General features: G+C 59.3%; 50 protein-coding genes, 1 tRNA gene and 2 pseudogenes (1 of these 53 only partly in view). 29 read left to right on the top strand and 24 right to left on the bottom strand.

Annotation, left to right across the window (positions count from 1 at the left end; genetic code table 11):
- On the top strand, positions 1–1127 hold the 3' portion of the coding sequence (gabP, locus tag CGA21_RS22720; protein WP_020795752.1) for a GABA permease. It extends 265 nt beyond the left edge of the window; the window shows 1127 of its 1392 coding nt (coding positions 266–1392); the start codon falls outside the window, past its left edge; it ends in the stop codon at positions 1125–1127.
- Positions 1128–1198: 71 nt separating this feature from the next.
- Here gabP and CGA21_RS22715 read toward each other — a convergent pair whose 3' ends face one another.
- The 4 genes and pseudogenes from CGA21_RS22715 to CGA21_RS22700 form a co-directional block, all read right to left on the bottom strand.
- Positions 1199–1651: a hypothetical protein gene (locus CGA21_RS22715; protein ID WP_110751927.1), complete on the bottom strand. Its 453-nt coding sequence runs from the start codon at positions 1649–1651 to the stop codon at positions 1199–1201.
- A 6-nt stretch (positions 1652–1657) separates the two neighbouring features.
- Positions 1658–2074, bottom strand: a complete 417-nt coding sequence (locus tag CGA21_RS22710; RefSeq protein WP_033038928.1) for a hypothetical protein — start codon at positions 2072–2074, stop codon at positions 1658–1660.
- A 38-nt stretch (positions 2075–2112) separates the two neighbouring features.
- A complete protein-coding gene (locus CGA21_RS22705; RefSeq protein ID WP_188265087.1) occupies positions 2113–3075 on the bottom strand; it encodes an alpha/beta fold hydrolase in 963 nt (320 codons plus the stop codon).
- 141 nt (positions 3076–3216) lie between these two features.
- Positions 3217–3419: pseudogene (locus tag CGA21_RS22700) on the bottom strand (DUF1016 N-terminal domain-containing protein); the annotation flags it as partial.
- Between the two features lie 110 nt (positions 3420–3529).
- On the opposite strand from CGA21_RS22700, the gene CGA21_RS22695 reads away from it, so the two are divergent.
- Positions 3530–3976 carry a carboxypeptidase regulatory-like domain-containing protein gene (locus tag CGA21_RS22695; protein WP_188265086.1) on the top strand — a complete coding sequence of 149 codons (447 nt, stop codon included), beginning with the start codon at positions 3530–3532 and terminating at the stop codon, positions 3974–3976.
- A gap of 150 nt (positions 3977–4126) precedes the next feature.
- Here CGA21_RS22695 and CGA21_RS22690 read toward each other — a convergent pair whose 3' ends face one another.
- Positions 4127–4597, bottom strand: coding sequence for a hypothetical protein (locus CGA21_RS22690; protein WP_110751935.1), 471 nt, complete (start codon positions 4595–4597; stop codon positions 4127–4129).
- Positions 4598–4921: 324 nt separating this feature from the next.
- Here CGA21_RS22690 and CGA21_RS22685 point away from each other — a divergent pair, with 324 nt between their 5' ends.
- The 4 genes from CGA21_RS22685 (at position 4922) to CGA21_RS22670 (ending at position 10482) form a co-directional block, all read left to right on the top strand.
- Positions 4922–6412 (top strand): aldehyde dehydrogenase family protein, encoded by a 1491-nt coding sequence (locus CGA21_RS22685; RefSeq protein WP_188265085.1) that lies wholly within the window; start codon positions 4922–4924, stop codon positions 6410–6412.
- A gap of 278 nt (positions 6413–6690) precedes the next feature.
- A complete protein-coding gene (locus CGA21_RS22680) occupies positions 6691–7488 on the top strand; it encodes a helix-turn-helix transcriptional regulator (RefSeq protein ID WP_188265084.1) in 798 nt (265 codons plus the stop codon).
- Between the two features lie 48 nt (positions 7489–7536).
- Positions 7537–8919, top strand: coding sequence for an aspartate aminotransferase family protein (locus tag CGA21_RS22675; RefSeq protein WP_110751941.1), 1383 nt, complete (start codon positions 7537–7539; stop codon positions 8917–8919).
- Positions 8920–9102: 183 nt separating this feature from the next.
- The gene (locus tag CGA21_RS22670; protein WP_110751943.1) at positions 9103–10482 is read left to right on the top strand and encodes an APC family permease; all 1380 of its coding nucleotides are present in this window, start codon (positions 9103–9105) and stop codon (positions 10480–10482) included.
- A gap of 162 nt (positions 10483–10644) precedes the next feature.
- Here the strand turns inward: CGA21_RS22670 and CGA21_RS22665 are convergent.
- From CGA21_RS22665 to CGA21_RS22650, 4 genes are all read right to left on the bottom strand, one after another.
- Positions 10645–10720 (bottom strand) — tRNA-Phe (locus CGA21_RS22665).
- A gap of 103 nt (positions 10721–10823) precedes the next feature.
- Positions 10824–11096 (bottom strand): oxidative damage protection protein, encoded by a 273-nt coding sequence (locus tag CGA21_RS22660; RefSeq protein ID WP_033043799.1) that lies wholly within the window; start codon positions 11094–11096, stop codon positions 10824–10826.
- The gene (gene mutY / locus CGA21_RS22655; RefSeq protein ID WP_033043801.1) at positions 11093–12160 is read right to left on the bottom strand and encodes an A/G-specific adenine glycosylase; all 1068 of its coding nucleotides are present in this window, start codon (positions 12158–12160) and stop codon (positions 11093–11095) included. Before mutY ends, CGA21_RS22660 begins: the two co-directional genes overlap by 4 nt.
- Positions 12157–14382, bottom strand: a complete 2226-nt coding sequence (locus CGA21_RS22650) for an AsmA family protein (RefSeq protein ID WP_188265083.1) — start codon at positions 14380–14382, stop codon at positions 12157–12159. Before CGA21_RS22650 ends, mutY begins: the two co-directional genes overlap by 4 nt.
- 408 nt (positions 14383–14790) lie before the next feature.
- Here CGA21_RS22650 and CGA21_RS22645 point away from each other — a divergent pair, with 408 nt between their 5' ends.
- The 7 genes from CGA21_RS22645 (at position 14791) to CGA21_RS22615 (ending at position 20629) form a co-directional block, all read left to right on the top strand.
- Entirely contained in the window at positions 14791–16455 is a 1665-nt protein-coding gene (locus tag CGA21_RS22645; protein WP_110751947.1) for an OFA family MFS transporter, read from the top strand.
- Between the two features lie 291 nt (positions 16456–16746).
- Entirely contained in the window at positions 16747–17340 is a 594-nt protein-coding gene (gene hisB / locus CGA21_RS22640) for an imidazoleglycerol-phosphate dehydratase HisB (RefSeq protein WP_007939452.1), read from the top strand.
- Positions 17340–17978, top strand: coding sequence for an imidazole glycerol phosphate synthase subunit HisH (gene hisH / locus CGA21_RS22635; protein WP_020795738.1), 639 nt, complete (start codon positions 17340–17342; stop codon positions 17976–17978). The genes hisB and hisH overlap by 1 nt, the downstream gene beginning before the upstream one ends.
- Positions 17978–18235 carry a DUF2164 domain-containing protein gene (locus CGA21_RS22630; RefSeq protein WP_020795737.1) on the top strand — a complete coding sequence of 86 codons (258 nt, stop codon included), beginning with the start codon at positions 17978–17980 and terminating at the stop codon, positions 18233–18235. The genes hisH and CGA21_RS22630 overlap by 1 nt, the downstream gene beginning before the upstream one ends.
- Before the next feature lie 42 nt (positions 18236–18277).
- Positions 18278–19015, top strand: coding sequence for a 1-(5-phosphoribosyl)-5-[(5-phosphoribosylamino)methylideneamino]imidazole-4-carboxamide isomerase (hisA, locus tag CGA21_RS22625; RefSeq protein WP_007972753.1), 738 nt, complete (start codon positions 18278–18280; stop codon positions 19013–19015).
- Between the two features lie 9 nt (positions 19016–19024).
- Positions 19025–19795, top strand: a complete 771-nt coding sequence (gene hisF, locus CGA21_RS22620) for an imidazole glycerol phosphate synthase subunit HisF (protein WP_007897430.1) — start codon at positions 19025–19027, stop codon at positions 19793–19795.
- A 78-nt stretch (positions 19796–19873) separates the two neighbouring features.
- Positions 19874–20629 (top strand): substrate-binding periplasmic protein, encoded by a 756-nt coding sequence (locus tag CGA21_RS22615; protein WP_110751949.1) that lies wholly within the window; start codon positions 19874–19876, stop codon positions 20627–20629.
- Here the strand turns inward: CGA21_RS22615 and CGA21_RS22610 are convergent.
- From CGA21_RS22610 to gpmI, 5 genes are all read right to left on the bottom strand, one after another.
- Positions 20610–21923 carry a Vps62-related protein gene (locus CGA21_RS22610; RefSeq protein ID WP_188265082.1) on the bottom strand — a complete coding sequence of 438 codons (1314 nt, stop codon included), beginning with the start codon at positions 21921–21923 and terminating at the stop codon, positions 20610–20612. The two genes, CGA21_RS22615 and CGA21_RS22610, sit on opposite strands and share 20 nt — an antisense overlap.
- Before the next feature lie 231 nt (positions 21924–22154).
- Positions 22155–22937, bottom strand: a complete 783-nt coding sequence (locus tag CGA21_RS22605) for a divergent polysaccharide deacetylase family protein (protein ID WP_188265081.1) — start codon at positions 22935–22937, stop codon at positions 22155–22157.
- 1 nt (position 22938) lies between these two features.
- Positions 22939–24258 (bottom strand): S41 family peptidase, encoded by a 1320-nt coding sequence (locus tag CGA21_RS22600; protein ID WP_110751955.1) that lies wholly within the window; start codon positions 24256–24258, stop codon positions 22939–22941.
- Positions 24259–24292: 34 nt separating this feature from the next.
- Positions 24293–25588: a murein hydrolase activator EnvC family protein gene (locus CGA21_RS22595; RefSeq protein WP_110751957.1), complete on the bottom strand. Its 1296-nt coding sequence runs from the start codon at positions 25586–25588 to the stop codon at positions 24293–24295.
- A gap of 253 nt (positions 25589–25841) precedes the next feature.
- Positions 25842–27371, bottom strand: coding sequence for a 2,3-bisphosphoglycerate-independent phosphoglycerate mutase (gene gpmI / locus CGA21_RS22590; RefSeq protein WP_110751959.1), 1530 nt, complete (start codon positions 27369–27371; stop codon positions 25842–25844).
- A 153-nt stretch (positions 27372–27524) separates the two neighbouring features.
- Between gpmI and CGA21_RS22585 the strand changes: the two genes are divergently transcribed.
- From CGA21_RS22585 to secB, 3 genes are read left to right on the top strand one after another with little or no spacing between them, the layout of a single operon-like run.
- The gene (locus tag CGA21_RS22585; protein WP_110751961.1) at positions 27525–27938 is read left to right on the top strand and encodes a rhodanese-like domain-containing protein; all 414 of its coding nucleotides are present in this window, start codon (positions 27525–27527) and stop codon (positions 27936–27938) included.
- Position 27939: 1 nt separating this feature from the next.
- On the top strand, positions 27940–28194 hold the full coding sequence (grxC, locus tag CGA21_RS22580) for a glutaredoxin 3 (protein WP_008058538.1): 255 nt from the start codon (positions 27940–27942) through the stop codon (positions 28192–28194).
- Positions 28195–28236: 42 nt separating this feature from the next.
- On the top strand, positions 28237–28722 hold the full coding sequence (gene secB, locus CGA21_RS22575) for a protein-export chaperone SecB (RefSeq protein WP_008058540.1): 486 nt from the start codon (positions 28237–28239) through the stop codon (positions 28720–28722).
- A 131-nt stretch (positions 28723–28853) separates the two neighbouring features.
- Here the strand turns inward: secB and trmL are convergent, their stop codons facing one another.
- Positions 28854–29309, bottom strand: a complete 456-nt coding sequence (trmL, locus tag CGA21_RS22570; RefSeq protein ID WP_110751963.1) for a tRNA (uridine(34)/cytosine(34)/5-carboxymethylaminomethyluridine(34)-2'-O)-methyltransferase TrmL — start codon at positions 29307–29309, stop codon at positions 28854–28856.
- Between trmL and CGA21_RS22565 the strand changes: the two genes are divergently transcribed.
- Positions 29308–29748, top strand: coding sequence for a hypothetical protein (locus CGA21_RS22565; protein ID WP_033044422.1), 441 nt, complete (start codon positions 29308–29310; stop codon positions 29746–29748). The genes trmL and CGA21_RS22565 overlap by 2 nt on opposite strands.
- Before the next feature lie 585 nt (positions 29749–30333).
- Here the strand turns inward: CGA21_RS22565 and ntrC are convergent.
- The 5 genes from ntrC to glnA all read right to left on the bottom strand — a co-directional run bounded on the left by ntrC (position 30334) and on the right by glnA (position 35648).
- On the bottom strand, positions 30334–31770 hold the full coding sequence (ntrC, locus tag CGA21_RS22560; RefSeq protein ID WP_188265080.1) for a nitrogen regulation protein NR(I): 1437 nt from the start codon (positions 31768–31770) through the stop codon (positions 30334–30336).
- Positions 31767–32852 (bottom strand): nitrogen regulation protein NR(II), encoded by a 1086-nt coding sequence (gene glnL / locus CGA21_RS22555; RefSeq protein ID WP_020797424.1) that lies wholly within the window; start codon positions 32850–32852, stop codon positions 31767–31769. Before glnL ends, ntrC begins: the two co-directional genes overlap by 4 nt.
- Before the next feature lie 248 nt (positions 32853–33100).
- Positions 33101–33616 (bottom strand): DUF4124 domain-containing protein, encoded by a 516-nt coding sequence (locus CGA21_RS22550; RefSeq protein ID WP_188265079.1) that lies wholly within the window; start codon positions 33614–33616, stop codon positions 33101–33103.
- Positions 33617–33642: 26 nt separating this feature from the next.
- Positions 33643–34065, bottom strand: coding sequence for a cupin domain-containing protein (locus CGA21_RS22545; RefSeq protein ID WP_188265078.1), 423 nt, complete (start codon positions 34063–34065; stop codon positions 33643–33645).
- A gap of 176 nt (positions 34066–34241) precedes the next feature.
- Entirely contained in the window at positions 34242–35648 is a 1407-nt protein-coding gene (glnA, locus tag CGA21_RS22540) for a type I glutamate--ammonia ligase (protein WP_020797428.1), read from the bottom strand.
- Between the two features lie 328 nt (positions 35649–35976).
- Here glnA and thiI point away from each other — a divergent pair, with 328 nt between their 5' ends.
- Both thiI and typA read left to right on the top strand, forming a co-directional pair.
- Entirely contained in the window at positions 35977–37431 is a 1455-nt protein-coding gene (gene thiI / locus CGA21_RS22535) for a tRNA uracil 4-sulfurtransferase ThiI (RefSeq protein ID WP_020797429.1), read from the top strand.
- Between the two features lie 139 nt (positions 37432–37570).
- Positions 37571–39391, top strand: coding sequence for a translational GTPase TypA (gene typA / locus CGA21_RS22530; protein ID WP_008058555.1), 1821 nt, complete (start codon positions 37571–37573; stop codon positions 39389–39391).
- A 119-nt stretch (positions 39392–39510) separates the two neighbouring features.
- Here typA and CGA21_RS22525 read toward each other — a convergent pair whose 3' ends face one another.
- Positions 39511–39948 (bottom strand): YkgJ family cysteine cluster protein, encoded by a 438-nt coding sequence (locus CGA21_RS22525; RefSeq protein WP_008058557.1) that lies wholly within the window; start codon positions 39946–39948, stop codon positions 39511–39513.
- A 258-nt stretch (positions 39949–40206) separates the two neighbouring features.
- Here CGA21_RS22525 and CGA21_RS22520 point away from each other — a divergent pair, with 258 nt between their 5' ends.
- From CGA21_RS22520 to CGA21_RS22500, 5 genes are all read left to right on the top strand, one after another.
- Positions 40207–42657 carry a glycogen/starch/alpha-glucan phosphorylase gene (locus CGA21_RS22520; protein WP_188265077.1) on the top strand — a complete coding sequence of 817 codons (2451 nt, stop codon included), beginning with the start codon at positions 40207–40209 and terminating at the stop codon, positions 42655–42657.
- A 157-nt stretch (positions 42658–42814) separates the two neighbouring features.
- Positions 42815–46021 (top strand): DUF2339 domain-containing protein, encoded by a 3207-nt coding sequence (locus CGA21_RS22515; protein ID WP_188265076.1) that lies wholly within the window; start codon positions 42815–42817, stop codon positions 46019–46021.
- Positions 46018–47397 carry a DUF3999 domain-containing protein gene (locus CGA21_RS22510; protein WP_188265075.1) on the top strand — a complete coding sequence of 460 codons (1380 nt, stop codon included), beginning with the start codon at positions 46018–46020 and terminating at the stop codon, positions 47395–47397. The genes CGA21_RS22515 and CGA21_RS22510 overlap by 4 nt, the downstream gene beginning before the upstream one ends.
- Before the next feature lie 272 nt (positions 47398–47669).
- The gene (locus tag CGA21_RS22505) at positions 47670–48680 is read left to right on the top strand and encodes a class 1 fructose-bisphosphatase (RefSeq protein WP_015093094.1); all 1011 of its coding nucleotides are present in this window, start codon (positions 47670–47672) and stop codon (positions 48678–48680) included.
- 3 nt (positions 48681–48683) lie between these two features.
- The gene (locus CGA21_RS22500; RefSeq protein WP_110751977.1) at positions 48684–49286 is read left to right on the top strand and encodes a DUF924 family protein; all 603 of its coding nucleotides are present in this window, start codon (positions 48684–48686) and stop codon (positions 49284–49286) included.
- Between the two features lie 107 nt (positions 49287–49393).
- Here CGA21_RS22500 and CGA21_RS30470 read toward each other — a convergent pair whose 3' ends face one another.
- Positions 49394–50158 carry a methyl-accepting chemotaxis protein gene (locus tag CGA21_RS30470; RefSeq protein WP_370628229.1) on the bottom strand — a complete coding sequence of 255 codons (765 nt, stop codon included), beginning with the start codon at positions 50156–50158 and terminating at the stop codon, positions 49394–49396.
- Positions 50159–50251: 93 nt separating this feature from the next.
- Positions 50252–51274: pseudogene (locus CGA21_RS30465) on the bottom strand (cache domain-containing protein); the annotation flags it as partial.
- 292 nt (positions 51275–51566) lie between these two features.
- Between CGA21_RS30465 and CGA21_RS22490 the strand changes: the two are divergent.
- Complete coding sequence (locus CGA21_RS22490; protein WP_110751981.1) at positions 51567–51821, top strand: hypothetical protein; 255 nt, start codon at positions 51567–51569, stop codon at positions 51819–51821.
- A gap of 31 nt (positions 51822–51852) precedes the next feature.
- Positions 51853–52422 (top strand): lipocalin family protein, encoded by a 570-nt coding sequence (locus CGA21_RS22485; protein WP_020797439.1) that lies wholly within the window; start codon positions 51853–51855, stop codon positions 52420–52422.
- 117 nt (positions 52423–52539) lie between these two features.
- On the opposite strand, the gene CGA21_RS22480 is transcribed toward CGA21_RS22485, so the two are convergent.
- Positions 52540–53904, bottom strand: coding sequence for a formimidoylglutamate deiminase (locus tag CGA21_RS22480; protein ID WP_110751984.1), 1365 nt, complete (start codon positions 53902–53904; stop codon positions 52540–52542).
- A gap of 146 nt (positions 53905–54050) precedes the next feature.
- On the opposite strand from CGA21_RS22480, the gene hutC reads away from it, so the two are divergent.
- The 3 genes from hutC to hutU all read left to right on the top strand — a co-directional run.
- Positions 54051–54761: a histidine utilization repressor gene (gene hutC / locus CGA21_RS22475; RefSeq protein ID WP_162135916.1), complete on the top strand. Its 711-nt coding sequence runs from the start codon at positions 54051–54053 to the stop codon at positions 54759–54761.
- Positions 54758–55327, top strand: coding sequence for a HutD family protein (locus CGA21_RS22470; protein WP_110751986.1), 570 nt, complete (start codon positions 54758–54760; stop codon positions 55325–55327). Before hutC ends, CGA21_RS22470 begins: the two co-directional genes overlap by 4 nt.
- A gap of 415 nt (positions 55328–55742) precedes the next feature.
- Positions 55743–56832 (top strand): urocanate hydratase (hutU, locus tag CGA21_RS22465; protein WP_188265074.1); only part of this gene is annotated, 1090 nt, incomplete at its 3' end.

The raw sequence follows: 56832 nt of genomic DNA, 5'->3' as shown, positions 1-56832 counted from the left end.
GGGCCGGTTTCACCATCGGCTGGCTGTACTGGTGGTTCTGGGTCCTGGTGATCCCGTTGGAAGCCAACGCCGCCGCCACCATCCTGCACGCCTGGTTCCCAGGTGTGGATATCTGGGCCTTTGCCCTGGTCATCACGATGCTGTTGACCGTGACCAACCTGTTCAGCGTGAAGAACTACGGTGAGTTCGAGTTCTGGTTTGCCCTGATCAAAGTGTTGGCCATCATCGGCTTCATCGTTCTGGGCGTCATGGCGATCTTCGGCTTCCTGCCGGGCAGTCAGGTCAGCGGCGTTTCCCATCTGTTCGACACCCAGGGCTTCCTGCCAAACGGCATGGGCGCGGTGTTGGGCGCCATCCTGACCACCATGTTCTCCTTCATGGGCACCGAGATCGTGACCATTGCGGCCGCGGAATCGAAGAACCCTGGCAAGCAAATCTCCAAGGCCACCAACTCGGTGATCTGGCGGATCGGCTTGTTCTACCTCGTATCCATTTTCATCGTCGTGGCCCTGGTGCCTTGGAACGATCCGGTGCTGGCGAGCCTGGGCTCCTACCAGACCGTGCTTGAGCGCATGGGCATTCCTAACGCCAAGATGATCGTCGATATTGTCGTACTGGTCGCCGTGACCAGCTGCCTGAACTCGGCGCTGTACACCTCGTCGCGCATGCTGTTCTCCCTGGGCAAGCGCGGCGATGCGCCGGCCATGTCTACTCGCACCAACAAAAGCGGCACCCCTTACTGGGCGGTGATGCTGTCCACTGGTGCTGCGTTCCTGGCAACCTTCGCCAACTACGTGGCCCCGGCTGCGGTGTTCGAGTTCCTGCTGGCCAGCTCCGGCGCCATTGCGTTGCTGGTTTACCTGGTAATTGCGATCTCGCAACTGCGCATGCGCAAGCAGCGTATGGCTCGCGGCGAGAAAATCGTTTTCAGCATGTGGTTGTTCCCGGGCCTGACCTACGCGGTGATCATTTTCATCGTCGGTGCCCTGACCATCATGCTGTTCCAGGAAGCTCATCGTGTGGAAATCCTCGCGACTGGCCTGCTCAGCGTGCTGGTGGTGGCTGCTGGTTTGCTGGTGGCTCGCCGCCGCAAGCTGGAAAAAGGTGGCGCGGTGGTGTTGAACTGATTCATACCGCGTAACGCAAAACGGCCGCTGTCAGTGATGACAAGCGGCCGTTTTTGTTTGAGGCGTAACCGTTACTCGGCTTTTTCTTCCGGTGTTTCCAGCGACTCGCGGTAGACATCCAGTGCTGCGCTGAAATCGGCGATGAACTGTGGCTCGCTCAGCCATGCCTGGGCGGCGTCGCGGTCCATGCCATCGGCCCACATGCGGTAGTCGATCAGCATATCGGCGGCCAGGTGAGTGGCGGCCATGCCTTCGTCATCGGCGTTTTCCATGTCCAGCAGTTCTGGATGGTCGATGATGATGAAGGCGAGATTCGTCAGCAGCACGGAGAGCATTTCGCTGCGGCTGAGGGCTTCGGCGTCGCGCATTTTGCTGAACATGGCCAGGGTGTATTCCGGGATCGGCTCGCCGATTTCGCCAAGGTCATCGTCCAGCGCGGCGGGTTTTCTGCCGTGGATATTGATCTGCTTGGCTTTGGCTTTTGCGCGTTTGGCGCGTTTCTGTTGCTTGTTCAGGGAGGCCATGGGAACTCAGTTCGGTTTCTGTTGGGTTTGTGCCGCGATGGCGTCGGACGCCGCCACGTAGTCAGCCTGGAAGGCTGGTGATTCGATCCACGCCAGGGCGCCCGCTTCGTCGGTTTCGGCCGACCATTGGCGATATTCAATCAGTGCGGCGAGGATAAAGTCCATCGCGCCTTCTTCGCCTTCCTGCTCGTACACCAGTTCCAGCAACGGGTCTTCGAGGAAGGCCGCGCACATGGCTTGCTGGCTGATCTTCTCGGCGTCGATCATTTTCTTGAACAACTCGGTAAGGTCCACCGATTCGAAATCGATGCGGTCGTCGTTCGGGTCGAGCTCGACCGGCGCGGCAGCTCGCTGGGTGCGGTTCTGCTTGGCCTTGGCCTTGGCGCGGGAGGCGCGTTTGTGCTGCTTGTTGGCGGAGGCCATGGGCGTCGTTCCGTATTTCGTTGAAAAGGGCTGGTGGCTCAGTTGCGTGGCACTGTTTGCCCGGGCGTACCGGGGGCCAGCTCGCCGGCTTGCAGCCAGGACAGTGCGATGGGCCATAGTGTGGCTTGGTATGCGCTGCGAAAAAAGGCGAAATGTCCAACTTCTTGTTCGCCGATGTCTTCAGGGGTAATGCGCAGGTGGGTGTTTGTGCTGCCAGTGAAGTAGCCGAGCAGGCGTTCAATAGCCGCGATTGTGCCGTAGGGATCGTCGCTGATGCTGATCGCCAGGGTTTTCGCGGTGACCGCAGCGAAGTTCCTGACATGGCTGTCCTGGCCGCTGGGGCGCTTTTCGTAACGAGCGGTGGGCGTGCTCCAGTCTTGGACTACACCGGCTGGGGTGTCTTCCAGCCAGCCGAGGCGTTTGCCGGGAAAATATCCGCATAGCCTCGTCACCAGCGGCATTACCACATGCCACTTGGCAAACATCCGCCAGCGGTGAGCGGACGCGTAGTCGCGCCAGTAAGCGAATTGCGCGCCGACCGTCACCAGGTGGCGAATGAGCTGGCCGGATGCTCCCAAGCCCGCAGCGCAGCCTCCAAAGCTGTGACCGACCACGTCGATCGGCTGGCCGGGAAATTCACGCTGTACGCGCTTGAGCATCGCCTCGAAGTCCAGGGCGCCCCAGTCGGACCAGGTCGCTTTCAGTCCTTTCATAGACGCTGGCCGTGATTCGCCAATACCGCGGTAGTCGTAGGTGATGACATCGAAGCCGTTGGCAAACAGGTAATCGGCGAAACGCGAGTAGTGTCGGCAGCGGACCGACGTGGCGGCGTTGATGATGACCACTGCCCGGGAGGTGTCCTGCCGCGCATGCCGCCAGGTGAAGCCACCAAGGATGAAACCGTCGGCGGCAGCTTGCTTGAACGGTTCGCCCGAAGTGCCAGCCGTTAGCGGCAGCTCGATTTGAGTCGGGGCGAGTGAGGGGGCGTCCTGCAAATTCATTGGCGTCGGACCTTTGCGGGTAGCTGCCTACAATAGTCTTCGCACCGTACATGAACAATCCATCATGGCTCCCGATGAAGCCGCTCTTCAAGCTGCCTGCTCTCGATCCAGCGGCAGGCCAAGAAACTCCAGCACAACCGGGTCTCTGTCGACCCGCAGCAGCCTGCGATAGTGGGTCCAGCTCAACTCGTGACGCAGTGCGTCACAAAGTGGGAACGCTTTATAGAACAGGCGCATGTACGAAGGTTGGAGGCGTCAAAGCCATTGCCAAACTCTACTGTCAGTACCTTGGCCAACGTCGAAAGCAATAGTTTTCCGTAGCCCGCACGCCGAGCCGATCCTTGTAGTACGTTTCGTAGCGCATTCAAGCACAAATCGTTCTAAAACATGATGACCGCGCCGGAAATCAAAATTAAGTAACGATTGGGTTCCGCGGAACCCGGGAGGCGTCATCATGAAGTACGTGCAGTCACTATTCCTGCCCTTTTTTGTCGCTTTCGGCGTGTTGATGAATCCTGTTGCGCAGGCCGCCAACCTTGAGCCGATCGACACTTCGGGTGTACAGGTCCAACGCCAGGAACAAAACGGAGTTGCCTACCTGTCGGGTGGTATCGGTGAAGATGAGGCGAAGGCCATCCAGCAAACCACGGGTTACAACCTGCATATGACATTCTCCGTCGGCGTCGGTAACGAATACATTCCGGATGTAAATGTCGCCATTCAAAATGCGCAGGGGAAAAGCGTGTTGACCCTGACTGAGGCCGGTCCGCTGGTTTACGTTCAGCTGCCGCCTGGCAAGTACACGGTCGTTGCATCGCGTGCTGGTCAGGAGCGACGTGATACCGCGGATGTTGGCTCCGGGGCCGCGCGCAACCTGGTATTTCACTGGAGTGACAGTTAGCCGTGCCGAAAGGCGCGCGGCGAATTCCTCAACTCTTAAATCCGCAAACAGCTGGCTTCACAGCTGTTTGCGGAGTATCGCGCGCTAGAGTTTGCGGTTTGCAAACGCGCGATGGATGGTTTGCTGAACAAACACCTTGGGGGGGATGTTTTAGCGGATGCTGCGGATATTGCCCTTATTACCTTTTACCGTGACGGAGACTTTCTTGAAGATGAAGTAGTTTTCTTCATTCACTTCATAGCGAGGGGCGACGATCAGGTCGGCACCGGACGATTTGACCGCTTTGTAGGCTGCAGCAGATTTGACCGCGCTGACTGGATCAAGGCCAAGACCGCTCAAGGCGCCGCTCTCACCGCCATAGCTGACACCGTCTGCAAACTGGGAATCGCCACCAAATTTGAGGAAACCGAACAGAACGTTGACCGAAGACTGGCCGGAGATCGCGTCACCGACAGCGATGTCCGCTTTCAAGTCTGCCTTGACGGTACTGTCGATAGGCGAGGACGGCTGGCTGTTGTTGTAGCTGACACAGCCGCTGGCGGTGGCAATGATTGCGGATAAGGCCAGGAGTTTTAATTTCTTATTCAAGAGCTGCTTCCTTACGTTGAAACGTGAATGCATGCAGGCAGATTTGCTGCTGCAATAGTTTCAATGAGGTGAGCCGATCCCCTCTATGAGAAGGATCTGAAAGCGTTGTATGAAGATTGGGCACAACTGGTGGGAAGCAGTGCCAGGTAGATGTAGGAATTTCAAAGACGGTAGATTTGTTAGATCCCGAGCATAAAAAAACGGAATCTTGCCTGCTGCTCCAGAACCTCGTTGCTACCCAGTTTTTTCTTGGGAACCGAACACATTTTTACTATTTTTCCCCGCGGCGAGAGTCGAGCATGATCCTGCGAAACCAATAAAAACTGACCGTATCGGCGGTCGGCATGGGAGTAGCGTGTGCTTGATCTCAACTACTGGCAGCAGCGGGCTGCCCGCCAAACATTCATTGAAAATGCCTTGATCGCAGGGCAGCCGGTCGCGTGCGCCTCGGGGGCGACTTTCGAGGTGATCAATCCGGCAACAAACCAGCGGCTGGCCTGTGTCGCGGCATGTGGCGAGGACGAAGTGAACCTTGCGGTACGTTCGGCTCGCCAGGCGTTCGAAGAGGGGACGTGGGCTCACATGGCTCCGGTGGAGCGCAAGAAGATCCTGATCAGGCTCTCCGAACTGCTCCTGGCCAACCGCGAGGAGCTGGCATTGCTCGACTCGCTGAGCATGGGCAAGCCGGTCATGGATGCCTACAACATCGACGTGCCTGGCGCGGCCAGTGTGTTTGCCTGGTACGGTGAAGCCCTGGACAAGCTCTACGATCAGGTCGCGCCCACCGCGCGCAATGCCCTCGCCACCATCACTCGCGAGGCACTGGGGGTGGTTGCTGCCGTGGTGCCATGGAACTTCCCGCTGGACATGGCGGCCTGGAAGCTCGCGCCGGCATTGGCCGCCGGTAATAGCGTGGTCCTCAAGCCCGCCGAGCAATCGCCGTTCTCTGCCTTGCGCCTGGGTCAACTGGCGCTCGAAGCCGGCATCCCGAAAGGGGTGTTGAACGTTGTCCCCGGCCTGGGCGAAAGCGCTGGAAAGGCCTTGGGCCTGCACCCTGATGTGGACTGCCTGGTGTTCACCGGCTCGACCCAGGTCGGTAAATATTTCATGCAGTACTCGGCGCAGTCCAACCTCAAGCAGGTCTGGCTGGAGTGCGGCGGCAAGAGCCCGAACCTGGTCTTCGAAGACTGCCAGGACCTGGACCTGGCTGCGGAAAAAGCCGCGTTCGGCATTTTCTTCAATCAGGGCGAGGTCTGCTCGGCCAACTCCCGGCTCTACGTGCAACGTTCTATCCATGATGAATTCGTCGAGCGCCTGATCGCCAAGGCTCGGGCCTGGCTGCCCGGTGATCCGCTGGACCCTGAAAGCAAAGCCGGTGCGATCGTGGATAGCGAGCAAGCCGCTCGTATCATGCAGGCGATCGAACAAGCCCGTGGTGACGGCGCGAAACTCCTGGCAGGCGGCGAACGCCTGACGTTCAATGGCTCTTCGAACTTCATCCAGCCGACGATTTTCGCTGGCGTGGATAGAAACATGCGCCTGGCGCGTGAGGAGGTTTTCGGTCCAGTGCTGGCCATCAGTGCCTTCGACTCCGAGGAGGAGGCGATTGAGTTGGCCAACGACAGCATCTATGGTCTCGCCGCCTCAGTCTGGAGCGATGACCTGAACCGAGCTCATCGTGTGGCACGGGCATTGAAAGCCGGGACTGTCTCGGTCAACACCATGGATGCACTGGATGTCGCCATTCCTTTCGGTGGCGGCAAGCAGTCCGGCTTCGGGCGCGATCTTTCTCTCCATTCATTCGACAAGTACACGCAACTTAAAACCACCTGGTTCCAGCTTCGTTAACACCGCTTCCATAGGCCACGTCGCAAGACGTGGCAGGGGAAAACCCGACCGCACGCACTCCTCGGAGTGGCGTGCTTTTCCTGCTTGTGGGGCATCTGGGGCGGCCGTCTGGCACCCTTTGGTCGACTCACCCTATCGGGTGATATCGGCAGTTTTCCGAGCGTGGGAACATCATTTCAACCCCGGCACCAGTCACCTCGTGTCGTTCCCAACCGTTCTTTTGGCGAGTCTTTGAAGTGGAAAACGATCGGTTTGTTTCTGCGCAATGGTTCGAACAGATGGCCAAGGTGACCGAGAGTATCGGTCAACCGGGATTCACCGCGACGCTGTTCGAAACCCTGGGCTGTATCTGGCCCATTCAGGCGACGACGCTTTACCAGTATCCGCATGGTGGCATGCCCAGCGCGCTGTTCGAACTTGACGGCCCCTGGCTGCCGCAAGGCAATGTGCGTCAGTACCTGTCCGGGTTCTACCTGCTTGACCCGTTCTACGGTGCCTGTGTGGAAGGCTTCAGCTCCGGTTGCTATGACCTCGCCGAGGTCGCTCCCGACCACTTCGAACTCAGCGAGTACTACCAGTCGTTCTATCGGCACTCGCACCTTCAGGATGAGTTGAACTACATCCTGCAGTTGTCTCCCGGACTGAGCCTGGCTGTCTCGCTGGCGTTCACGGAAAAACTGGACGCCGCCACGACGCAGCAGTTCAAGCGCATCGCGCCCTGGGTCCTGACCTTGCTGAAAAAGCATTTTGTCGGCCTGGAAACGCGCGGCGCTCGCTTCGAAAACCTGTTGGAGCAGCGCATCCACTCGGCACTGGATAACTTCGGCTCGTCGATCCTGACCGAGCGCGAATGCCGAATCGCCCAACTGATCCTGCGTGGCCATTCGACCCGCTCCCTGGCCGAGCGCCTGGGGGTGTCGGAGGACACCATCAAGTCTCACCGTAAAAACGTCTACTGCAAGCTCGACATCGGCACGCAATCGGAACTGTTCTCACTGTTCATCGATTCGTTGGCCGAAGCCCAGGGCGTGCTCAGCAAAGACCCGCTTGAAAGCTACATGAGCAAGAGCCGCTGAACGGACTTGCTCCCCCTCGCGTGACTACCAACAAAAGAGAAAAAAGCCATGAATGCACCCTTCGAACCGAAACGGCAGACTCAGGATTATCAGAAGTCCGATGCAGCCCACCATATCCATGCATTTGTGGATCAGAAGGCGCTCAATGCCGAAGGCCCTCGAGTAATGGTACGCGGCGAGAGACTGTATCTCTGGGACAACGATGACAAACGCTACCTGGACGGCATGTCGGGCCTGTGGTGCACCCAGCTCGGCTACGGTCGCAAGGACCTGACCGCCGCGGCGGCTGCGCAGATGGACCAATTGCCGTACTACAACATGTTCTTCCACACCACGCATCCAGCGGTGATCGAACTGTCCGAGCTGCTGTTCAGCCTGCTGCCGGGCCACTACAGCCACGTCATCTACACCAACTCCGGCTCCGAAGCGAACGAGGTGCTGATCCGTACCGTTCGCCGTTACTGGCAGGTCGTTGGCAAGCCACAGAAGAAAATCATGATCGGCCGCTGGAACGGTTATCACGGTTCGACCCTGGCAGCCACTGCGCTGGGCGGGATGAAATTCATGCACGAGATGGGCGGCCCGATTCCAGACGTCGCGCACATCGATGAGCCTTACTGGTACGCCCAGGGCGGCGAGCTGACCCCGGCCGAATTCGGTCGGCGCTGTGCCCTGCAACTGGAAGAGAAGATTCTTGAGCTGGGCGCCGAAAATGTCGCGGGCTTTATCGCCGAGCCTTTCCAGGGCGCTGGCGGCATGATTTTCCCGCCCGAGAGCTACTGGCCGGAAATCCAGCGCATCTGCCGTCAATACGATGTACTGCTGTGTGCCGATGAAGTGATCGGTGGTTTTGGTCGCACGGGCGAGTGGTTCGCCCACCAGTATTTCGGTTTCGAGCCGGACACCCTGTCGATCGCCAAGGGCCTGACTTCCGGTTACGTGCCGATGGGTGGCCTGGTGCTGGGCAAGCGCATTGCCGATGCGCTGGTGGAGCAGGGCGGCGTCTTCGCCCACGGCCTGACCTATTCCGGACACCCGGTCGCGGCCGCGGTAGCGCTCGCCAACCTCAAGGCGTTGCGTGATGAAGGCATCGTGCGCCAGGTGAAGGAAGATACCGGACCGTACTTGCAGCGGATCCTGCGCGAAGTGTTCGGCAACCACCCGCTGATCGGCGAGATCCAGGGCGCGGGCCTCGTCGCAGCCTTGCAGTTCGCTGAGGACAAGGCTACGCGCAAACGCTTCGTCAACGAAAACGACCTGGCCTGGCAGTGCCGCACCTTTGGTTTTGAAGAGGGCGTGATCATTCGTTCGACCTTGGGCCGCATGATCATGGCGCCGGCACTGGTGGCAACGCGCGCGGAGCTGGACGAGCTGGTTGAAAAGACCCGTATCGCGGTAGACCGCACTGCACGGATCGCGGGAAAGCTCTGAGCTCATCTGTGGGCCAGGCATGCTCGGGGCGGTGATCAACAGCGTTGCATCGCCCTGTATGCCTATCGATTGAACAAGTGGCTGTCGGAAATCGGGCAGCCCACCCTTCAGCAGATCATTCACTAACGGTAACCGTTCTTCGGATACCGCAGCGTCCTGCATTCAAATTTTCAGGAGTCAGCAATGAATACAATAACAAGCGTGGCCGACACTCCTTCCCATCACACCCCATCGGAATCGGTTTCGCCTGGCAGGTTTCGACAATCCCTGGGTCTTACCGCGCTGGTCCTCTTCGGCCTGGCGTACATGGTCCCACTGGCGGTGTTCACCACCTATGGCCTGGTGACCCAGATGACCAAGGGCCACTTGCCTACCGCCTACCTGCTGACCCTTGCCGCCATGCTGCTGACTGCCTACAGCTACGGACGCATGGTGCAGGCACATCCGTATTCGGGATCGGTGTACTCCTATACGCGTAAGGCCTTCGGTAGCTACTTTGGCTTCATGGCCGGCTGGACCTTGTTGCTGGACTATATCTTCCTGCCGCTGCTCAGTTATCTGCTGATCGGCATCTACATGTCCGAATACTTCCCCGCTGTTCCCGCGGCGGTGTGGGTGGTTGGCTCCATTGCCCTGGTGACCTTCCTCAACCTGATCGGTATCGAATCCATCACCCGGGTCAACTTGCTGCTCGTCGTTGTCCAGTTGGTCTTCATCGTTGTGTTCGTGGCGTTGTCGATCCATAACCTGGGGGATCAGTCGGAGCCGGTTTCGTTGCTCGCACCCTTCCACCACGAGGGCTTCAGTGTTCCGCTGATCATGACCGGCGCAGCAGTCCTGTGTCTGTCCTTCCTCGGCTTCGACGCCGTGTCGACCATGGCCGAGGAGACGCCCAACCCGCGGCGTCTCATCCCCCTCGCCATCATGGTGGTGAGCCTGCTCGGCGGCCTGCTGTTTGTCCTTGTTTCGTATTTCGCGCAAATGGTGTATCCGCAATGGAACACCTTTGCCGACCCGGACTCGGCGTCGCTGGACGTCATGCGCCGCGTGGGGGGTGAGCTGTTGGTGACCGCCTTTACCGCCACCTACGTGGCTGGGTGTTTTGCCTCGGCGATGGTCTCCCAGGCCAGCGTCTCCCGGGTGCTGTTCGCCATGGGGCGCGACGGTGCGCTGCCGCGGGTGTTCGGCAGGCTGGTCTCGAAGAAGCGGGTGCCGGCCACGGCGATCATGCTGGTCAGCCTGTTTTCGCTGATTGCCCTGTTCATCACCCTGGATACCGTGGCCAACATGATCAGCTTCGGCGCGCTCTTCGCGTTCTCGGCGGTGAACCTGGCGGTGATCAAGCATTACCTCGTCGACCAGAAGCTGCGCGGCCTGCGCAATTGCCTGATCTACGGCCTGGTGCCGGCCCTGGGCTTCCTCAGCACCATTTGGCTGTGGACCAGTCTGTCCAGCATGTCGTTCATGATTGGTCTTGGCTGGATGGGGTTAGGGTTACTTTGTCTGATGGGCGTTACGCGTGGGTTCCGGATGAAGCTGCCGGAGTTGCAGATGGCGGAGTGAGCGGACTGCTGAGGCCGGGCTACTCCAGCCGCCCCTTGTGATCGCTTGCCAAGCTTTCACGGGGGGCATGCAAGGGTACAAACCCTGAAAAGCAAAAAACCCGCACTAGGCGGGTTTTTTGTGTGCTTCCAGGTGTGCTTGGCATCACCTGAAAACGAAAGGTGGTGCCCAGAGACGGAATCGAACCGCCGACACGGGGATTTTCAATCCCCTGCTCTACCGACTGAGCTATCTGGGCAACGGGGCGCATTAAACGGGTTTTTCAGAGGGTCGTCAAGCAAGTTATCAAAAAAATTTAACTATTACCGTCGCTTACGATCCGACCCCCCGATTCCACGGGCTTACTCGGCAGGCGGAACGTAGCCTTCGGCCTTGGCGTAATCCTCACCGGAGAAGTACTTGTCCATCTCGCCCTGAAGATATTTGCGGTCTTCGGCGTTCATCATGTTCAGGCGTTTTTCGTTGATCAGCAGCGTTTGGTGTTTTTGCCAATCGGCCCAGGCCTTGGCCGAGACGTGGTCAAGAATGTCCTGGCCTTTGGCACCCGGGAATGGAGCGCGCTCCAGGGCGGGCAATTCTTCTTTGTACTTGCGGCACATGATGGTGCGGGTCATGACGACTCTCCTGCGTTCAATACGGCGGCCGCGCGTTCGAGCAAGGTCTTGACCGGGGCGGCAAGGCCCAGGCGCGGCGGGGTGGCGAGGTTATACCAGAGCCAGTCGGCCTCGGCCACGTGCTGGCCAGCCTCCTGGACCTGAACCAGCCAGGGTTCGATGGATAACTGGAAATGGCTGAAGGTGTGCACCAGGTTCGGCAGTGCCTGCGGGTTGCCCAACTCCAGCGAGTGCTGCGAGGCGAGGTGTTGCAGGTCGTCGAGGTCATCGAGTTCCGGCAAGCTCCACAAGCCGCCCCACAAGCCCGTGGAAGGTCGACGGTAAAGCAGGATCGCACCTTCGGCATTGGCAAGCATCGGCATCAGCGTGCGTTTCTGCGGGATGGCTTTGCGTGGCTTGGGAATCGGGTAGCGGGTTTCCAGGCCGAGCATGTGCGCTTCACAGCCCTTTTCCAGCGGGCAGAGCAGGCAACTCGGCTTGCTGCGGGTGCAGAGCGTGGCGCCAAGGTCCATCATCGCCTGGGTGTAGGCGTTCACCCGATCGTGCGGCGTAAAGCGCTCAGCGTTCGCCCAGAGCTGTTTGGCGACCTTCGGCTCGCCCGGGTAACCCTCTTGTGCGGTAAAGCGCGCCAGCACGCGTTTGACATTGCCATCGAGGATCGGCGCGCGCAGGCCCATGCTGATACTGGCGATCGCGCCCGCCGTGGACAGGCCGATGCCGGGCAGGTCGGTGAGTTTTTCCACGTCCCGTGGGAATTCACCGCCGTACTGCTCGACGACGATCTTCGCGGTCTTCTGCAGATTACGCGCGCGGGTGTAGTACCCCAGGCCCGTCCACAGGTGCAGCACTTCGTCCTCGGGCGCCGCCGCCAGGGCTTCGACCGTCGGCAGCGAGGCCATGAACCGGTCAAAGTAGTTCAACACGGTGCTGACCTGGGTTTGTTGCAGCATGATTTCCGAGACCCACACCCGATAAGGGGTGATGCCCTGTTGCCAGGGCAAATCGTGGCGGCCGTGGCGGTCGAACCATTCCAGCACCGCCAATGAAAACTGCTCGGCTCTCATCGCTTGAACAGCCCCTTGAGTGCGTCCTTGAGTTCCGGGCTGACCTTGTCGCCCAACTTTTCGTCGATTTTTTCGCTGATGCGCTCGCCCGCCAGTTTGCTCGCGACCTGGCCCATGCGCTCGTTGTCCAGGCGGCAGGCCTTGGCGCCGAGCTCCAGTGGGCCGCGGCAACGCAACGGCCACTGGATGCCGACAAATTTCTCGCCGACCTGGCAGGCCGGGTCCGGCATGTCGCTCTTGTCGCCTTCGACAATGATGCCCACGCGGTAATCCATGCCCAGTACGCGCAGGTCGATATCGCCATCGCCGTTGACGGTCATGCCGGGGATGCGCACTTTCAGGTCCGGGTTGTTCGCGACACCGTTTCTAAAGGTCAGGGTGCCCTTGAGCTCCTGGAACGGTGTGTCCTTGCCCCGTGGCTCGCCGCTGAGGGACTTGCGGTTGAGCGTGGCGATGCCTTTGCACAGCTGTTGTTCGAGGTTGGCATTGAGCAGCACGCCATTGTTGATGACGAAACTGGCGTTGCCGTTAAGGGTCTCTATCAGCGCTTTCTGGCTGTTGCCGCTACCGGTGAGGGTGCTGTTGAGTGTAACCAGGCCTTTGACCGGCGGCTCCTTGCCCTGGCTTTCGAGGATTTTTTCCGCTGGCACCCGGCTGATCTGCGTCTGCAAGTTCAACACGGGTGCCTGCTGGCGCACGTCGAGGGTGCCTTTGGCTTCGAAGTTGCCCTCGTACAGGTCACCGCGCAGGCTGCTCAGCGTCAACAGTCCGCCCTGGCCGTTGGCCTTGAGCACGGCGTTTTGAATCGGCAGTTTTTCCAGGGTCAACTGGCCGAAGGTCAGGTCGGCGTCTACATCCAGCTTGCTCAGGCGTTCCACCGGCAGCAGGCGCTCGTTGCTCCAGGCTTCTTTGGTTGGGGATTGCGGCAGGGGTGTGCTGCCGGCCCCGGCCATGGCATCAGCTTCGGTGCTGGCGACTTCGGCCTGACGCACTTGCTTGGCGCTGTTGGCCTCGGCCGACTTCGGCGCCAGGTAACGGTCGACGTTGAAGGTGTCCGCCTTGAGGGTCGCACGCAGGGACTGCCTGGCGAAATCCTCGACAGCGATGCGCCCGGTGAAGGTGCTGTCGTCGACTTTCAGGTTGATGTCATCGAGCGTGAGGCTGGAGGGCGTGCCGGTCAGGCGCGTGGCCAGTTCGACCTTGCTCAGGCTACCTTCGGCCATCGCCGGGAGTTTCTGGCCGATGCTGTCGACGAATTTCGCCAGGTCGAACTGGGCAATCGACAAGCCGCCGTTAACCTGCGGGGTTTTATCGAGGTCATTGACCTTCAGCTCGCCCAACGCTCGCAGTTGGTTGGCGGAGACCTTGATCCCGGTCCATTCGGCGACGTTGGCGGCCTTGTCCAGCAACAGCTGGCCTTGCGCCGCGAAAGTCACGGTCTTGCCTTGCAGCGGATCGCCGGCGACTTCACCGGACAGCTTCATGTCTTCGAGCTTGTAGCGCTGCAGCGCGCGTTCGAAACGCAATTCGCCGTTGAGCTCGGTGCGCACCCGCAGGACCGGCTGGTTGGTGCCCAGGAACGCGGTGAGCTTGACCGGGATATTGGTGGAGTCGTGCACCGGGCCGGTACTGAGCTGGATGCTTTCGGCGCTGAATTGCTTGCCGGTTTTTTCGTCGCTGTATTCCACGCGGGCGTTGTTGACGGTCAGGCTGTCGATGTCCAGGCGAATGGGCTGTGCCGGTTTTTCCACCTGGGCGGTGGTTGGCTGCTCAGCTTCGCTGGGGGCATCGGCAGGCGTGGCCGTGGTTGCAGGCTTGGGCACCTTGCCGATGTCTTCCCAGTTGCCGTGGCCATCTTTGTCGCGGTTCAGGCGCAGGTTCAGACCTTCGACGCGCACATCGCTCATCTGCACCTCACGGCGCAGCAATGGCAGCACGCGGACCGACAGGCCGAGCATCTGCAGGTCGGCGAACGGCTCGGCGGGCTTGGCCAGGGTAGCGACCGCCGCATCGTGCAGTTCCAGGCCCAGCCAAGGGAACAGGCTCCAGCCGATATCGCCATTGAGCGTCAGCTCGATGTGGGCCTTGTCGCGGGCAATCTGGCGTATCTCGTCTTTGTAGTCGTTGGGATCGAAGAGGTGGGTCAGGGCAAAGCCCAGCGCCACTACGATCAGCAACAGCCCGAGAAGTACCAGACCCAGGATTTTGCCGAACGCTTTCATGGGCGAGTCCTTGTAGTTAGTCGAATTCGAAATTTAGCCGGGGAGTATAGCGCTCCGCAGCGCCCGACCGGGCAGATCACTAGGACAGAGCGTCGAGCAGCCAGGCAAAAAGTGATTTTTCCTGCGTGTAATCAGGATCTGTACCGCAGAAGAAGTGGTTGATCAGTTCGACAATGATCGCGAGGGAGGTTCCTTCAGTGGTACGAAAACGGACAACTTCGAAAACGTGATGTCAGTTTGGTTTTTCGGTCACTGGCAAATGCTACCCTGCACCGGTTCGTCCGCCCCTCTGCGACGTGATGTCGCAGGAAAAACGAGCCTTTCCCTAAAAAACGGTCATGTCTGCGTGCATTAAGGCTGGGGGTGAAGAGTGGTTGGCGAACACTACTGACAATTGGGGGATAAACAATGACCACGAGCATCACGGCAGACGGCCTTCAAGCCGGCCAGCCCGCGTTCCTTTCCAAGGAGCGCATTATCGCCAGGCCCGGTTTCAACCGATGGCTGGTGCCACCGGCCGCACTGGCTATCCATCTGTGTATCGGCATGGCGTATGGCTTTTCGGTATTCTGGTTGCCGCTGTCCAAAGCGCTGGGCATCACCGCGCCAGTGGCTTGTGCGCCCGACATGAGCTTCATCGCTCAAGTGTTTTCTTCGCAATGCGACTGGCCGATTTCGATGCTCGGCTGGATCTACACCCTGTTCTTCATCTTCCTGGGTTGCTCGGCCGCCATCTGGGGTGGCTGGCTGGAGCATGCCGGCCCACGCAAGGCGGGTGTCGTCTCGGCGCTGTGCTGGTGCGGCGGTCTGCTGATTTCTGCGCTGGGGGTCTATACCCACCAGATCTGGCTGATGTGGATCGGCTCCGGGGTCATTGGCGGTATCGGCCTGGGCCTGGGCTACATCTCGCCGGTGTCGACCTTGATCAAGTGGTTCCCGGACAAGCGCGGCATGGCGACCGGCATGGCGATCATGGGTTTCGGCGGGGGTGCAATGGTCGGTGCGCCCTTGGCGGCGGCGTTGATGAGTCATTTTGCCTCGCCTACCAGTGTCGGCGTGTGGCAAAGCTTCCTGGTCATGGCGGCGATTTATTTCGTGTTCATGATCGGCGGCGCGCTGTCGTATCGAGTGCCGCCTACCGGCTGGAAGCCTGAAGGCTGGACGGCACCTGCGAAAAAAGCCTCGAACGCGATGATCACCCACCGTCACGTGCACGTTAACGTGGCGTGGAAGACGCCACAATTTCGCCTGGTATGGCTGGTGTTGTGCCTGAACGTATCCGCCGGTATCGGCATCCTCGGCATGGCATCGCCACTGTTGCAGGAGGTTTTTGCCGGCAAGTTGCTGGGCAATGACCTGACATTTGGTCAACTGGACGCCTCGCAACTGGCTTCGATCGCCGCCATCGCTGCAGGTTTTACCGGTTTGCTGAGCCTGTTCAATATCGGCGGGCGTTTCTTCTGGGCTTCGTTTTCGGATTACCTGGGCCGCAAAAATACGTACTTCGTGTTCTTCGCCCTGGGCTTTGCTTTGTACGGACTGATCCCGAACCTTGGGCATCTGGGCAGTGTCGCGCTGTTCGTGGCAGCGTTCTGCATCATCCTGTCGATGTACGGCGGTGGTTTTGCCACGGTCCCTGCTTACCTGGCTGACCTGTTCGGCACGCAAATGGTCGGTGCTATCCATGGTCGCCTGCTGACGGCGTGGGCGGCGGCGGGCGTGTTGGGGCCGGTGCTGGTGAACTACCTGCGTGAATATCAGCTGAGCATCGGCGTCGAGCGTGCAGCGGCATATGACATCACCTTGTACATCCTGGCGGGCCTGCTGGTACTGGGCTTTATCTGCAACCTGCTGGTACGTCCGGTGGCCGACAAGTACTTCATGACCGACGCTGAACTGGCTGCCGAACAGGCGCTGGGTCACGACAAAGGGGCTGACAGCAGCACCGTGCTGGAGTGGAAAGCGGCGGCGGGCACCAAGCCACTGGCGGTGGCTGCCTGGCTGGCGGTGGGTATTCCATTGGCGTGGGGTGTGTGGGTGACGCTGCAAAAAACAGCGGTACTGTTCCACTAAGAGGCTGAGGGTCTGGCCTGACATCTTCAGGCCAACACCAAACCCTGTGGGAGCGAGCCTGCTCGCGAATGCGGTCTGACAGTCAACAAATATGTTGCATGTGCAGCCCCGTTCGCGAGCAAGCCCGCTCCCACATTTGTTTTGTGGTGCTTGAAATGGCTTGTATGGACATGTCTATCCCCGACGACCGGGGATTCACTCCGTCAGCGATATCACCTCCCGTGTTTCTGTTTCGCGCCCGCGCCCCTATAATGGTTGCCTTTTTCGCCCAATGATTTTGCGGAGCTGGTGATGGCCGAACGTATGGCGTCAGTCGAGCGCGACACTCTGGAAACCCAGATCAAAGCCTCGATCAACCTGGATGGCACCGGAAAGGCCCGATTTGATATCGGTGTACCTTTTCTTGAGCACATGCTGGACCAGATCGCCCGTCACGGGCTGATCGACCTGGATATCGTCAGCAAAGGCGACCTGCATATCGATGACCACCACACGGTGGAAGATGTCGGTATCACCCTGGGTCAGGCATTCACCAAAGCCATCGGCGACAAGAAAGGCATCCGTCGCTACGGCCACGCCTACGTGCCGCTCGATGAAGCGCTGTCGCGCGTGGTAATTGACTTCTCCGGCCGCCCAGGCCTGCAGATGCATGTGCCGTATACCCGCGCCACCGTCGGCGGTTTCGATGTTGACCTGTTCCAGGAGTTTTTCCAGGGCTTCGTCAACCACGCCAACGTTACCTTGCACATCGACAATCTGCGTGGGCACAACACCCACCACCAGATCGAAACCGTGTTCAAGGCTTTCGGTCGCGCCCTGCGCATGGCCGTGGAACTCGATGACCGCATGGCCGGGCAAATGCCATCGACCAAGGGCGTCCTGTAATGCAGACGGTCGCGGTTATCGATTACGGCATGGGCAACCTGCACTCGGTGGCCAAGGCCCTCGAGCACGTGGGGGCTGGCAAGGTCCTGATCACCAGCGATGCGAACGTGATTCGCGAAGCCGACCGGGTGGTTTTCCCCGGTGTTGGCGCGATCCGCGACTGCATGGCGGAGATCCGTCGACTGGGTTTCGATTCACTGGTACGTGAAGTCAGCCAGGATCGTCCGTTCCTCGGCATCTGCGTTGGCATGCAGGCCTTGCTCGAGCACAGCGAAGAGAACGACGGCGTCGACTGCATCGGCCTGTTCCCGGGCCAGGTGAAGTTCTTCGGCAAGGATCTTGTCGAGGATGGCGAACACCTGAAAGTCCCGCACATGGGCTGGAACGAAGTAAAGCAGAAGGTGAGTCACCCGCTGTGGCACGATATTCCAGACATGGCGCGGTTTTACTTCGTGCACAGCTACTACATCGCCGCCGGTAATGCGCGGCAGGTGGTCGGTGGCGGTCATTACGGGGTCGACTTTGCCGCAGCACTGGCCGAAGGCTCGCGTTTCGCCGTGCAGTTCCACCCGGAGAAAAGCCATACCCATGGCCTGCAGTTGCTGCAGAACTTCGCCGCGTGGGACGGTCGCTGGTAATGGCGGTCAAGAAGAAGCCGCCGATCCTGACCCTCACTCCTGAACAGGAGAGTGAGGCCAATCACAAGATCAAGCGCTTCATGGAGGATCGCTTCGAACTGGACCTGGGTTCGTTCGAAGCGGCCGAAATCCTTGAGCTGTTTACCCGCGAAATTGCTCCGCACTATTACAACAGGGCGATATTCGATGTGCAGGCGCACCTCAAGGAGAGGTTCGAAAGCATCGAAAGCGACCTGTGGGCGCTCGAGAAAAACTGATTTCCGAGCCAAGCTGAACATTCAAATTTGAAGGTTTGCCAGATGCTGATTATTCCCGCTATCGATCTTAAAGACGGTGCCTGTGTTCGTCTGCGCCAGGGCCGCATGGAAGATTCCACAGTGTTCTCCGATGACCCGGTGAGCATGGCTGCCAAGTGGGTGGAGGGCGGTTGCCGTCGTCTGCATCTGGTCGACCTGAACGGTGCGTTCGAAGGCCAGCCGGTCAACGGCGAAGTGGTCACCGCGATTGCCAAGCGCTACCCGAACCTGCCGATCCAGATCGGCGGTGGCATCCGTTCCCTGGAAACCATCGAACACTACGTGAAAGCGGGCGTGAGCTACGTGATCATCGGCACCAAGGCCGTGAAAGACCCGGCCTTCGTTGCCGAAGCCTGCCGCGCGTTCCCGGGCAAGGTCATTGTCGGCCTGGACGCCAAGGACGGTTTCGTCGCTACCGATGGCTGGGCTGAAATCAGCACCATCCAGGTGATCGACCTGGCCAAGCAATTTGAAGCCGACGGCGTGTCCGCCATCGTTTATACCGACATCGCCAAAGACGGCATGATGCAGGGTTGCAACGTGCCGTTCACCGCTGCGCTGGCGGCTGCCACGAAGATCCCGGTGATCGCTTCCGGCGGCATCCACAACCTGGGTGACATCAAGACCCTGCTTGACGCCAAGGCGCCGGGCATCATCGGTGCGATCACCGGTCGCGCGATTTATGAAGGCACCCTCGACGTCGCGGAAGCGCAAGCTTTCTGCGATTCGTACAAAGGCTGAGGACTGACCATGGCGCTGGCCAAACGCATCATCCCTTGCCTGGACGTGGACAACGGCCGGGTCGTCAAAGGTGTGAAGTTCGAGAACATCCGTGACGCGGGCGACCCGGTGGAGATCGCCCGTCGTTATGACGAGCAGGGTGCCGACGAGATTACTTTCCTCGACATCACTGCCAGCGTCGACGGTCGCGACACTACGCTGCATACCGTCGAGCGCATGGCCAGCCAGGTGTTTATCCCGCTGACCGTGGGCGGTGGCGTGCGCACCGTGCAGGATATTCGCAACTTGCTGAATGCCGGTGCGGACAAGGTCTCGATCAACACCGCTGCCGTGTTCAACCCGGAATTCGTCGGTGAAGCGGCGCAGCACTTCGGTTCGCAATGCATCGTGGTTGCCATTGATGCGAAGAAGGTCTCGGGACCTGGCGAAACCCCGCGCTGGGAAATCTTCACCCACGGCGGGCGCAAGCCAACCGGGCTCGACGCGGTCGAATGGGCGAAGAAGATGGAAGGCCTGGGTGCCGGTGAGATCCTCTTGACCAGCATGGACCAGGACGGCATGAAAAACGGCTTCGACCTGGGTGTCACCCGCGCCATCAGCGATGCATTGGGCATTCCGGTGATCGCTTCCGGTGGTGTCGGCAACCTGCAGCACCTGGCCGACGGCATTCTCGAGGGCCACGCCAGTGCAGTGTTGGCAGCGAGTATTTTCCACTTCGGTGAATACACCGTTCAAGAAGCCAAGGCCTATATGGCCCACCGCGGTATTGTGATGCGCTGAACAAACCGGTACAGGCCAGTGGACATCATGGCGGGCTCAGGGCACTCTTGAGTACGCCATGGATTTCGGTAGCCAGACATGTTTAAACGCATTCTTCTTGTTCTCGCCAGCGCTTCCTTGTTGCTCATCAGTAGCGCACGCGCCGCCGACAGCTCCACCACGGAACTGGTGTTGCTGACGGAAAACTTCCCGCCCTACAACATGGCCAAGAACGGCAAGAACTTCGCTCAGGACGAGAACATCAATGGTATCGCCGTGGACATCGTTCGCGAGATGTTCAAGCGCGCCAACGTCACCTATAGCCTGACCCTGCGTTTCCCCTGGGAGCGAGTCTACAAACTCGCGCTGGAAAACCCCGGTTACGGAGCATTCGTAATGGCCCGTTTGCCGGACCGCGAGCGGCTTTTCAAGTGGGTCGGGCCGATCGGTCCGGATGACTGGATCATGCTGGCCAAGGCTGACAGCAAAATCTCCCTCGAGAGCCTGGAGGACGCGCGCAAGTACAGGATTGGCGCGTACAAGGGCGATGCGATTGCCGAGACGCTCGCCAAGCAGGGCCTGAAGCCCATCGTGGTGCTACGTGATCAGGATAATGCGAAGAAGCTGGTCAGCGGACAGATCGACCTGTGGGCCACCGGCGACCCGGCCGGGCGCTATCTGGCGCGCCAGGACGGGGTAAACGGGCTGAAGACCGTGTTGCGTTTCAACAGCGCTGAACTGTACCTGGCGCTGAACAAAAACGTGCCGGACGAAACCGTGGCCAAGTTGCAGGCTGCGCTGGATCAGCTACGCAAAGATGGCATGGTCGACGAGATCATGGGGCGGTATCTGTAATCGCTGTCGAGTCGGTCGGCGGTTGAGGGGCAACCAACGGTGCGTTACCTCCAGGTGGGTATTCGGTGAAATGGAAACGGCCCCTGTCGGCATAAGAAAAATTGACTGCCGCTTCAGTGCCATCTTCGCGTAGCAGGTCGTAATGGCTCTGCAACTGATAAACAGCCACCATCTTGTTTGGTGGAACGATGGCCTCGACCGTTTCGGTTTTGGAATTGCTCCATCCACTGGACGACGTTTCATTGTGAATAAAACTCTCGCTTAGTTTGGCCGAGAAATTTACAGGCTGACCAGCGTCTGAAGTGCCGCTAGTCCATTCGGTTTGGACCTGGATGGATGTTTCGCGTATGAAAATCTGCAAGACGTTGCTGACCAGCACTCGTCCCGCTGTCCATTTGAACGCACTTTCCTCGTCACCCGTGTTATGGCTGTGCCCGATCAGTACGTAATGGTCCGTTCTGTTCAGGTAGTAGTAAGGTGATGTTCGAAATTGATCGATGGGGCGCAGTGCGATGTCTTTGACCGCGAACCAGGGAATCGTGGCAATTTGAGTGGCTTGGGAGGGTTCTAGAGACGAGGGTGATTCGAATCCCGAAAGCACTGGCGGCGTTGGCGCCGGATTGATCTTGAGGGGTATCTCCATACGCAATGAAAAAGCTTCAACGAGTATGGAAGATTGGTTGTCTTTCTTGAAGCCGATAAAGGTGCCTGGTGCAAAATAGATTTCTCCTGCTGCAGGAACCGGAGGCTCTACTTGATAGGCACTAAAGCTCTCCTCTGCGCCACTGTCCCAATTGTTCCAGATCGAATTGCCTACGCGCGAAGAAATGACCAGATCAGCCCGCACACAGCGTACTGCATGAAGTGGTGGTTTTTCGTCGCCACGGCTGCACACCACGCCCAGTGCAATATATCCATCAGGGGCGATAGGTCGCCACATTGCACCGCCCTGTTTTGAGTTTGAATCTCTCCAGAGTTGCTCATAGTCGTCCGGCGGACTGAGTGCTTTGGTTTGCGCAGAATCGCCACTCTGCAGGTCGCCCTCACAGACAACCGCTACCACTCTTTTGCCGTTGATGTCGCCGTCCTCGGACGCGATTACATCGCCCAGCGGAAAAAATCCAGGCAGTACGTCAGGTGCCGGCGCGGGACGCCAAAAATTGCCAGGGTTCGAAGCCGAGGTCTGCGTGGAAGTGATGCTGTGGAATTCCGTCGTAAAGTTGATCAGCAGGTTCTTGAATTTTATTGAAGTCATCTGTCGGGTGGGTAAGGCCACATTGCCATTCGTGTTCATAGTCAATCCTGAGAGTTCAAAGGGCTCGGGGGAGCCGCGATCTGTTCAGGTCTCACTATCCGGGCAGGGGCGAGGCAGCTGGCGGTAATTATTTATAGGACGTGATAAATAACTGGAGCTTTGTGTGATAGGAGTTCCTGCCGGCTGACGTCGCTCGACGGGCAGGTGCACTAGAGAATATGCCTGGGCCGCTGTGAAAGAAGGGCAGCGGCGGTGTGGCATCGAAGGTGTTCAGAAGGCTGAGGCGTTGAGATAGCGTCCGTTTTTGCCATGTGCAGGCGTCGCCTGATTGCCGCGCACACTGACCATCTGCTTGATATCAATCCACTCGATGCCCTGAGCCTTGAGCTTGGGCAGTTCACGCTCCAGTACCGCCAGCGTCTGCGGATACGGATGCCCGATCATCACCGCCGAACCCTGCTTTTGCGCAAGGCTGATTGCTGTCTGCAATTGGGTGAAAATTGCCGCTTCAGTGCGCTCATCATCCAGAAACACATCACGCGAAATACTCGCCAATCCAATCTTTTGCGCTTCGGCCGCCGCCACGGTCTGCGCACTGGTGCGACTGTCCAAGAAGAGCTTGTGCCGACGCTGCAGGTCAGCCATCAACCAGGCCATGGCCGGTCGCTGGGCAGTCATGCGGCTGCCCATGTGGTTGTTGATGCCGGCGGTGTAGGGTACGACCTTGAGCGCTGCGTTCAGGCGTTTCTCGAGCTCTTCGACAGGCAAGTCGGGATGCCAGGCGAACGGACCGGTGGCCGGGTCCATGGGCATGTGCAGGATGACGATTTTACCGGCACGATGGGCTTCGCGGGCGAATTCGGTGGCGTGAGGGGTATCAGGCATGATCGCCGCCGTCACCGGCCCCGGAAGGGCCAGCACCTGGCGATCCCGGGGCAGGTTTTGCCCCAGGTCATCGATGATCAGGCTGATGTAAGCCTTTTGAGGGGCGGGCGCAGCGTGAATAACACCCGCCAGGCAACACAACAGCCCCAGGACTACCCGCGCTAGCATCTCAGCGGCCGGATGTGATGCTCAGCCCTTTGAGCAGGCTCAGGGCCTGGGCCAGTTGGTAATCGTCGTCCTGCGGCATCGGCTTGGCCTTGCCGCCGGAACTGCTCGGTTTGTCGGCGCCACCGTTGCCGTTGCCCAAGTGACCTTGCAGGTCGGCTTCCTTGAAGTAGTCGCCGTCTTGCTCGTTGGTGATCTTGGCCTTGCGCACTTCGATGTCCGGGACGATGCCCTGGGCCTGGATCGAGCGGCCGTTTGGCGTGTAGTACAGCGCCGTGGTGATCTTCAGGGCACGGTCGTTGTTCAGTGGCAGCACGGTTTGCACCGAGCCTTTGCCGAAACTCGGCGTGCCCATGATCACCGCGCGCTTCTGGTCTTGCAGGGCGCCGGCGACGATTTCCGAGGCCGAGGCGCTGCCGCCATTGATCAGCGCGACCATTGGCACGGCTTCGCTTTCGTCCTTGCCGGTGGCAGAGAAACGCAGTTCGGAGTTGGCGATGCGACCCTTGGTGTAGACGATCAGGCCCTTGGTGATGAAATGGTCGACCACTTCGACCGCCGATTGCAGTACGCCGCCCGGGTTGTTGCGCAGGTCGAGGATGATGCCCTTGAGTTTCTTGCCGTTGTCTTTGCGCAGCTTCGCCAGGGCCTTGGACACTTCTTCGCCGGTCTTGACCTGGAATTGGGTGATGCGGATGTAGCCATAGCCGGATTCGAGCAGCTGGCTCTTCACGCTCTTCACCTGAATGATGGCGCGGGCGAGGGTCACATCGAACGGCGTGCCGCCGTCACGTACCAGGGTCAGGGTGATTTTCTGGCCGATCTTGCCGCGCATCTTGTCCACGGCTTCGGTCATGCTCTGTCCGCGGGTGGGTTGGCCGTTGATCTTGACGATGAAGTCGCCCGCCTGGATGCCAGCCTTGGAGGCCGGTGTGTCATCGATTGGCGACACCACTTTGATGAAGCCGTCCTCGGCGCCGACTTCGATGCCCAGGCCGCCGAATTCGCCACTGGTGCTTTCCTGCAGTTCAGCGAAGTCTTCAGGTCCCAGGTAGGCGGAGTGCGGGTCAAGGTTGCTGAGCATGCCCTTGATCGCGTTTTCCAGCAGGGTCTTGTCGTCTACCGGTTCGACATACGCGGCCTTGATCCGATCCATGACCTCGGCAAAGGTGCGCAACTCTTCCAGCGGCAGTGGCGCCTTGGTGGTCGCGGCAGTGCCCGCAGGCGCGACTGCCGGGGCCGGTTGAGCGGCAAACGCCAGAGGCGCGCCGATCACCAGGGCGATCGCCAGGGCCAGCGAGGTAAGGCGGGACAAATGCAGCATGTCGAACGAACTCCTAATGTAGGTGACTCAGCGCCTATCCTTGCGCGCGGCACCATTGCGCCGGATCACTCGGGTGACCCTGCTGACGAATAGCAAAGTACAGCGCTGGTGTGTCCTGCCCGCCACTGTTACCGACAGTGGAGATGGATTCACCGGCTTTTACCACGTCACCTGCAGACTTGAGCAACGTCTGGTTGTGACCATAAAGACTCAGGAAACCGTTGCCGTGGTCGAGAATCACCAGCAGCCCGGCGCCGCGCAGCCAGTCGGCGAACACCACTCGACCGCCATGCACCGCATGCACCGCACTGCCTGCAGAAGCGCTGATCATTACGCCGTCCCACTTGGTCCGGGCGTCGTCGCCACGGCTTTCACCGAAGCGCGCCAACAGTCGACCATCGACAGGCCATGGAAGTTTGCCGCGAGTTGAAGCAAATGCGCCGCCAAAGGTTTCGCCGGAACTGGAAACCAGTGGGCCGGGTGTCGATTTAACCGGTTTGCGTGGGGCATCGTCGTTGGCATCTGCCAGCGCCTGGGCCTCACGTAAACGCTTTTTTTCGGCTTCCTGCTGGGCGATCAGCGCTTTTTGTCGCGCCTCTTCTGCCTCACGAGCCTGGCGGGCCAAGGTTTCCTCAATGGTTTTAAGGACTTTAGACAGGTCTGCCTGATCCTGCTCACGGGCTGCCAGTTTCTGGTCGCGAGCCTTCACGTCATCGTTGAGCCTGGCCAGGACTTGCTGGCGCTCCTGACGTACTTTCTCGAGCTCGCCACGCTGGGTTTCCAGGCTGCTTTGCTGCACCAGCAATTGCGCCTGCTGCAGGCCGATGTCTTTTTCGACATTGGCGAGCTGGCGCAGGGTTTCGTTGAAATTCTTCAACTGCTCCAGGCGAGCCTGGCTCAGGTAGTCGTAATAGGTGAGCGTGCGGGCGAACTTCTCTGGGTTCTGCTGGTTGAGCAGCAGTTTCAAGTATTCCTGCCGGCCGTTTTGATAAGCCGCGCGGGCCTGGATGGCAATCAGTCGCTGTTGTTCAGTGCGCGCGCTCTGGAGTTTTTTTTTCTCTGCATCGAGTCGTTGCAACTCGGTTTCGCTTTTCTTCAGCTCTTTTTGCAGGGCGTCGACCTGCTTCTCGAGCTTGCCCATCTCGGTTTCAGTGCCCTTGAGGTCTTTCTGCACGCCGGACTTTTCTTCCTGCAGCTTGCCCAGCAGTTTTTTCAACTCGGCAATGTCCTGACGCGTGGCGTCCAACTGTTGCTGGGTTTGCGCGCGCTCATCGGCGAAGGCCGGCTGGAGCAGGCATGTCAGGGCGAGGGCTATCAGGACGCGAAGCATAGAGGCGGGCGACACCAAAGAAAGGGACGTCCTAGTATGCCCGCCATGAGCAGCAAAAAAAATGCCCATTTCTGACTGTGTGATGACTGGAGCAAGTGCCAGACTGAATTCCATTTCGAAAACACCATAAACCACTGTGGGAGCGCGCTTGCTCGCGATTGCACTCTGTCATTCAACATTGATGTTGAATTTCACGACGCCATCGCGGGCAAGCCCGCTCCCACAGGGTTTTTCGGTGTTTGGGATATCCCGGTTACACCAGAATTGAAGTACCGGTCATTTCCGCCGGCTTCTCCAGGCCCAACAGCTTCAGCATGGTTGGCGCCACATCTGCCAGCACGCCGCCTTCGCGAACCTTCAGGTCACGCTTGCCGACATAGATGAACGGCACCGGTTCGGTGGTGTGCGCGGTGTGGGCCTGGCCGGTGGTTTCGTCGGACATCTGCTCGACGTTGCCATGGTCTGCGGTGATCAGCGCTTCGCCGCCGACTTTTTCCAGGGCATCGACGATGCGGCCGACGCACTGGTCAAGGCACTCAACAGCCTTGACCGCTGCCTCAAACACGCCGCTGTGGCCGACCATGTCGCCGTTGGCGTAGTTGACCACGATCACGTCGTAACGCTGGTTTTCGATGGCGTCGACGATGCGGTCGGTGACTTCAGGCGCGCTCATTTCCGGCTGCAAGTCATAGGTGGCGACTTTGGGCGACGGGATCAGGATGCGTTCTTCGCCCGGGAACGGTTCTTCTCGACCGCCAGAGAAGAAGAAGGTCACGTGGGCGTACTTCTCGGTTTCGGCGATACGCAGCTGGGTCTTGCCGTTTTTCGCCAGGTAGTCGCCCAGCACGTTTTCCAGGCTGCCGGCGGCAAAGGCCGAAGGTGCGGGAATGCTCGCGGCGTATTGGGTCAGCATGACGAAACCGGCCAGTTTTGGCTGACGGCTACGTGCAAATTCCTTGAAGTCGTCCTCGACGAAAACGCGGGTCAGCTCGCGGGCGCGATCGGCGCGGAAGTTCATGAACACCACGGCGTCGCCGTCTTCGACTTTCACCGGCTCGCCAATGGAAGTGGCCTTGACGAATTCATCGCTTTCGCCGCGCTCGTAAGCCGCTTGCAGGCCTTCCTGAGCGGTGGCGGCGTTGAATTCGCCCTGGCCTTCGACGATCAGGTTGTAGGCCTGGGAGACACGGTCCCAACGGTTGTCGCGATCCATGGCGAAATAACGACCGATGAGGCTGGCGATACGGCCTTTACCCAGGGCCTGGAAGGTAGCGTCCAGCAGTTCGATCGACGATTGCGCGCTTTTCGGCGGCGTATCGCGGCCGTCGAGGAAGGCGTGCAGGTAGATTTTCTCGGCGCCGCGCTTGGCGGCCAGTTCGGCCATGGCGACCAGGTGATCCTGGTGGCTGTGCACGCCGCCATCGGACAGCAGGCCCATGAAGTGCACGGCCTTCCCGGCAGCGACGGCTTTGTCCACCGCGGCACAGATGGTCGGGTTCTCGAAGAACTCGCCGTCGCGGATCGATTTGGTCACACGGGTGAAGTCCTGATACACCACGCGGCCGGCACCGAGGTTCATGTGGCCGACTTCGGAGTTGCCCATCTGGCCGTCCGGCAGGCCGACGTCCATGCCGCTGCCTGAAATCAGGCCATTGGGCACGGTGGCCCACAAACGGTCCAGTACGGGCTTCTTCGCCGCAAAGATGGCGTTGGATTCAGGGCTCTCACTGTGACCGAAGCCGTCGAGAATAATCAGGACCAAAGGTTTAGGCGTGGTAGTCATGGAGTCCACTCGTGGCTGAGATAAAAGAGGGCGATGGAAAAGGGAGTGGCAGTTTAAAGCGAAGTTCCGGCCACGTCACCGCCGGACGGGGTTTGGCCCACCATAGTGGCTGTGTATACTGGCCGACATTTTAACGCCCTGGAACCTCCTTCGATGGTTGCTCACCTGATTGAATTTGCCACTAACCACTACATCCTCGTCGGTATCTTCGTCGTACTGCTGGCGTTGCTGATTGCCTATCAGATGCAGGGCGGCGGTCGTAGCCTGAGCACTGGCGAATTGACTGGCCTGGTCAACAAAGACGCGGGCGTGGTAATCGACATTCGTCCTGCCAAGGATTTCGCCGCCGGTCACATTGTTGGTGCATTGAACATTCCTCACGACAAACTGGCTGCCCGTGTTGCCGAGCTGGAAAAGCACAAGGCCAAGACCATCATTCTGGTCGATGCGATGGGCCAGACGGCCGGGACTCACGCTCGCGAACTGGTAAAGGCTGGCTTCACCGCTGCCAAACTGTCCGGTGGTGTTTCCAGCTGGAAAGCCGACAATCTGCCGCTGGTGAAGTGATATGAGCAACGTCGTCGTCTATTCCAGCGATTACTGCCCTTATTGCTCCCGAGCCAAATACCTGCTCGAGAACAAAGGCGTGGCCTTCGAAGAGATCAAGGTCGATGGCAAGCCGCAGGTGCGCGCCGCAATGGCTCAGAAGGCCGGGCGTACGTCCGTGCCGCAGATCTGGATCGGCAGCACCCACGTTGGCGGTTGTGATGATTTGTTTGCCCTGGAGCGCGCCGGCAAGCTCGACGCACTGCTCAAGGCCTGAATTCCATACCCTATAAAAGCCCAAGATCAGAAAGGATCTGAGATGACTGACCAACAGAACACTGCAGCTAGCGAAGAAGAAACCGCACCGCAATTCTCCTTGCAGCGCATCTACGTACGTGACTTGTCCTTCGAAGCCCCGAAAAGCCCGGCGATCTTCCGCCAGCAGTGGGAACCGAGTGTCGGTCTGGATCTCAATACCCGTCAAAAGGCGCTGGAAGGCGACTTCCATGAAGTTGTGCTGACCCTGTCGGTCACCGTGAAGAACGGTGAAGAAGTGGCATTCATCGCCGAAGTGCAACAGGCCGGTATCTTCCTGATCAAGAACCTGGACGACGCTTCGATGAGTCACACCCTGGGCGCGTTCTGCCCGAACATCCTGTTCCCGTACGCTCGCGAAGCGCTGGACAGCCTGGTGACCCGCGGCTCGTTCCCGGCCCTGATGCTGGCTCCGGTGAACTTCGATGCCTTGTACGCGCAAGAGCTGCAACGCATGCAAGCGGCGGGCGAGACTCCGACCGTTCAATAAGCGGTCTGAGTGTCGAAGCAAGTCCAATGTGGGAGCGGGCTTGCTCGCGAATGCGGTGTATCAGTCAAGATTGAAGTCGACTGACACACCGCATTCGCGAGCAAGCCCGCTCCCACATTTGTTATGTGGTGTTATTTGAAGTCGTTCTGCCGCCAGGCTTCGTACACGGCGACGGCCACGGTGTTGGACAGGTTCAAGCTACGACAGCCTTCGCGCATCGGCAGGCGCAGGCGTTGTTCAGCGGGCAAAGCGTCGAGCACCTCGGCTGGCAGGCCGCGGCTTTCCGGACCGAACAGGAAGGCGTCACCAGGGGCGAAGCTGGCGTCGTGAAACGGCCGCGAGCCCTTTGTGGTGAAGGCGAACAAGCGCGGATGACCGAGGCTTTCCAGGCAGCTGGCCAGGTCCGCGTGACGTTGCAAGGTGGCATACTCGTGGTAGTCGAGGCCCGCCCGGCGCAGGCGCTTGTCGTCCATCTCAAAGCCCAGCGGTTCGATCAAATGCAGGTGGCAGCCACTGTTGGCGCACAGCCTGATAACGTTGCCGGTGTTCGGCGGAATTTCTGGTTGGAAAAGGATGACGTGAAACATGCACGGCTCCGAAGGTAGAGATGAGCGGCATTCTACGCCGCAAGCCGACCCTCGTTCGAAACTATTCCCGCGTGTGATGGCTTCACTGGCCATTGTGGGGGTAATGGTGGGGTTGATGATTGGTCGTCTGACCACTCCAGACCCCAGCGAATTGCAACAGATCGAAGTGACCAGCGACGGGTTGGTGGTGTGGTTCAACAATGAGCCCAAGACCCACGGCGAGATCGTGGAAGGCAGTGTTGCGTTGTTGTTCGAAGCTCAAGGCAAGGCGCAAAAAGGCCAGCTCAAGCTCAACGGCAAGGATGTGAACTGGCGGGTGCGCTTGAGTGACGGGGGATTGTTGTTGACGCTGGTGGCGGCCCGTCCCCTGCAGGGTGAGTGGGCCGGTAGCGAGGTCGATGACCGCTGGCGGCTGGAGATCCATCTCCGGGAGCAATAAAAGAGGGAATCCCCGGCCTGCCTGTACCAAGGTCCCCAAAACGGGAGGGCTCGCGCATTGCGCTTGAGCCCGGTGTAAAGAGGGAATCCCCGGCCTGCCTGTACCAAGGACCCCAAAACTGGGGGCTCGTCGCTTGTGCGGTATGAGCCCGGTGTAAAGAGGGGAATCCCCGGCCTGCCTGTACCAAGGTCCCCGAAACTGGGTGGTGATCTGCATCACTGATGAGACTATTGCAGGGGGCGTGCCAGGTTTTAACAAGTTGAAACAGAAAGTCGCGTAGTAAAGCTGAAAGCCCCGTAATCCGGGGCTTTCATGTTTCTTCAATAGGGGGTCGATTACGAACGGAGGCAGGATTTCGGAGCCGTTGCCGTGCGCGATTGCGGTTCACGGTGCCTTCCGGCGGTGCACTGAGCTTCAAATGTGGGAGCGGGCTTGCTCGCGAAGGCGGTGCGTCAGTCAAGATTGAAGTCGACTGACACACCGCCTTCGCGAGCAAGCCCGCTCCCACAAGGGATCCTGTGCTAACCACAAAAATATGGCTTGCCCGCGATTGGATCTAAAGCGCGACGATACCTTTAAGGCTGTTTAGGCTTCATCCCCCTCATCATCATCCCCACCATCAACCTTCATCCCCAATTCCTTGATCTTGCGAGTCAGGGTGTTTCGCCCCCATCCCAGCAATACAGCGGCATCGCGCCGGCGGCCGGCGGTGTGCTTGAGGGCAGTTTCGATCATGATCCGCTCGAAAGTCGGTACGGCGCTGTCCAGCAGGCTGGATTGACCGCGAGCCAGTGCCTGGTCGGCCCACTGGCGTAGCGCCTGTTCCCAGTTGGTCACCGGGGCCGAGTCCTGCGGCAGGCTCAGCAACTCCGGAGGCAGATCGCCGATATGGACTTCGCGACCCGAGGCCATCACGGTGATCCAGCGGCAAGTGTTCTCCAGTTGGCGAACGTTGCCCGGCCATGGCAGGTTTTTCAGATACTCCTCGGTTTCGTTTTTCAGCAGCTTCGGCTCGACCGCCAGTTCCTGCGCTGCACGGCTGAGGAAGTGCTTGGCCAGGGTCGGGATGTCTTCGCGTCGGTCCGACAGGCGCGGTATGTGGATGCGGATCACGTTGAGACGGTGGAACAAGTCTTCACGGAATTTCCCGGCATTCACCAGGGTTTCCAGGTTCTGGTGCGTGGCGGCGATGATCCGCACATCGACTTTGACCGGGACGTGACCACCGACGCGGTAAAACTCGCCATCGGCCAGGACCCGCAGCAAACGAGTCTGGGTGTCGGCCGGCATGTCGCCGATTTCATCGAGGAACAGCGTGCCACCGTCCGCCTGTTCGAATCGCCCGCGGCGCAGGTTGGCGGCGCCGGTGAACGCGCCTTTTTCATGGCCGAACAACTCGGATTCCATCAGGTCCTTGGGGATCGCTGCCATGTTCAGTGCAATGAATGGCGAAGCGGCGCGCGGGCTGTGGCGATGCAGGGCGTGCGCCACCAGTTCTTTACCGGTGCCGGATTCGCCGTTGATCAGCACGGTGATGTTGGAGTGGCTCAAGCGCCCGATGGCGCGAAACACTTCCTGCATCGCGGGTGCTTCGCCGATGATTTCCGGGGTGCGGGTCAGTGCGACCGGGACTTCCAGGCCTTGTTGTTCCTGAGCGTGCTGGTTGGCGCGCTTGACCAGGGAAACCGCTTCGTCGACATCGAACGGCTTGGGCAGGTATTCAAACGCGCCGCCTTGATAGGACGCGACAGCGCTATCCAGATCGGAGTGCGCGGTCATGATGATCACTGGCAGCCGTGGGTGTTGCTCGCGAATCCGCGCCAGAAGGTCCAGGCCGCTGGCGCCGGGCATGCGGATGTCGGAGATGATCACGTCGGGCTGCTGGCGCGCCAGTCGGCTCATCACGCCATCGGCGCTGTCGAAGCTTTGCGTGGTCATGCCTTCCTGCTGCAAGGCTTTTTCCAGGACCCAACGGATAGAACGGTCGTCATCGACGATCCACACGGTTTCACTACGGCTCATGTCGATGTGGCTCCTTGTTCCAGTGGCAGAAAGATCGAGAATGTGGTGTGGCCGGGGTGGCTGTCACATTCGATCAAGCCCTGGTGCTGGCTGATGATGTTCTGGGTAATGGCCAGGCCCAGCCCGGTACCGTCCGGACGGCCGCTGACCATGGGGAAAAAGATGGTTTCCTGAAGGTCCGCAGGAATGCCCGGGCCGTTGTCGATGATTTCGATCTTGGTCACCAGGCGGTGGCGCACGTGGCCAATGGTGAACTGGCGCATGGCGCGGGTGCGCAGGCTGATGCGGCCCAGGCGCAGCTCATTCTGGCTGCTGATGGCCTGCATCGCATTGCGCACGATGTTCAGCACGGCCTGGATCATTTGTTCACGATCGATCAGGACGTCCGGAATGCTCGGATCGTAGTCGCGCACCAACGTGATGCAGCCCTGGCTCTCGGCCTCGACCAAATGGCAGACGCGTTCCAGCACTTCGTGAATGTTGCACATGGCCAGTGATGGCAGCTTGTTCGAGCCGAGCATGCGATCGACCAGATTGCGCAAGCGGTCGGCCTCTTCGATGATGACGTTGGTGTAGTCACGCAGGCTTTCTTCCGGCAGTTCGCGGGCCAGCAGCTGTGCCGCGCCGCGAATACCGCCCAGCGGATTCTTGATTTCATGGGCCAGGCCCCGTACCAGCATCTTGCTGGTTTCCTGCTTCGACAGCTGGGCCTCTTCCTTGGTGATGCGCAGCAAGCGGTCGCGGGGATGGACTTCGAGCAGAAGCAGAGTGTCGCCATTGCTCAGGATCGGTGTTACCGCGTAATCGACCGTCAGGGTCTGGCCGGTGAGGGCGGTGAGCATTGCTTCGCGTTTTGTGAACGGGTGCGCCTGCTGGACCGCCTGGCGCAAAGAGTTGAGCGCTTCGGTGGACTCGGTAAACAGCTCGCTGATGAACTGCCCATGGCTGCGCTGGCCGCTGATGGCCAGGAGCATCTCCGCCGCGGGGTTCATGTACTCAAGGCGCAACTCGGCGTTGAGCAGAATGGTGGCGGTGGTCAGGTTGTCGAGTAGCAAGCGGTGTAGTGCGTCGCTGATGGTCATTCAGGACCTCTTTTGGCGCATGAATAAAGAGCTGATGCGAGGAAAATGCAAAAACCAAACCAAGGCTCCGAAAAGAAGCGCTAAACCCCTGAAACAGGCGTTTGACGCTCGATTGCGTGGCGTTCTGCCAGCTTTCGCGGGAAGTTTCGAACCAAAATGGGCTGTGATTGGAACGCGGTGCAACCTATCGCACCAATATAGTGCGTAATCCTGTATGAGGTTAAAAGAAGCGAAACGCGCTCAGGCTTTCAACGCTTGTGCACCCGCTGCAAGGTAAAGGTCACGGTGGGACTTTGTTGTATCACCGTATCGCCGTCGATCACTTGAACGGCGAGCCTGTGCAGGCCGCGATCGATGTTTACCAGTTGAAGACTCGGAACGTTGCCTGGTTGGCCATAGGGTTGCTCGTCCAGTAACAACCTGAACAGATGCGAGCCTTGCAGGCGTGGTTTGATCAGCACGTTGACCGTGAAGGTGCCGTTGTTGGCGCGCAAGGCCCCTTCGTTGGGCAGGCCAGTCAGCTCAAGAATCTCGTAGGTGCTGTTTATCTGCTCGGGGTTGCCGATGGGGGCGGGCGCAGGAGGTTCGTTGGCCGGTTGACTATCGACGCTGTTAAGCGGGGGTAGATCAACCGTCTGGGCGCTAACACCATTGGGTGGTTGATTGCTGTAGGCCGTGTTGCCGGCAGCATCGGTGTATTTGTAGATTTGGGCCGTTGCAGGAAAGCCTGATAAAAGCCCCAGAAATAATAAGAATGGTCGCATTCAGGCTCCCTGCAAGCAGCGAAAAATTACTCTGACAAAGGAATGCCCTCGCTCCCAGCATAGAACACGATAAGTTCTACCGGTTCCTCGCCGGTGACTCCGCGGTGGGTGATATTGACCATTTCGGCCACCGCTTCGCCTTGTTTGACGCGTCGAACCTGGCCGCTTTCCTTGCTTTCTATCGTCAGCTCCCCGCTGAGGACATACGCCGCATTTGGCATGGCGTGGCGATGCCATGGAAGTTGCGTATTGGCCGGAATTTTCAATTTAAGCACCGAAAGTTGTGGTTCGGCGTAAGGGTAATGGGTGTAAGGCGTGCTGTCCCAGGAGGCGCTGCTTTGCAACAGGACTTTGCGTTCGATCGCTGCTGTGGACGCTGAGTTGCTACAGCCCTGTAGGGCAAGGGCGATGAGGGCGGTAAACAGGGGGGTGAGCACGGAAGGTTTCATGTTGCCGTCCTTTGAGTTCAAGACGGTACAGGCTACGGTTAGCCGATATTTTTTTAAGCCGGACGTTGCCGTGAATGCGCGGGGAAACATGGACTCCCTGCGTGAGAAGTTGCCTACAAAAAAAGGCCTCCCGAAGGAGGCCTCTTTGTCACGCCGCTTGCGCAGGCGCTACCGGATCAGCAGCTGTAGTACAGCTCATATTCCAGTGGGTGTACGAAGGTACGAACCTTGATTTCTTCTTCGCTTTTCAGGGCGATGTAGGCGTCGATGAAGTCGTCGCTGAAAACCCCGCCTTTGGTCAGGAACGCACGACCTTTGTCCAGCTCTTCCAGGGCTTCTTTCAGGCTGCCGCAAACTTGTGGGATCTCTTTCGCCTCTTCAGGCGGCAGGTCGTACAGGTTTTTGTCAGCTGCGTCGCCAGGGTGGATCTTGTTCTGGATGCCGTCCAGGCCAGCCATCATCAGTGCGGCGAAGCACAGGTATGGGTTGGCAGCCGGATCCGGGAAACGCGCTTCGATACGGCGGGCTTTCGGGCTCGACACGTAAGGAATACGGATCGAGGCGGAACGGTTACGGGCCGAGTAGGCCAGCATGACCGGAGCTTCGAAGCCTGGAACCAGACGCTTGTAGGAGTTGGTCGCCGGGTTGGTGAAGCCGTTCAGGGCCTTACCGTGCTTGATGATGCCGCCGATGAAGTACAGGGCGGTATCGGACAGGCCGGCATAACCTTCGCCTGCGAAGGTGTTCTTGCCATCTTTCCAGATGGACATGTGAACGTGCATACCCGAACCGTTGTCGCCGTACAGGGGCTTAGGCATGAAGGTAGCGGTGCGGCCGTAGGCATCGGCTACGTTGTGCACGACGTACTTCAGGGTTTGGGTTTCGTCGGCTTTCTTCACCAGGGTGTTGAACTTGACGCCGATTTCGTTCTGGCCGGCAGTTGCCACTTCGTGGTGGTGAACTTCGACGGTCAGGCCCATTTCTTCCAGTGCGTTGCACATGGAGGTACGGATTTCGTGGTCGTGGTCGAACGGTGGAACCGGGAAGTAGCCGCCCTTGACGCCTGGACGGTGACCTTTGTTACCGCCTTCGATGTCCTGGTCAGACATCCACGAACCTTGTTCGGAGTAGATCTTGAACATGGAACCGGAAATGTCGGACTTGAACTTCACCTGGTCGAAGATGAAGAACTCTGGCTCCGGGCCGCAGAATACGGTGTCGCCAATGCCGGAGGCTTTCAGGTGTTCTTCAGCGCGCTTGGCGATCGCACGTGGGTCGCGATCGTAGCCTTGCATGCTCGAAGGATCGACGATGTCGCAGGTCAGGATCAGGGTTGGCTCTTCGGTGAACGGGTCCAGTACGGCAGTGCTGTCGTCCGGCATGAGGATCATGTCGGAAGCTTCAATGCCTTTCCAGCCAGCGATGGAGGAGCCGTCGAACATCTTGCCGACTTCGAAGAAGTCTTCATCCAGACCGTCGCGAGCCGGCATGGTCACGTGGTGCTGAGTGCCCTTGGTGTCTGTGAAGCGCAGATCAATCCACTTGACGTCATGATCTTTGATGAGTTGAACCGACTTCGACATAGTGTCCTCCGGGTGGATTAGGGCTGGTAGTGGATGCCCTTAGATGTTTGTGATGCCGGCGCGAATACTCTGCCAAGGCAACCTGCCTCACAAGGGAGCAAATTGCATGCCAGTGCCCCACCATGGGTTTTTTGCCCCAATTTCACGCTTGTAAGGCGGTTAAGCACCTTAATGCGGAAAATATCGCCCTACAATGTGGCGCTTATTTCAATAAATGACCTGTTTTGGTGCGTGCAAAACCTTCTGCACATTAACTGGTTAAACCTTGAGCAATTTCCGCTATAATCCGCGCCCCCCTTTTTCGGCAGGCCTCGCGCGCGCTGTTTCCATGAAATTAATCGTAAAAGTCTTTCCAGAGATCACCATCAAGAGCCGCCCGGTACGGATGCGTTTTATCCGCCAGTTGGCCAAGAACATCCGTGCCGTGCTCCGCGATCTGGACCCGGCTGTGGTGGTGAACGGCGTGTGGGACAATCTCGAGCTGGAGACCCGCGTCAGCGAGCCCAAGGCCCTGAAGGAGATGGGCGAGCGCCTGAGCTGCATGCCGGGCATTGCGCATTTCCTGCAAATCGACGAGTACCCGTTGGGTGACTTCGATGACATCGTCGAGAAGTGCAAGCAGCACTACGGTGATGCGCTGGCCGGGAAGATTTTTTCGGTGCGTTGCAAGCGCGCCGGCAAGCACCCGTTCAGCTCGATTGACATCGAGAAATATGTCGGCAGCCAGTTGCGTCGACAGTGCGGTGCCGCCGGGATTGACCTGAAAAAGCCTGAAATCGAAGTGCGCATCGAAGTTCGCGACCAACGGTTGTTCGTGATCCACAGCCAGCACAACGGTATCGGCGGATATCCGCTGGGTGCGCTGGAGCAGACGCTGGTGCTGATGTCCGGCGGCTTCGATTCCACTGTCGCCGCCTACCAGATCATGCGCCGCGGCCTGATGGCGCATTTCTGCTTCTTCAACCTGGGCGGGCGTGCCCACGAATTGGGCGTCATGGAAGTCGCGCATTTCATCTGGAAGAAGTACGGCAGCTCGCAACGCGTGTTATTTGTCAGTGTGCCGTTCGAAGAAGTGCTGGGAGAAATTCTCGGCAAAGTCGATAACAGTCATATGGGCGTAGTATTGAAGCGTATGATGTTGCGCGCTTCCTCCCAAATTGCCGATCGACTGCACATCGACGCGCTGGTCACCGGAGAGGCGATCTCCCAGGTATCGAGCCAGACCCTGCCGAACCTGTCCGTGATCGACTGCGTGACCGACAAGCTGGTCTTGCGTCCGCTGATCGCCAGCCACAAGCAGGACATCATCGACCTGGCCAACGAAATCGGCACCGCCGACTTCGCCAGGCACATGCCGGAGTACTGCGGGGTCATCTCGGTGAACCCCAAGACTGCTGCCAAGCGCCATCGCGTGGAGCACGAAGAGAAAGAATTCGACATGGCAGTCCTTGAGCGTGCGCTCGAGAACGCCAAACTGGTACCGATCGATCGCGTGATCGACGAATTGGGCCAGGACCTGCAAATTGAAGAAGTCAGCGAAGCGCTGGCCGGTCAGATCGTGATCGACATCCGTCACCCGGATGCCGCTGAAGATGACCCGCTGGACCTTGCTGGCATCGAGGTACAAACGATGCCGTTTTATGCACTGAACGCTCGTTTCAAGGAACTGGACCCTACTCGCCAGTACCTGCTTTATTGCGACAAAGGCGTGATGAGTCGCCTGCATGCCCACCATTTGCTCAGTGAGGGACATGCCAATGTGCGCGTTTATCGACCGAGCTAAGTGCCCGGGGCTGTTTGCCTGTGGCTTGCGTCACCGGCCCCCCGACGCCGCCGTCAAGCTGTAACGGCAAGGCCTGACTCTACTGTAAATCGCTGCCAAGACTTGTCAGCGCACCGAATCCTCTGATCGAGATACACAAGTGATCGAAAATCTACGTAACATCGCCATCATTGCTCACGTTGACCATGGTAAAACCACCCTGGTAGACAAACTCCTGCGTCAATCCGGCACCCTGGAGCGCAACGAGCTCAACGACGAGCGCGTGATGGACTCCAACGACCAGGAGAAAGAGCGCGGTATTACCATTCTGGCGAAAAACACCGCCATCAACTGGAACGGCTACCACATCAACATCGTGGACACCCCGGGCCACGCCGACTTCGGCGGCGAAGTAGAACGCGTAATGTCGATGGTCGACTCCGTTCTGCTGCTGGTTGACGCTCAAGACGGCCCTATGCCGCAAACTCGTTTCGTGACCAAGAAGGCTTTCGAAGCCGGCCTGCGTCCGATCGTGTGCATCAACAAGGTTGACCGTCCAGGCGCGCGTCCGGATTGGGTTCTGGACCAGATCTTCGACCTGTTCGACAACCTGGGTGCCACCGAAGAACAGCTGGACTTCAAAGTCGTCTACGCCTCGGCCCTGAACGGTATTGCCGGTCTGGACCACAACGAAATGGCTGAAGACATGACCCCGCTGTACCAGTCGATCGTCGACAACGTACCAGCGCCGGCTGTAGACCGTGACGGTCCGTTCCAGATGCAGATCTCCGCACTGGACTACAACAGCTTCCTGGGTGTTATCGGTGTTGGCCGTATCGCTCGTGGTCGCGTCAAGCCGAACACCCCGGTTGTGGCTATCGGCGCCGACGGCAAGAAGCGTAACGGTCGTATCCTGAAGCTGATGGGTCACCACGGTCTGCACCGTGTAGACGTTGAAGAAGCTGCTGCAGGCGACATCGTGTGCATCAGCGGTATGGAATCGCTGTTCATCTCCGACACCCTGTGCACCCCGGACAATGTCGAAGCGATGAAGCCGTTGACCGTCGACGAGCCAACCGTTTCCATGACCTTCCAGGTAAACGACTCGCCATTCTGCGGTAAAGAAGGCAAGTTCGTGACTTCCCGTAACATCAAGGAACGTCTGGACAAAGAGCTGCTGTACAACGTTGCACTGCGCGTTGAAGAAGGCGACTCGGCTGACAAGTTCAAGGTATCGGGCCGTGGCGAACTGCACCTCTCGGTTCTGATCGAAACCATGCGTCGCGAAGGTTTCGAAATGGCTGTAGGCCGTCCGGAAGTGATCATCCGTCTGGTTGACGGCGTGAAGCACGAACCGTACGAAAACGTCACCATCGACCTGCCGGAAGAATCCCAAGGCAAGGTGATGGAAGAGATGGGCCTGCGTAAGGGCGACCTGACCAACATGGTGCCGGATGGCAAGGGCCGTGTGCGTCTGGAATACAACATCCCTGCTCGTGGTCTGATCGGTTTCCGTAACCAGTTCCTGACCCTGACCAACGGTGCTGGCATCCTGACCTCGATCTTCGACCGTTACGACGTGATGAAGTCCGGCGACATGTCCGGCCGTCAGAACGGCGTTCTGGTTTCGGTTGAAACCGGCAAGGCACTGACCTACTCCCTGGAAACCCTGCAGGCGCGTGGCAAGCTGTTCGTTGAACACGGTCAGGAAATCTACAACGGTCAGATCGTTGGTCTGAACAGCCGTGACAACGACCTGGGCGTCAACCCTACCAAGGGCAAGAAGCTCGACAACATGCGTGCTTCGGGTAAAGACGAAACCATCGCCCTGGTTCCACCTGTTCGCTTCACCCTGGAACAGGCCCTGGAATTCATCCAGGACGACGAGCTGTGCGAAGTGACGCCTAAGTCCATCCGTCTTCGCAAGAAGATCCTGGACGAAAGCGAGCGTACCCGCGCTGCCAAGAAAGCCAAGGCATAAGATTTAGCCCAGGCTGAACGAAAACGCCCCCGGTCGAGAGATCGGGGGCGTTTTTGTTTGTCTGCGATTTGTGCTGTGCCAGGTTGATCGTTCCCACGCGGAGCGTGTGAACGATCAGATCAGAACCGCTCGATACTCCGGGAATTGGTTTCACGCACCACTTCCTTGGGCTTGTACGCGCAATACCCCGGCCGCGGGCCGATTTTCGGGTGGTTGCGGCATGTATCCGGGCGCTTTTCATAAATAGTGCACAGACGGCTCTTACGATCCAGATAAAGGCAATCGTTGTTGCTCATGCGCTGGAGGGTGAAGATCTCGGACTTCTGGTTATAGCGCTCGACGATCCCTTCCTTCTGCAGGCGCTTGGCGATGTTCTTTGGCGGGTCGCCGCGTTCGAACTCGTCGACGATGCCGATGCGGATCAGGTCCTTGATCTTGACCTCGACCGGCAGGGTGCAGCAGCTCGATAGGCAGGAGCCGCACATTGGGGCAGAGTACTTGGCCCAGGTGTCGAGTCGGTCGATCTCCGCGGCGGCGATCAGGTTGGGCTTCATCATCGGTTGTTACCAGCGTGTGCATCAGGGCGCGCGATCATACCGGGACTGGTGGATTTTTGAACAACCTTTCGCCAGTTTTTTTTCATGGGCATCCACGCAGCACCACTAATCCGGCACGGCCCCTGCATTGAATCAGGTACATGACAATGTATTGCCGGCTTGACGCGCATTAACAGGAAAAACTGCCGAACCAGAGTCTATACCGTTTGTCAGACCGTCTAGTCTCAGACAACTCCAAGCTCGCTCGAGGTCCTATCGATGACTCAAGAACCACTTGTTCGCGAAGCAGAGGTGGCCGCATTCCGCGACGCCGTCTTGACCAAACTCACCTACGCGGTGGGCAAAGACCCGGATCACGCCTTCGATCATGACTGGTTCGAAGCCATTGCCCTGGCAGCGCGTGATCATATGGTCGAGCACTGGATGGACCACACTCGGCAGATTTACCGCAAAGGGCAGAAACGGGTTTATTACCTCTCCCTGGAATTTCTGATCGGCCGACTGCTTTACGACAGCCTGAGCAATCTCGGCCTGCTCGACGTGGCACGCGAAGCCCTGACCGAACTCGGCGTCGACCTTGAACGCATCCGCCTGCTGGAGCCTGATGCGGCGTTGGGTAACGGTGGTCTTGGACGACTTGCGGCCTGCTTCATGGAAAGCATGTCGACCCTTGGCATCGCGGGTCATGGCTACGGCATTCGTTACGAGCACGGCCTGTTTCGTCAGGCCATCGTCGACGGTTGGCAACAGGAGCAGACCGAGCACTGGCTGGACTTCGGCAATCCGTGGGAGTTCGAGCGGCCAGAAGTGGTTTACCCGATCGGCTTCGGTGGCAGCGTCGAGACCGTGACCGACAGCGAAGGCAAATCCAAGCAAGTCTGGCACCCGGCGGAAACCGTACGGGCCATTGCCTATGACACACCCGTGGTCGGTTGGCGCGGGGCAAGCGTGAACACGTTGCGGCTGTGGCGTGCGCGGGCCATGGAAGATTTGCACCTGGAACGCTTCAATGCCGGCGATCACCTGGGAGCGGTGGCGGAAGTGGCCAGGGCCGAAAGTATCTCTCGAGTATTGTACCCGGCAGATAGCACCGAGGCCGGCCAGGAACTGCGGTTGCGCCAGGAATACTTCTTCGTCGCCGCCTCCCTGCAGGACTTGCTGCGCCGTCATCGCAACATGCACACCTCGGTCCTGACCCTGGGCGATCACGCAGCGATCCAGCTCAACGACACCCACCCCTCGATTGCCGTGGCCGAGTTAATGCGCCAATTGGTGGATGTCTACGACGTGGCGTGGGATGCGGCCTGGCAGGTCACGGTCGACACGCTTTCCTACACCAACCACACGTTGCTGCCCGAGGCGCTGGAAACCTGGCCGGTGGGCCTGATGGAGCGCATGCTGCCACGGCACATGCAGATCATTTACCTGATCAATGCCCAGCACATCGACTCGCTGCGGGCCAAGGGCATCCATGATTTCGATGTGTTGCGCGCGGTGTCTTTGATTGAGGAAGACAATGGTCGACGCGTGCGCATGGGCAACCTGGCGTTCCTCGGCTCCCACAGTGTCAACGGCGTATCCGCCTTGCACACGCAACTGATGCGCAAGACGGTGTTCTCCGAGCTGCACAAGCTTTATCCGCAACGGATCAACAACAAGACCAACGGCATCACGTTCCGCCGCTGGCTGTACCAGGCCAACCCGGAACTGACCTCAATGCTGGTCGATGCCCTCGGCCCGGACTTGCTGGACAAGCCCGAGGATCGACTGCTCGACCTGCAGCCATTCGCCGACAAGCCTGCGTTCCGCAAGGCCTTCGCCGAACAGCGTCTGCACAGCAAAAAGGCCCTGGCCTACCTGATTCACGAACGTTTGGGGGTGGCGGTCAACCCGGCGGCGATGTTCGACGTACAGGTCAAGCGGATCCACGAATACAAGCGCCAACTGCTCAACCTGATGCACACCGTGGCGTTGTACCAGGCGATTCGTGCGGAACCTGAAATCGACTGGGTGCCACGGGTGAAGATCTTCGCCGGTAAAGCGGCGGCCAGTTATCACCAGGCCAAGTTGATCATCAAGCTGACCAACGATATCGCCCGGGTGGTGAACAACGACCCGACTGTACGCGGATTGCTCAAGGTCGTGTTCCTGCCCAACTACAACGTCAGCCTGGCGGAGAGCATCATTCCGGCGGCGGATCTGTCCGAGCAGATCTCCACTGCCGGCTTCGAAGCCTCGGGTACCAGCAACATGAAATTCGGCCTCAACGGTGCATTGACCATCGGCACGCTGGACGGTGCCAACGTGGAGATGTCCGAGCGCATCGGCGCGGAGAATATGTTCATCTTTGGTCTCAGCGCCCAGCAGGTCGAAGCGCGCAAGCAGAACCACGAGTTCAGCGCGGTACCGGACATTGCCGCGTCCCATCGGCTCAATGATGTTTTGCAAGCCATTCGCGGCGGGGTGTTCTCGCCGGATGATCCGTCCCGTTACACCGGCTTGATCGATTCGTTGGTGGATTACGACCGCTTCCTGGTCTGCGCCGATTTCGACTCCTACTGGAATGCGCAGATGCGCGTCGAAGCCCTTTGGCACGATTCCCAGGAATGGTGGCGATCGGCGGTGCTGAACACCTCGCGCATGGGCTGGTTTTCGTCTGACCGGACGATTCGCGAGTACGCCACGGATATCTGGAAGGCGTTGGAGTAACTTTTCCAGCGGGTCGATATACTGGCAGCCGTAAAAGATCGCAGCCTCCGGCAGCGCCTACAGGGATTTGTATGTCCTTGTAAGGGCTGCCGGAGGCTGCGATCTTTTTGGAGCTGGCTGCGCTAATCTTCCTTGATTGCGCTTAGGGATATCGACCATGCAATGGATGTTCATGCTTGTGGGCCTGGTGCTGGGCTGGGTACTCGACGAGTCGTTCAGCGATGCGTTGCTGGGCGCGTTACTCGGGTTGGGTATCGGGCAGGCCGTTCACATTGGCAGGCTGGGATCCCAGGCCAGTGAGCAGCGTCGCCTGCTCGAACAGGCGCAACTGGCACTGCGCGCGGTCGAGCAACGCTTGGCTTTGCTTGAGGGGCCTGGGATCAAGGTGCCTGAAGCCAGCGCTACTGCTCCAGTTGCTGACATCGCGGTCACTCAAGCCCCCGTCGAAACCCCTGAGCTGATATGGGAACTGCCGCCCGATCTGGAAACGGCCACCGCTGCGGCTACCCAGTCCAGCCATGCACAGCCCTTCGATGCATGGAAACCCGCGCCAGTCGTGCGCGAACGCGCCCATCCCCCCGAACCAAGCCTCGTCGAGCGCGCCATCAAATCGGCGCGTGCGTGGTTACTGGGTGGCAACACCGTGCTGCGGGTCGGTGTGATGCTGTTGTTCCTCGGTCTGGCCTTCCTGCTGCGCTACGCCACCGAGGGCATGGTGGTGCCGATCGAATTACGCTATGCCGGAGTCGCGGCGGTAGCGATGGGCCTGCTGGGTCTGGGCTGGTGGCTGCGAACGCGTAACAGTGATTACGCCTTGATGCTGCAAGGCGCCGCCATTGCCGTGCTGTACCTGACGGTGTTTGCCGCGATGCGCCTGCATCCGTTGCTCGACCCCTCAGCGGCATTTGGCCTGTTGGTGGCGGTGACGGTGTTTTCGGCGATCCTGGCCATTACCCAGGACGCACTGGGCCTGGCCGCCGCCGCCGCGCTGGGCGGATTCGCCGCGCCGCTGCTGGCTTCCACGGGGGCCGGCAGTCACGTCGCGTTGTTCAGTTACTTCGCCTTGCTCAACGCCGGCATCCTCGTTATTGCCTGGTTCAAGGCCTGGCGCTTGCTCAATGTGATCGGCTTCACCGGCACCTTCGGTATCGGGTTCGCCTGGGGTTTGCGCGCCTATACGCCAGAGTTGCTGTGGAGCACCGAGCCGTTCCTGATTCTTTTCTTCGTGATGTACCTGGCCATTGGCTTGTTGTTCGCCCGACGTAAATTGCTGCACCTGGGGGACGCGCCCGAGGATGACAGCCGTGAGGCGCTGTTGCGCTGGTCCGCGCGCAAGGGTGATTACGTCGACGGCACACTGCTGTTCGGTCCACCGCTGGTTGGCTTTGGATTGCAATTCGCCGTGGTTCAGCATCTGGAGTTCGCTGCCGCGTTCAGCGCCCTGGCGCTCGGCATGATCTACATGGGCCTGGCTCGGATGCTGATGGGAGGGCGAGCACAGCTGTTGGCGGAAACCTGCCTGGCGCTGGGTGTTATTTTCGCCAGCCTGGCGATTCCCTTGGGGCTGGATGCGCGGTGGACGAGTGGAGCATGGGCGGTGGAAGGGGCGGGGATTTTCTGGCTGGGTCTGCGCCAGCAACGCTTGCTCGCTCGTGCATTTGCCTTGTTGTTGCAAGCGGGCGCGGCGCTGGTGTTTCTCGGTGAATTGCACAGCGGCGAGAATAGCTTGCTTGATGGCACGCCGCTGGGAGCGTTGATGCTCGGCGGCGCATTGCTGTTCAGTTTCCATCAGTTGCACAAGGCCTTGCCTGGGCAGGTGTCGTCCCGGGAGCGTCATTTACTGCCGGTCCTGGCCGCACTCGGCCTGGCATTTGTCTACTTGCTGGCGCCGATGTTCTTTTTCGCCCATGGCACGTCAATCAGTTGGGCAATGGCCGGGCTGCTGACTTTGTTCGTCGGTCTGCACCTGCGCTCGGCTACATTCCTGCTGAGCGCGCTTGTCGTTCAGCTGCTGGGCGCCGTACTGTTCCTGGTGGCTGAACCCTTGGTCAGCGAAGGCGTGCGGCCGTTGGCTCATGCTGGCTTCTGGTCACCGCTGATGCTGGGCCTGGTCGCATTGATCGGGGCGTGGCGTTTGCAAGTCGCCTTTGCTGTCACGGTGATCGATGGTGTGAACCTGCAGCGTTTGTCGCGAGTGTTGCTGGCGTGGGGAGCAGGGTGGTGGGCGCTGGCCTGGGTCAGTGAAGTGCTGCTGTTTGCACCGTTGCCCCTGCAGGCGACTTTGCTGCTGGCAGTTGCGGCAATCAGCGTGGCGCTTTGGGCCGTGTTGGCGCTGCGCCTGGCGTGGCCCGCGCTGGGTGTGCTCTGCACCTTGCTGATCCCGACTGCCGGTTTGGTGTTGCTCGCCGCTTGGCATCCGCGCTTTCATCCGGCCGCCAACGCTGGCTGGTTGCTGTGGGCGGTGGTGTTCATCGTGCATTTCCTGTCTCTGCGACGCTTGGCGCCCCTCCTGCCGAGCGCTGCCCTGAGCAGCGCTCACGTACTCGGGTGTTGGTTGCTGATCGGTGTGCTGGCCCTGGAGCTGCGTTATGGCTTGCTGCTGTTGTCCGAGCACTACAACGCCTGGCGCTGGCTGGGTTGGGCAATATTGCCGAGCCTCTATTTGGTGCTTATGGCGGCACCGCGTGCCTGGCCCTGGCCGGTATCGGTCTACGCTCGCGAATACCGTGTGTATGCCGCCGCGCCTTTGGCATTGTTGATGCTGGGCTGGTTCTGGCTGGCCAATATGATCAGTGATGGCGAGGCTGATCCCTTGCCCTATTTACCGCTGCTCAACCCGCTGGAATTGGGCCTGCTGTTTGCGTTGTTCGGCGTCTACGCCTGGTCCCGCAGTGAGGCAGCGCAACAGGTGATTCCCGGGAGCTACAGCGCTGCTGGGGCGGCCGCTGTGCAAGCGCTCGTCGCTTCGTCGCTGTTCATGTTCTTCACTGCCCTGGTGATGCGCACGGCTCACCATTGGGGCGGCGTACCGTTCGAGCTGCCTGCCTTGCTCGAGTCGATGCGGGTCCAGGCCGGCCTGTCCATCGTCTGGACCTTGATGGCGCTGGGCTTGATGATTGGTGGCCATTTGCGTCATCGGCGTGAAGTCTGGTTGATCGGTGCGGCCCTGATTGGCGTGGTGGTGGCGAAACTGTTCTTCGTGGAATTGAGCAACCGTGGCGGGCTGGCGCGGATCGTGTCGTTTATCGGCGTGGGCGTGCTGCTGCTGGTAGTGGGCTATTTCGCCCCGTTGCCACCCAAACGCGTCGAAACTGCCGGGGCCCCCGAAAAACCGGCGCCGCAAACCGAAGGAGTGTCGTCTTGAGTCAAAAGCTGAACCGGGCCTGGTTGGGTATCTTTGCAGTGGGCATGGCACTCTCTGTCTCTTTCCAGGAAACGTGGGCCCAGGAAACACCGGCGGACTTCGCCACGCAAGTACCGTTGTCCCTGAGCGGTGAAGGTCCGTGGTATCGCCTTGAGCTGCCCCTGGCCGTGCAATTGAGCGCACGCCAGACTGACCTCAGTGATGTGCGCGTGTTCAACGCCGCTGGCGAACCGCAAGCCTATGCCCTGTCACGGGCAAACGCACACGCTGACGACAACCCTACGTTGACCGACGTCAAATGGTTCCCGCTGTACGACTCGGCGGACGCCACCGGGCATGCACCGAGCGTTCGCGTGCAAGCGAGCGCCAATGGCACCCTAGTCCAGGTGCAGCCTTCCACTGAGTTGGAGGTGGGGGAGGAAGCGTTACGGGGCTGGCTACTGGATGCCAGCGCCATCAATGCGCCTTTGCAGCAGCTGATTCTCGACTGGACCAGTGAGCGTGATGGCTTCCAGCGGTTCAGCATCGAGGCCAGCGACGATTTGCAACATTGGCAGTCCTGGGGCGAGGGGCAACTGGCGCGGCTGACGTTTGCCGATGAGCGGGTTGAGCAGCATGAGGTCGGCCTGCCGGGGCAACCTGCACGCTATCTGCGCTTGCTGTGGGACTCGCCGCAATCGGCGCCGATACTGACATCGGCGCAGCTGCAAAGCGTGCGCAGCTTACCACTGCCGTTGACCTGGTCCCACGCGTTGGACGGCAATAGCGTGAAGGCAGGTGAGTACACCTGGCAATTACCGAGGGGGCTGAACGTCGAGCGAGTGCAGGTTGAATTGAGTCAACCTAACAGCCTGGCGCCGGTCATCCTGTCTGGACGGCGCGACAGCAGCTTGCCGTGGCAGCCGTTGAGCAGTGGCTTGCTCTATCGCCTGACCCAGAATGGCGAGGACGTGGTGCAGAACGAGTTGCAGTTGCCGGGGCAAGCCATGCAACAGTTGAAACTGACCGTGGACGAGCGCGGTGGTGGCCTGGGCGCACAGGCGCCAACGGTGAAGTTCGCCGTGAGGGCGACGCAATTGGTTTTTCTGGCGCGCGGACCTGGTCCTTATACGTTGGCGTTGGGTAATGCGATGGTGAAAGCGGCGAGTTTGCCGTTGGCGACGCTGATTCCGGATTACAGCCCGGCTAAGCTGGCGACGTTGGGCCAGGCGTCGGTTGATGGTGGGAGGGTGACAACGCCGGCTGTTTCGACACTGCCGGCGGCGGTGGGCACCGACTGGAAGAAGTTTGGCCTGTGGGCGGTGTTGCTGCTTGGGGTTTTGTTTCTGGCGGCGATGGCATTCAGCCTGCTGCGCAAGCCGCCCGCCAACACCTGAGAATGGCTTGCGCTACGCACCATTCGCGAGCAGGCTCGCTCCCACAGGTTATGCGTTTCATGTGGGAGCGAGCCTGCTCGCGAAGGCGGTCGATCAGTCAATAAAAATGCTGATTTGACCGCTATTTTCCTGCTCACATCCAGCCCATTTACTACTACGCTGAACCCCGCGCCTGAACTCTCTTCAGCCGATCACGTCTGATAGGAGGAAATGCGCCCCGACTCGCGTTAAACTGCGCGGGTTTTTAGTCCCCCATTCCACCGGAGCCTTCCATGTCCCGCGTTACCTTGAGTCGCTATTTGATTGAGCAGACCCGCAGCAACAACACTCCTGCCGATCTGCGCTTCCTGATCGAAGTGGTGGCGCGTGCCTGCAAGGAGATCAACCACGCCGTGTCCAAGGGTGCCCTGGGTGGCGTTCTGGGCAGCATGGGCACCGAAAACGTCCAGGGCGAAGTGCAGAAGAAGCTCGACGTGATCTCCAACGAGATCCTGCTGGAAGCCAACGAATGGGGCGGTCACCTGGCCGGCATGGCGTCCGAAGAAATGGACAATGCCTACCAGATCCCGGGCAAATACCCGAAAGGCGCGTACCTGCTGGTATTCGACCCGCTGGACGGTTCGTCGAACATCGACATCAATGCCCCGGTAGGCACTATCTTCTCGGTACTGCGTTGCCCGAACGAATACCTGAGCCAGAACGAGCCCTTGAATGAAAAGGCTTTCCTGCAGCCAGGCACCCAGCAAGTGGCCGCCGGTTACGCGATCTATGGTCCTCAGACCATGTTGATCCTGACCCTGGGCGACGGCGTGAAAGGTTTCACCCTGGATCGTGAAATGGGCAGCTTCGTACTGACCCACGAAAACATCACCATTCCTGAAGCGACCCAGGAATTTGCCATCAACGCGTCCAACCAGCGTCACTGGGAAGCCCCGGTACAGCGCTACGTTGGCGAGCTGCTGGCAGGCGACGAAGGCCCGTTGAAAAAGAACTACAACATGCGTTGGGTCGCGGCTATGGTCGCCGACGTGCATCGCATCCTGACCCGCGGTGGCTTGTTCATGTATCCGCGCGACAGCCGCGAGCCGTCCAAGCCGGGCAAACTGCGCCTGATGTACGAAGCCAACCCGATGTCGTTCCTGGTGGAACAGGCGGGCGGCGCGTCCACCGATGGTCACCAACGTATTCTCGACATCCAGCCTGAAGGTCTGCACCAGCGCGTGGCGGTGTTCCTCGGTTCGAAAGAAGAAGTCGCACGCGTTACGGCTTACCACAAGGAATAAACCATGAACGCGCCCTGGCAGCCGTTGCTCGATTGGTGGTTCGGTACAGCCGAAGAAGCCAGGGCAATCGCGGCTGACAAGGGCAAGTTGTGGTTCGGCAAGCGTGACAGCCAGGACCTCGAGGCGCGAGAGCGTTTCGGGGACCAGGTCGAGCAGGCACTGGCCGGCGGATTGACCGAGTGGATGCAATGTCCCGAAGGTTGGCTGGCACTGGTGCTGTTGCTTGATCAACTCCCCCGCATGATCTTTCGCGACACCCCCAAAGCCTTTTCCGGTGATCTGCGGGCCCAGAAGCTGGCCGCCCAAGGCATTGCTGCGGATTTTGACCGGCAGTTATCACCGATTCAGCAAGTGTTTATCCTTCTGGTGTTCGAGCACAGCGAGAACCTCGCGGTGCAGAACGAAGGCGTCTCGCGCCACATCGAACTGGTGGCGCAACAACCGGAAAGTGATCGGGCATTGTTTGCCGATTATCTGGATTTTGCCGAGCGGCATCAGAAGGTGATTGCGCAGTTTGGACGGTTTCCGCATCGCAATGCGGTGTTGGGGCGTGAGTCTACGGCTGAGGAATTGGAGTTTCTGTCGAAACCCGGTTCAAGGTTCTGAATCTTCATCGCGGCTGATGCCGCTTTCGCGAGCAGGCTCGCTCCCACAGGGGCATGTGTTTCAACTGTGGGAGCGAGCCTGCTCGCGAAGGGGCCCGCAAGAGCGCCTTAGATCCGGAAACTACCCACCAACTGCTTCAACCGCGCCGCCTGCTGTTCAAGGTCGGCACAGGCGCGCAAGGTCGACTGCAGGTTCTCCACGCCCTCCTGGTTCAGCGTGTTGATCTCGGTGATGTCGACGTTGATCGATTCCACCACGGCTGTCTGTTCTTCCGTTGCGGTCGCAACGGATTGATTCATTCCATCGATCTCGCCGATGCGCTGGGTCACGCTGCCCAGGCGCTCACCGGCCTGGTTGGCGATACCGACGCTGCTTTCGCTCTGACGCTGGCTGTCGGTCATGATGGTGACCGCCTCCCTGGCGCCGACTTGCAGTTCTTCGATCATCTTCTGCACTTGCTGCGCCGAGTCCTGGGTGCGGTGGGCGAGGTTGCGCACTTCGTCGGCAACCACGGCAAAACCACGTCCGGCCTCACCGGCGCGCGCGGCTTCGATTGCCGCGTTGAGCGCCAGCAGGTTGGTCTGCTGGGAGATGCTGGTGATCACCTCAAGAATCTGCCCGATGTTGACGGTGTTGCTGTTGAGCGTCTCGATGTTGCCGCACGAGTCACTGATCTTTGCCGAAAGCTGGTGCATCGCCGAGATGGTCTTATCCACCACCTGCTGGCCCTCTTCGGCCAGCGCGCGCGCATCGCTGGAGTGCTGTGAGGCGAGGGCGGCGTTCTGGGCGATTTCCTGGGCGGCGGCGCCGAGCTGATTGATCGCGGCGGCGACGCTGCTGGTGCGGGAGGCTTGCTGATCGGAGTTGAACATCGACGAATTGGACGCGGCGACAACACGCAGGGCCACTTCGTTGACTTGGCCCGTGGCCGAGGACACTTCGCTGATCGAGGTGTGGATGCGTTCAACGAAACGGTTGAATGACAGCCCCAGTGCACCGAATTCGTCATGGCCGTGGATGGTCAGGCGTTTGGTCAGGTCACCTTCGCCCTCGGCGATGTCGTGCATGGCACGGCCCATGGTCAGCAACGGCTGCATCAGGAAACTGATCAACATGCCCAGCAACGCGATGATGATCACCACTGCAATCACCATGGCGATGATCGCCGAGGTGCGGAATTGGCTCAGCATCGAGAACGCGGTGTCCTGGTCCAGCACCAGTGCCACGTACCAGTCTGCAGACGGCACCCCGTTGACATGGGTGAAGGAGATGAACTGGCTTTTGCCATCAATCTCGACTTCTTTCATGCCCGGGCTGACGGTCGGCGCACCGTTGGGGTAAGCGTCGGTGAGCTTTTTGAGCACCCATTTGCTGTCCGGGTGAATCAGGATCTTACCGTCGGCACCCACGATGAAGGCATGGCCGTGGCCGCCGAAGTTCAGCGAGTTGATGATCGCACTGACGCTGGACAGGTCGATGTCGGCGCCAGCAACGCCAATCATCTGGCCCTGGTGCTGAACCGGGGTTGCCACCGTGATCACCAGCTTGCCGGAAGAGGCGGCGATGTACGGTTCGGTGACGATGGTCTGTTGCGCGCTGTTCGCAGCCTTGTACCAGCCGCGGGTGCGCGGGTCGTAATCCGGCGCGCGATTGCCTGCCGGGACTGAGAACATCACGCCATCGGCGCCACCGAAGTAACTCAACTGAAAGTTGCCGGTGTAGGCGGGCAGGTCGATGATTCGTTTCAGGCTGACGGGGGCGTTACCGTCGGCGCTGACCTGCTGGGCCATCGATTGCAGCAATTGCATGCGGCTTTCCAGCCAGGTCTGGATATTGCTGGTGGTCAGGCTGCCAAGTTCCTGCATCGAGGCTTCGGTGCTGCTGCGCAAAGTCTGGCGCTGGCGATAGTCGTTGAACAGGATGAAACAAGCGAATGCGACGGCCACCACGAGGGCGGCAGCCAACAAGATCTTGTGGCTGAATTTCATGTTTCTGGTCATTGGATGAGCTACCGCAGGAGATCGGGTCTACAAAAGGGGGAGCAAATGCCACGGGCGTGGCTTAGCGTTGCTTGTATGTCGACAGAACGGCGCCAAAGATTAGGCGCTTTATGCAAAAACCGATGAAATACCCGGGCGACGGGACGAAGTTCCGGATTTTTGCGAAAAGATAGACGAGCGGCCTTACAAATAGGCCGTCGGACAGGGAACCAGATAGGGCTTTTCTCTTCTAAGGTTCAGCTTGGCAGTCATGCCAATCCCCTCGTCCGTGGAGTTTCACATGTCGCTGCGATCCATCGCCCTGCTGTCGTTTTGCGTGTTGTTGGCTGCGTGCAGCAAGGTCAATCAGGAAAACTACTCAAAGCTGTCGTCAGGAATGGCCAAGGCCGAGGTCGAGACCCTCTTGGGCAAACCTACCGATTGCTCAGGCGCGCTTGGTATGTCCAGTTGCACATGGGGCGACGAAAAGAGCTTTATCAGCGTGCAGTTCGCTGGTGACAAAGTGTTGATGTTTTCCGGCCAAGGCCTGAAGTAAACCGGGGCCACGTGCCCGCGGGAGAAAAACAATGAAGCGGTTATTGATCATGCTTTTTGCCGGCCTGGTGTTGGCCGGCTGTGCCAGTTCTGGCCAGGACCCGTTGGCGCCCAAAACCGCCAACAGTGTCAATCTCAAGCGCTATCAAGGTACCTGGTACGAGTTGGCGCGACTGCCGATGTACTTCCAGCGCGACTGTGCGCAGTCCGAAGCCCACTACACACTCAAGCCTGACGGTAACGTCGCGGTGTTGAATCGCTGCTTGACCCCGCAGTGGGAATGGGAAGAGGTCAGGGGCACGGCTTATCCACAGGTGCCAGGCAAGACCGACAAATTGTGGGTTGAATTCGATACCTGGTTTTCAAGGTTGATACCGGGTGTGGCGAAGGGTGAATACTGGGTGTTGTACGTCAGCGATGACTACAAGACTGCCATCGTTGGCGATCCTAGCCGCCGTTACCTGTGGTTGTTAGCGCGCACCCCGACCGTCAACGGTGTGGTGCGTGAAGAGTTGCTGAGCAAGGCGCGTCAGCAGGGTTACGACACCACGCGGCTGATCTGGCGAGCGTCGGATACGCAGATGGCCAAGACCTCCAACTGACGGTTAGCGCATAACAATGTGGGAGCGGGCTTGCTCGCGAAAGCGGTCTGTCAGTCAACATCTCTGTTGAGTGTGATGACCCCTTCGCGAGCAAGCCCGCTCCCACAGTTGTATTCGTCAGCCTAAAAGTTCGCGCAGGACTTGAGTGAAGGCGCGATTGCTTTCCTCTTCCCCGGCATGCCGCCCGTCACGCACGACCCACTGGCCATTGACCAGTACATCACGCACCTGACGATCTCCACCGGCAAACAACCAGCGATTCAGGATGCCATCGCCGCTCGCAGTGGCCAGGTAAGGATCACTGCCGTCCAGTACCAGCCAGTCCGCACGCTTGCCAACCTCCAATGCACCTATCGGTTGCCCCAACGCCTGCGCACCGCCGTCCAGTGCAGCATCAAACAGCGTGCGGCCGACCATCGGCTGATCCGCGCCATACAAGCGATTGCGCCGTTGATCACGCAGGCGTTGCCCGTATTCCAGCCACCGCAGTTCTTCCACAACGCTCAACGACACATGGCTATCGGAACCAATGCCCATGCGCCCGCCCTGGGCAAGAAAATCCACCGCCGGGAATATCCCGTCGCCCAAGTTGGCTTCGGTGGTCAGGCACAAGCCGGCAATGGCCCGGCTCTTGGCCATCAGCGTGACTTCTTCCGGGTTGGCGTGGGTGGCGTGGACCAGGCACCAGCGTTGATCGACTTCGGTATTTTCATACAGCCATTGCAGCGGGCGACGACCGCTCCAGCTCAAGCAGTCGTCCACTTCTTTTTGCTGTTCGGCGATGTGAATGTGCACCGGGCATTGCTTGTCGCTGGCCGCCAGCACTTCGCTGATCTGTTGCGGTGTGACCGCACGCAATGAGTGGAAACACAAACCCAGGGACTGAGCGGGTTGTTGCGCCAGTATCGGCTGCAGTCGCGATTGCAGCTTGAGGTAGTTCTCGGTGCTGTTGATGAAGCGACGCTGACCGTCGTTTGGCGTCTGGCCACCGAAACCTGAGTGGCTGTAGAGCACTGGCAGCAAGGTCAGGCCGATACCGGCAGCGCTGGCGGCCTGGCTGATGCGCAGCGCCAGTTCGGCGGGATCCGCGTAAGGCTGGCCGTGGGTGTCGTGGTGCACGTAATGAAATTCGGCCACCGAGGTGTAGCCTGCCTTGAGCATTTCGATGTACAGCTGGCGGGCAATGACGCCGAGTTGTTCCGGGCTGATTTTTCCGACGAGGCGATACATCAGGTCGCGCCAGGTCCAGAAACTGTCATTCGGGTTGCCTGCCACTTCCGCCAGCCCGGCCATGGCCCGCTGGAAGGCGTGGGAGTGCAGGTTCGGCATGCCTGGCAGCAGCGGACCGCTTAACCGTTCGGCGTCATCTGCATGGGAATCGGCCTGGATATGGGTCAGGACGCCATCGGCGCTGACCTCAAGACGTACATTGTTGGCCCATCCGTTAGGCAGCAGCGCGCGTTCGGCAAAGAAGGCGGACATGGTTCAGCACCCCATCGTGTGTTATTTGTATATACATATACAGACGTTTGCCTGCCCGGTAAACTCCGGCAAGCTAGCGATATCAATCAAACGACCAAGGATTAACCGTGCCGACTCCGCCTCCAGTCTCTCCGTTGGCCGCGAACATGGGCGACAGTCCGGCGCCCTTGTACGCCCGCGTCAAACAGATGATCACCCAGCAAATCGACAGCGGTAACTGGCCGCCGCACTACCGCGTTCCGTCGGAAAGCGAGTTGGTCAGCCAGCTGGGTTTCAGCCGGATGACCATCAACCGCGCCTTGCGCGAAATGACCGCCGACGGTCTGTTGGTGCGCATGCAAGGCGTCGGCACCTTCGTCGCCGAGCCAAAAAGCCAGTCCGCCCTGTTTGAAGTGCACAACATTGCCGACGAAATCGCCTCCCGTGGCCATCGCCACACCTGCAAGGTGATCACTCTTGAAGAAGAGGCAGCAGGCTCCGAACGCGCCCTGGCGCTGGACATGCGTGAAGGCCAGAAAGTGTTCCACTCGTTGATCGTGCATTTCGAAAACGATATTCCGGTGCAAATCGAAGACCGTTTCGTCAACGCACTGGTGGCGCCTGACTACCTCAAGCAGGACTTCACCTTGCAAACGCCGTACGCCTATCTGAACCAGGTCGCGCCGCTGACCGAAGGCGAGCACGTGGTCGAGGCGATTCTGGCCGAGCCGTCCGAATGCAAGTTGCTGCAGATTGAAAAAGGCGAGCCGTGCCTGCTGATCCGTCGCCGCACCTGGTCCGGCCGTCAACCGGTGACCGCCGCCCGCCTGATCCACCCCGGTTCCCGTCATCGTCTGGAAGGACGCTTTCATAAATGAGCAGTTTGAAAGTTTTACGCGCCAAAGATTACCCGCGCATGCCGTGGAAAAACGGCGGCGGCAGCACCGAAGAGATCACTCGTGACGCCGGAACTGGGCTGGACGGTTTCGGCTGGCGCCTGTCGATTGCCGACATTGGCGAGTCGGGCGGGTTTTCCACCTTCGCCGGCTATGAGCGAATCATCACCGTGTTGCAGGGCGATGGCATGACCTTGTCGGTCGACGGTCAGGTCACGCGACCGTTGTTACCGATCGATCCATTTGCCTTCAGTGGCGAGAGCCAGGTGTCGTGCACCTTGCTGGGTGGGCCAATCCGCGATTTCAACCTGATATACGCGCCGCAGCGTTACAGCGCACGGCTGCAATGGCTGAGCGGCGAGCAACGGTTTTTCAGTGAGGCGGGGATTGTGCTGGTGTTCAGTGTGAGCGAGGCGCTTGAGGTGAAGGTCGGTAACAATGCATCGCAGCTTGGTCGGCATGATTGCCTGCAACTGGTCGGTAACACCGGGTTGCTGGAAGTTTCCAGCAACGGCGCCTGCTGCGTGATTGAGCTGTCTGTGCGTTGATTAACTGCTAAACATATCTCATGTGGCGAGGGGATAAATCCCCTCGCCACAAAAGCAATCACCTTTCCTGTTTCCCATCGCGCACCACTTTGTTACCGAACGCCCCAGCGTGGCGCAAAACCACGCTCAAGTAACAACGCCACCCTTCTTCAAAAAATCCCCTCGAAAATTTTCATCTACGCCGCAACCCTTGATCCAGGCGCCCTCCAGCCATTTCAGAATTTTTCTTGAATGTTCATCCAACAAGTTGGCCGCTTGATTGCATATGCTTGTATGTACAAGTAAAGACGTATGCGTATGAGTCGATCGAGACTCCCCGCAACGTCCACTGATTCGCTTGTGGAGCGTTAACGCGCACAGGCTGGCTTACCCACCGCCAGGGTTGGTTTGGATTGATCGCTGAGGAGTCTTTTTCGTGACTGACAATAAAACTACCAAGTTTCGTGACGTTGAAATCCGCGCTGCCCGCGGTAACAAGCTGACCGCCAAGAGCTGGCTGACCGAAGCGCCGCTGCGCATGCTGATGAACAACCTCGACCCGGAAGTCGCCGAGAACCCCAAGGAACTGGTGGTGTACGGTGGTATTGGTCGTGCCGCACGTAACTGGGAGTGCTACGACAAGATCGTCGAGAGCCTGACCCACCTGAACGACGACGAGACCCTGCTGGTGCAATCCGGCAAGCCGGTCGGCGTGTTCAAGACCCACGCCAACGCCCCGCGCGTCCTGATCGCCAACTCCAACCTGGTACCGCACTGGGCGAGCTGGGAGCACTTCAACGAGCTCGACGCCAAAGGCCTGGCCATGTACGGCCAGATGACCGCCGGCAGCTGGATCTACATCGGCAGCCAGGGCATCGTCCAGGGCACCTACGAAACCTTCGTCGAAGCCGGTCGCCAGCACTACAACGATGACCTCAAAGGCAAGTGGGTACTGACCGCCGGCCTCGGTGGCATGGGTGGTGCGCAGCCTCTGGCGGCCACCTTGGCTGGTGCATGCTCGCTGAACATCGAATGCCAGCAGGTCAGCATCGATTTTCGCCTGAAAAGCCGTTACGTCGATGAACAGGCCAAAGACCTCGACGACGCTCTGGCGCGCATCGCCAAATACACCAAGGAAGGCAAGGCGATCTCCATCGCCCTGTTGGGTAACGCGGCTGAAATCCTCCCGGAACTGGTTCGTCGCGGTGTGCGTCCGGACATGGTCACCGACCAGACCAGCGCCCACGACCCGCTCAACGGTTACCTGCCAGCTGGCTGGACCTGGGACGAATATCGCGCTCGCGCCAAGACCGAACCGGCTGCGGTGATCAAGGCCGCCAAGCAATCGATGGCCGTGCACGTCAAGGCGATGCTCGCCTTCCAAAAACAAGGCATCCCAACCTTCGACTACGGCAACAACATCCGTCAGATGGCCCAGGAAGAAGGCGTGGAAAACGCATTCGATTTCCCAGGCTTCGTACCGGCCTACATCCGTCCGCTGTTCTGCCGTGGCATCGGCCCGTTCC

It is taken from the genome of Pseudomonas sp. PSB11, from assembly GCF_014596605.1.
GTDB lineage: Bacteria > Pseudomonadota > Gammaproteobacteria > Pseudomonadales > Pseudomonadaceae > Aquipseudomonas > Aquipseudomonas umsongensis.
This window is presented reverse-complemented; position numbering and strand designations above follow the sequence as displayed.

Excerpts from the sequence above, each read along its gene's own strand:
- CGA21_RS22600 (WP_110751955.1), bottom strand. The coding sequence starts at position 24,258 with ATGCTGCATTTGTCCCGCCTTACCTCGCTGGCCCTGGCGATCGCCCTG.
- secB (WP_008058540.1), top strand. The coding sequence starts at position 28,237 with ATGACTGACCAACAGAACACTGCAGCTAGCGAAGAAGAAACCGCACCG.
- hisF (WP_007897430.1), top strand. The coding sequence starts at position 19,025 with ATGGCGCTGGCCAAACGCATCATCCCTTGCCTGGACGTGGACAACGGC.
- CGA21_RS22470 (WP_110751986.1), top strand. The coding sequence starts at position 54,758 with ATGAGCAGTTTGAAAGTTTTACGCGCCAAAGATTACCCGCGCATGCCG.
- trmL (WP_110751963.1), bottom strand. The coding sequence starts at position 29,309 with ATGTTTCACGTCATCCTTTTCCAACCAGAAATTCCGCCGAACACCGGC.
- mutY (WP_033043801.1), bottom strand. The coding sequence starts at position 12,160 with ATGAGAGCCGAGCAGTTTTCATTGGCGGTGCTGGAATGGTTCGACCGC.
- thiI (WP_020797429.1), top strand. The coding sequence starts at position 35,977 with ATGAAATTAATCGTAAAAGTCTTTCCAGAGATCACCATCAAGAGCCGC.
- CGA21_RS22675 (WP_110751941.1), top strand. The coding sequence starts at position 7,537 with ATGAATGCACCCTTCGAACCGAAACGGCAGACTCAGGATTATCAGAAG.
- CGA21_RS22660 (WP_033043799.1), bottom strand. The coding sequence starts at position 11,096 with ATGACCCGCACCATCATGTGCCGCAAGTACAAAGAAGAATTGCCCGCC.
- CGA21_RS22715 (WP_110751927.1), bottom strand. The coding sequence starts at position 1,651 with ATGGCCTCCCTGAACAAGCAACAGAAACGCGCCAAACGCGCAAAAGCC.
- CGA21_RS22485 (WP_020797439.1), top strand. The coding sequence starts at position 51,853 with ATGAAGCGGTTATTGATCATGCTTTTTGCCGGCCTGGTGTTGGCCGGC.
- CGA21_RS22705 (WP_188265087.1), bottom strand. The coding sequence starts at position 3,075 with ATGAATTTGCAGGACGCCCCCTCACTCGCCCCGACTCAAATCGAGCTG.
- hisH (WP_020795738.1), top strand. The coding sequence starts at position 17,340 with ATGCAGACGGTCGCGGTTATCGATTACGGCATGGGCAACCTGCACTCG.
- CGA21_RS22525 (WP_008058557.1), bottom strand. The coding sequence starts at position 39,948 with ATGATGAAGCCCAACCTGATCGCCGCCGCGGAGATCGACCGACTCGAC.
- CGA21_RS22605 (WP_188265081.1), bottom strand. The coding sequence starts at position 22,937 with ATGCTAGCGCGGGTAGTCCTGGGGCTGTTGTGTTGCCTGGCGGGTGTT.
- CGA21_RS22650 (WP_188265083.1), bottom strand. The coding sequence starts at position 14,382 with ATGAAAGCGTTCGGCAAAATCCTGGGTCTGGTACTTCTCGGGCTGTTG.
- CGA21_RS22500 (WP_110751977.1), top strand. The coding sequence starts at position 48,684 with ATGAACGCGCCCTGGCAGCCGTTGCTCGATTGGTGGTTCGGTACAGCC.
- CGA21_RS22680 (WP_188265084.1), top strand. The coding sequence starts at position 6,691 with ATGGCCAAGGTGACCGAGAGTATCGGTCAACCGGGATTCACCGCGACG.
- CGA21_RS30470 (WP_370628229.1), bottom strand. The coding sequence starts at position 50,158 with ATGTTCAACTCCGATCAGCAAGCCTCCCGCACCAGCAGCGTCGCCGCC.
- CGA21_RS22505 (WP_015093094.1), top strand. The coding sequence starts at position 47,670 with ATGTCCCGCGTTACCTTGAGTCGCTATTTGATTGAGCAGACCCGCAGC.
- CGA21_RS22515 (WP_188265076.1), top strand. The coding sequence starts at position 42,815 with ATGCAATGGATGTTCATGCTTGTGGGCCTGGTGCTGGGCTGGGTACTC.
- hisA (WP_007972753.1), top strand. The coding sequence starts at position 18,278 with ATGCTGATTATTCCCGCTATCGATCTTAAAGACGGTGCCTGTGTTCGT.
- gpmI (WP_110751959.1), bottom strand. The coding sequence starts at position 27,371 with ATGACTACCACGCCTAAACCTTTGGTCCTGATTATTCTCGACGGCTTC.
- hisB (WP_007939452.1), top strand. The coding sequence starts at position 16,747 with ATGGCCGAACGTATGGCGTCAGTCGAGCGCGACACTCTGGAAACCCAG.
- CGA21_RS22565 (WP_033044422.1), top strand. The coding sequence starts at position 29,308 with ATGCACGGCTCCGAAGGTAGAGATGAGCGGCATTCTACGCCGCAAGCC.
- hutC (WP_162135916.1), top strand. The coding sequence starts at position 54,051 with ATGGGCGACAGTCCGGCGCCCTTGTACGCCCGCGTCAAACAGATGATC.
- CGA21_RS22695 (WP_188265086.1), top strand. The coding sequence starts at position 3,530 with ATGAAGTACGTGCAGTCACTATTCCTGCCCTTTTTTGTCGCTTTCGGC.
- glnA (WP_020797428.1), bottom strand. The coding sequence starts at position 35,648 with ATGTCGAAGTCGGTTCAACTCATCAAAGATCATGACGTCAAGTGGATT.
- ntrC (WP_188265080.1), bottom strand. The coding sequence starts at position 31,770 with ATGAGCCGTAGTGAAACCGTGTGGATCGTCGATGACGACCGTTCTATC.
- CGA21_RS22670 (WP_110751943.1), top strand. The coding sequence starts at position 9,103 with ATGAATACAATAACAAGCGTGGCCGACACTCCTTCCCATCACACCCCA.
- CGA21_RS22520 (WP_188265077.1), top strand. The coding sequence starts at position 40,207 with ATGACTCAAGAACCACTTGTTCGCGAAGCAGAGGTGGCCGCATTCCGC.
- CGA21_RS22645 (WP_110751947.1), top strand. The coding sequence starts at position 14,791 with ATGACCACGAGCATCACGGCAGACGGCCTTCAAGCCGGCCAGCCCGCG.
- CGA21_RS22595 (WP_110751957.1), bottom strand. The coding sequence starts at position 25,588 with ATGCTTCGCGTCCTGATAGCCCTCGCCCTGACATGCCTGCTCCAGCCG.
- CGA21_RS22710 (WP_033038928.1), bottom strand. The coding sequence starts at position 2,074 with ATGGCCTCCGCCAACAAGCAGCACAAACGCGCCTCCCGCGCCAAGGCC.
- CGA21_RS22630 (WP_020795737.1), top strand. The coding sequence starts at position 17,978 with ATGGCGGTCAAGAAGAAGCCGCCGATCCTGACCCTCACTCCTGAACAG.
- CGA21_RS22550 (WP_188265079.1), bottom strand. The coding sequence starts at position 33,616 with ATGCGACCATTCTTATTATTTCTGGGGCTTTTATCAGGCTTTCCTGCA.
- CGA21_RS22585 (WP_110751961.1), top strand. The coding sequence starts at position 27,525 with ATGGTTGCTCACCTGATTGAATTTGCCACTAACCACTACATCCTCGTC.
- glnL (WP_020797424.1), bottom strand. The coding sequence starts at position 32,852 with ATGACCATCAGCGACGCACTACACCGCTTGCTACTCGACAACCTGACC.
- CGA21_RS22610 (WP_188265082.1), bottom strand. The coding sequence starts at position 21,923 with ATGAACACGAATGGCAATGTGGCCTTACCCACCCGACAGATGACTTCA.
- CGA21_RS22480 (WP_110751984.1), bottom strand. The coding sequence starts at position 53,904 with ATGTCCGCCTTCTTTGCCGAACGCGCGCTGCTGCCTAACGGATGGGCC.
- CGA21_RS22545 (WP_188265078.1), bottom strand. The coding sequence starts at position 34,065 with ATGAAACCTTCCGTGCTCACCCCCCTGTTTACCGCCCTCATCGCCCTT.
- CGA21_RS22615 (WP_110751949.1), top strand. The coding sequence starts at position 19,874 with ATGTTTAAACGCATTCTTCTTGTTCTCGCCAGCGCTTCCTTGTTGCTC.
- CGA21_RS22490 (WP_110751981.1), top strand. The coding sequence starts at position 51,567 with ATGTCGCTGCGATCCATCGCCCTGCTGTCGTTTTGCGTGTTGTTGGCT.
- CGA21_RS22690 (WP_110751935.1), bottom strand. The coding sequence starts at position 4,597 with ATGCATTCACGTTTCAACGTAAGGAAGCAGCTCTTGAATAAGAAATTA.
- grxC (WP_008058538.1), top strand. The coding sequence starts at position 27,940 with ATGAGCAACGTCGTCGTCTATTCCAGCGATTACTGCCCTTATTGCTCC.